Consider the following 57,671-nt stretch of genomic DNA (forward strand, 5'->3'; position numbering starts at 1 on the left):
ACCGCGACGGCGACGAGCAACGTCGTGCTGGTGACGGTGAACGCCATCGTGAACGCGGCAACGCCAACGATCGGAACGCAGCCGACGGCTAAGACGGTGGATGTCGGCGGAACGGCGACGCTTAGCGTAGTGGCGAGTGTCAGCGATGGTGGGACATTAAGCTACCAGTGGTACAGCAACACTAGCAATAGCACGAGCGGAGGCACGCTGCTGAGCGGAGCGATGAGCGCGAGCTATAACGCGCCGACAACAGCGGCCGGCACGAAGTATTACTATGTCGTGTTGACGAACACGAATGCGAGCGTGAATGGCACGAAGACCGCGACGGCGACGAGCAACGTCGTGCTGGTGACGGTGAACGCCATCGTAAACGCGGCTACGCCGAGTATCGGAACGCAGCCGACGGCTAAGACCGTGAACGTAGGCGAGACAGCGACGCTGAGCGTAGTGGCGAGCGTCAGCGATGGTGGGACATTAAGCTACCAGTGGTACAGCAACACGACGAACAGCACTTCCGGCGGCACGTTGCTGAGTGGAGCGACGAGCGCGAGCTATAACGCGCCGACGACAGCGGCCGGCACGAAGTACTACTATGTCGTGGTGACGAACACGAATGATAGCGTCAATGGAACGAATACGGCAAGTGCAACGAGCAGCGTCGTATCTGTGACGGTGAATACGTCAATCGAGAACGCAGCAACGCCTAGCATCGAGACGGAGCCGACGAGCATGACGGTGAACGTAGACGGAGCGGCGACGCTCAGTGTAACAGCCAGTGTCAGCGACGGCGGTACGCTAAGCTACCAGTGGTACAGCAACACGACGAACAGCACTAGCGGCGGCACGCTTGTAGACGAAGCGATTTTCGCAGACTATAACCCACCGACCGCAACGGAGGGAACAACGTATTACTACGTCGTGATAACGAACACGAATGCGAGCGTCAATGGCACGAAGACGGCAAGCGCAACGAGCAGTATCGTCGCTGTAACGGTATCCGAGGAAATTACCTACAAGATTGAAGCGATTGACAATCAGACAGGAGATACCCTGACGCAAGGATATGAACCAGATACACAGCAGACCATTACGATCCATATCAATAATATCGGAACTGGTGATTTAACGGATATAGCCGTATCGACAAGCGGGGCTGACGCCAATTCATTCGAGATCACTCAACCGGCATCGACCTTGAATAGCGGTTCGCCGTCCACCAGCTTTACGGTAAAAGCAATGAATGGTCTAGCCGCGGGGACGTATACGATGACCGTGATCGTATCAGCTGCCCAAATGGACGCCATGACTTTTACGGTTACGCAAGTCGTAAACCTTCCTGGCGTTCTTGCGAGCCCTAATCATCTACAGGCTGCAGCCGGAAACGAGAGCGTTGGCTTGCGATGGGATGCCGTGGAGGAGGCCGATGAATACGAAATCTATGTAGCTACGGCATCTGGCCATTACGATGACTCCTCGGTTGCAACAGTGAGAGGCACGAGCTACAGCGTGACAGGTCTAACTAATGGCATTACCTATTATTTTGCGGTCAAAGCAGGCAATTCGGGAGTATGGAGCTCCTTCTCAGGCGAAGTCAGCGCGACACCTGCTACCGTTCCGTCAGCACCGACGAACGTACAGGCACGCGCGGGCGACAAGAAAGCGACCGTTAGTTTCGAAGCGCCGGAGGACAACGGGGGGAGCGCCATTATTCGCTATGAAGTCACGGCGTATCCGGGCGGGATTACGGCGACCGGAACGACAACCCGAATCGTGGTTTCGGGGCTAAGCAACGGCAAGGCCTATACTTTTACGGTTCGTGCGATCAACGGTGTAGGACCAGGCGAAGTATCCGCTGTTTCCAATTCGGTAAAGCCTAGCAAGAGTACAACAACTCCGCAGCCGCCGACTCCGCCTGTTGACGGGGTGAGGTGCTTGGTGAACGGCCAGTTGGCAGATATACTGGGAAAAGTATTGTCAACGACAACGAATGACCGTATGGTCCTCACGTTGGAGCTTGATTCCGAGAAGCTGACTGACTGGTTGAAGAAAGAAAAACAAGGAGCAGTCATTACGCTTGACGCAGGCAAGGGCTTTAATGCTGTAATCGTCAAGTTGAACGGCGAAATGATTCGAAACCTGCAGCTGAAGGAAGCCACTCTTGTTGTACGTACGGAGAAAGCGGTCAATACGATCGCTGCGAAGCAGATCAATATCGACGCGATTGCAGAGCGCTTCGGCAACAAGGCACAGCTTCAAGACATAATCGTACAAATTTCAGTAGCCGACTCGTCGGATGACATGGTCAAAAAACTGCAGGACGCTGCCGATCGGATGCATCTGGTGATCGTCTCGCCTGCGATAACGTTTACGATCCAGGCGGAGTACGATAACAAGACGTATGAGCAAGCCCGGTATAAAGCTTATTCAGAGAGACTGATAGCGATAGCTCCGGGAGTTAACCCGAGCAAAGTCTCGACGGCTGTCGCTATCGAGCCGAATGGAGAGTTCCGGCATGTTCCAAGCAAGATTATCCTTATCGACGGCAAGTATTACGTGCAGTTGAGCGACTTGTCGAATGGCACCTTCGCAATTGTTTACCATTCAGCAAACTTCTTCGACGTCGAAGGTCATTGGGCTAAAGCGGCAATAAATGACCTAGGCGCGCGATTGGTCCTGCGTGTCCCGGCAAGCGGTTTGTTCCAACCGAATCGCGACATTACGCGAGCTGAGTTCGCGGACATGATCGTTCGTGGGCTAGGGCTAAGTGTAGAGCAAGGTACGACGAGCTTCGTCGACGTGAAGGAGGGCGATTGGTACAGCGGCGCCGTCCAAACCGCCTATTCATACGGCTTGATCGAGGGATTCCCTGGCGACAAGTTCAGACCGAACGACCGAATAACGCGCGAGCAGGCGTTTGTCATTATGGCCAAGGCGATGAAGCTGATTAACCCGGATAAAAACCTGCAAGCAATTGATGTTGCTGCTCAGCTTCATCGTTATTCGGATGCGGACAGCGTATCGGAATGGGCGAAGAACGGGCTTGCGAATTGTTTGGAAGCCGGTATCGTATCGGGACGCGCAGGGAATAGGCTTTCGCCCAAGGCGTATATAACCCGAGCTGAAGTTGCGACAATGGTATTACGATTTTTGCAGCAGTCTAAACTGATATAGACAACTCTAAGCGTTCACGAACAATGACGGTGCCTCGCGCCCGTCATTGACGTGAGCGTTTTTTTTTCGCCGAACCTAAGGGCAGTTACCTTAGGTATAGTAGGTATATCCGATATAATATAGTGATCTTTATTTCACTACTTTCGTAGCGAAACAAACTTCTCTAGAATAGAGAGGCAGGCTTTAGAAGCCTTCTCAATGTTTGTAAACTATTCTTTAGGAGCTGATTAGAGATGCAATTTCGTCAGTTGGGAAACAGCGGATTGAAGGTTAGTGAAATTAGTCTTGGAAGCTGGTTGACATATGGAGGATACGTAGAACGCGAAAATGCGATGAAAGCGATACAAACGGCCTATGGTCTGGGCATTAACTTTTTCGATACGGCAAACGTGTACGAAAGAGGGGCGGCGGAGAAGCTGATGGGCGAGGCGCTGCGTTCCTTTCCACGCGAATCCTATGTGCTTGCGACCAAGGTGTTCGGTCAGATGGGTGACGGTCCCAATGACCGCGGCTTGTCCCGCAAACATATTAGGGAGCAATGCGATGCCAGCCTGAAGCGGCTTGGAGCGGACTATGTCGATCTGTATTATTGTCACCGCCATGATCCGAGCACGCCGATGCATGAGACGCTCCGTGCGCTCGACGATCTGGTTCGTCAGGGCAAGGTACTGTACGTAGGCGTCAGTGAATGGACGACCGCCCAAATGGTGGAGGCGCATGCGATAGCGGACCGTTATTTGTTGGATCGAATCGTCGTCAACCAACCGATCTACAACATGTTCAACCGGTATATCGAGAAGGAAGTCATTCCTTACGGCGAGCGCGGCGGTATCGGACAGGTCGTATTCTCGCCACTCGCTCAAGGCTTGCTGACCGGCAAGTACAGCTCCGTAAACGAGCTGCCTGCAGACAGCCGTGCCGCGAAGCTCGATGGCATGCGCAAAAATGTTACCGAAGAGAAGATCAACAAAGTAGTCGAGCTGGGTAAAGTAGCTTCCGAGCTTGAACTAACGGTCGGTCAATTGGCGCTGGCATGGATTTTGCGGCAGCCGAATGTGTCGAGCGCGCTGGTCGGCGCCAGCCGTCCCGAGCAGGTTGAAGAAAACGCGAAAGCGGCCGGTATCGTGCTAAGCGCCGACGTGCTCGAGCGAATCGAACAAATTATAGCCGTGTAGGAGGGAGTAAGCGTAGTGCCTAAAATAGTAGTAACAGGCGGAAGCGGGATGCTGGGCAGCTGGGTGGTTAAGCATTTTGTAGAACAGGGGTATGAGGTCGTCAATGCGGATGTCAAACATCCGGCGGAGCCGCGCTGCCGAACCGTCATCGTCGATCTGAACCAACTTGGCGAAGTTTACGGAGTATTGGCGGGGGCGGATGCCGTCGTGCATTTGGCGGCTATCCCCGTCGCTTACTCGCATCCTAACGAGGTAACTTTCCACAATAATGTGATGTCCACATATAACGTGCTTGAGGCTGCTGCGGGATTGGGGATACGCAAGGCCGTCATTGCATCGAGCGAATCGTCCTATGGAATCGTCTTTGCCCTCGAGCGGTTTGCGCCGCAATATGTTCCCGTCGATGAGGAGCATCCTCAGCTTCCGCAGGACAGTTACGGTTTATCCAAGATCGTTAATGAGCAAACGGCCGACATGATTCATCGCAGAACGGGCATGCAGGTGGTGTCTTTCCGACTGGGCAACGTAATAGCGCCAGAGGCATACGAGCGGTTTCCGTCCTTTATCCATGATCCCGAGCAGCGCGAGCGTATCTTATGGAGCTATATCGATACACGGGATGCGGCGGAAGCTTGCAGGCTGGCCGTGGAAGCCGAAGGACTTGGAAGTGTGGCGCTCAATGTGGCGGCGGATGATTCCAGCATGGCGGTTGCGAGCCGCGATCTGATGGCTGCGCGGTTCCCGGAGGTCAAGGACTTCCGCAAACCGCTGGACGGTCATGAGTCGCTGCTGAGCAACGAGAAAGCCAAGCGGTTGCTGAACTGGCAGCCGAAGCATGCTTGGCGCAGTTATGTTTAGAGCTGAGCTTATAGTTTAACAAGAAAGGAGCAGTCGCCCAAGGCAGACTGCTCCTTTCTTGTTGTTTAGGAAATTATGGACCTCTAAGATTTGTGGATAACTTGTGGTGCGATTTGGTGCTTAAATAAATGGAAAGGGGGGGCTCCTACACGGCATAAGGCGGTACGCTCCAAAAGATAGCTAATCCGCTATAGTGTCATTCTAGGCAACTAATTAGTCTTGTACCAAGCGAGCTGCCTATTCGATGAAAAGCAACTATCGAGCTCACAACCGTGTGGCAACTAAGATTAGTTCGACGAATTGCACCTAAGCTCTGTAACCGTCGGCTAGCACGATAATTCACCGAATCCATGCAAAAGGCTGCTGCACCTCGAAGAGAACCGAATGAATCGACAGTCTGCAAACCCAAAGCATAATTCGCGTTATACTCTGCATACCTCCAACGGACAGTTCTCGCATTTGCATATTTGGCGTAAATAAGCAACATCTTTGACGAATATCGTTCCATGCTCGATGTTGATTACATCCTCCTTGCGCATATCGTTCAGAAGCCTATTCACGCTTTCGCGCGTGGCTCCAATCATTTCGGCCATTTCCGAATTGTTCATTTTTTTATCGATTCGAATCATGTTTCCTTGCTGGACGCCGTAAGAATTGCAGAGCCTTATTAACAGCGAACATAAGGCGCCGGTCTTCCCGTATAGCATCAGATCGCGAAACTTGGATTGCGTCATGCGATGCATCACGCCCATCCACTTCATGAACGCGATAGCGAGATCCCTATGCTGCCATAGCAGCAGCTCGAGGTCCTTCTGCTCGATAATGCCAAATTCGGCATCTTCGATGACTTCCGCATTAAAGGTTTGAGTATTCGTTTGAAAAGGATCCATCTGCCCAAACAGATCGCCCGCGTGGTGGAGATACAAGGTCATTTTGTTGCCGCTATCCGTCGTTTTGGTAAGCTTTACGCGTCCCTTTTTTACATAATAAAGATGGTCCGCAGCATCCCCTTCCCAGAACAAGTACGATCCCGACATTACAGTTTTGTTGTGCATAATGCTGCTTAGTTTGTAGAAGCTTTCAGGCGAGAAGAAAGCGTCCATCCCGTTGCTCCGTTTCTCCGGCACATTCCCTTTCAATATCTCTTTTTGCGTATATGCGTTAATGGCCATCCCAGCCATCCCCTCTCCGTATCTTGTTAACCTAATTTTACCTTTTGAACCGATAATCGCGCATCGGGGGAACCCCCTATCTTTGAGGGGGGAAATCCCTGATTTATTTGTGATCAACGTCACAGCGTGCAGAGTTCTGGGAGTGGTTTAATAGATGCAGAAGCTCGGCATAAGAAATCGGCAGAAAGGATGTGGGTGTGTATGGAGCAAATTCCATTACGGCGCATCGAACAGCTGGCGCTCAAGAAATACAAACTGTTCCATTCAAGTAAACTACGCTATCTTCTGCGATCCATGCTCGCCAGCATGTTTATCGGGTTTGGCGTAATTGTAGCCTTCAAGACGGGCAGCTTCTTCTATACGGAACATTCTCCGCTTACGTATCCGATGGCCGCGATGACCTTCGGAGCCGCGATCATTCTGATTTCCTATGGCGGAGGCGATCTGTTTACAGGCAACACGTTTTATTATACCTACGCAGCGCTTCGCCGTCAGATGAGCTGGGCCCATGTGGGGAAACTGCTGACGGCAAGCTATATCGGGAACGTTCTCGGTGCTTGCGCGTTCGCGCTTCTTATATGGGGAACGGGACTTTTTCAATCCGCTGAAGTCAACGGCTTTCTGCTAAGCGTGGTGGAAAAGAAGCTGCATGCGCCGACGATAGAGCTTTTTTTCCGCGGCTTACTGTGTAACTGGCTCGTCTGTCTGGCGTTCTTCATCCCGATGTCGTTAAGAGGAGACGGTCCCAAGTTGTTCGCGATGATGCTGTTCGTCTTCTGTTTCTTCATTTCCGGATACGAGCACAGCATTGCCAATTTATGCACGTTTGCTATCGCGCTTGTCCTCAACTATCCGGACACCATCACGTTTGGCGGCATGATCCATAATCTCGTTCCGGTCACGCTTGGCAATTTGTTCGGCGGCTCGGTGTTGATGGGCGCGATGTACTATTTTGTGAATCAACCAACCGAAGAGGAGCAATCAAAATGAAAAAATCCAAAGTTGTTGTCATTGGCGTAGGTGCTGTCGGTTCCACAACCGCGTACACACTGTTGCTGAGAAGCAGAATGGACGAACTCGTCCTTATCGATGCGAACGTGAACAAAGCAGTCGGCGACGCGCTGGATATGAACCACGGGATGCCGTTTCTCGGCCAAGCGAAAGTATGGGCGGGTAGCTATGAAGATTGCAAGGACGCGGATATCGTCATTATTACCGCTGGAGCGGCGCAAAGGCCGGGAGAGACGCGGACGGATCTGTTGAAACGCAACGCGGCGATCTACGAAAGCATTATAACGGAGGTTTTAAAATATAACTCGGACGGCATTTTGCTAATCGCAACGAATCCGGTCGATATTATGAGCTACTTTACGTGGCAAAAGTCAGGATGGCCGATCAACCGGGTTATCGGCTCGGGAACGCTGCTCGACAGCGCGCGTTTCCGATATTTGATCGGGCAGCGGTTGCACATCGACCCGCGAAGCGTACACGCACACATTATAGGCGAACACGGCGATACCGAGCTGCCGGTATGGAGCCTGGCTAATGTGGCAGGAACGAATTTCTCGCTTAGCGACACTGCGAAGTCCGAGATTTTCGCGAATACAAGGGATGCGGCTTATCAGATTATCGAGGCCAAAGGGGCTACCTATTACGCGATCGCGCTTGCGCTGGACCGTATCGTAACCGCCATTCTTCGCGATGAATCGGCCGTGCTTAATGTGTCTACGCTGCTCGATAACTACCACGGGGTGTCTGATGTGTTCATGGGCGTGCCTTGCATCGTAGACCGGCAAGGGGTTCGAGAGGTGTTGGATATCCGAATCAGCGAGGAAGAGAAGGCGCTTCTCCATCGATCTGCCAATCATTTGAAAGAGCTCATTGAAACTGTGAAATAAACGCTGGAATAGCCCCTTATCTCGAGTTTAGGATAAGGGGCTATTTCACAATCAAATCATGTTACAATTCGTATGAAGGGTGAATAACGATGAGAAACTTTGAAGCTGACACAATAAGCCGTGCCGTTCATTATATACGAGTTACTTCATTAAGCGACTTTACGGCTTTGGCTCTCCCGATCGACGATGGCAGCAAGTACCGCTGGCAATATGCGAGCGGCAATATGAATCATCGTTATCAGCATATGATCGTTAAGCGAGGCAAGGGGCTGCCAGGCATGGCCCTTCTATTAGGACGAAGCTTGATTAAGGATATTGCATCGAAAGAAGCAAACAAACCTCGCTTCGAATGTTCATTAATGTTGGCCGAGGGCCTTCATACGGCGGCAGCCGTTCCGATTCCTGATGGATTCGGCTCTGCCGGCGTTCTAATGGTTGGCGTACGTCATCCTCACAGCTATACGGATACTAATCTTATTTATCTGGAGCAGTGTGCTATCGAGCTTTCGAATCTATTAGAGATTTCCAGATACAAAACATAATCGGAGGGGAACTATGATTAAGCTTTGCATTGTCGACGACCATGCGATGGTACGATCCGGGCTTAAAATGCTGTTGAACGAAAAAGAACATATAACGGTTATCGGTGAGGCATCGGAAGGTGACGAAGCGATTAAGCTTGCCTTGCTGTTGAAGCCTGATGTTGTGTTGATGGATCTCAGCATGCCTCATGGCAAGGACGGCTTAACCGCGACCAAAGAACTTAAGCAACTGCTTCCTTCTGTAGCGGTTCTCATCCTTACGATGCATGACGATGACGAGTACTTGTTCCAAGGCATTCATGCCGGCGCCTCTGGATACATATTGAAGAGTGCTCCCCATGAAGAGCTGCTAACCGCGATTCGAACGGTAGCCGAGGGAAATGCCTATCTGTATCCGACTGCGACTAAGAAATTAATGAGCGAATATTTGGAGCGTTCCGCAGCTGGCGACAACGGAAGAGCGTTGGATATGCTGTCAGACCGAGAGAAGGAAGTTGTATCTTTGGTTGCCAAAGGCTACAGCAACAAAGAAGTCGCCGAGCAACTCGTCATCAGCATAAAAACGGTCGAATCCCACAAAGCGAATGTGATGGATAAGCTTGGATTAAAGACGAGGCCTGATTTGGTCAGGTATGCGATGAAAAAGGGGCTGTTGAACTTTGAATAATCCGGGCTGGGAAGAGAAACGCCCAGAAGTCATTGGACAGCGCGTCGTCTCTTTGATTTCCAAGCTGGATGAGCATATGGAGGATCCGGCCGTTAGAATGGAGCTGAAGCATGCGCTGCTCCACCTCGCAGATATCAAGCTCGCGTTAAATGAATCGTCCATCGTAGCCGTCACCGACCATAAGGGCATCATCCAATACGTAAACGATAAGTTTTGCGAAATATCAAAGTATGAACGCGAGGAACTGATGGGCAAGGATCATCGGATCATTAATTCGGGTTATCATAGCAAAAATTTCATGAACGAGCTTTGGAGTTCGATTGCCTCCGGAAGCGTCTGGCGAGGCGACATTAAGAACCGGGCCAAAGACGGCAGCTATTATTGGGTAAACACGACGATCGTTCCTTTCCTTAACGCGAAAGGGAAACCGTATCAATATTTGGCCATTCGCAACGAGGTGACCGAGCTGAAGCGCGTGCAGGAGGAGCTTCAGCAGATGATGAAGCAGGTTATGATTGTTCAGGAAGAGGAACGCAGACGATTATCCCGCGAGCTGCATGACGGTATTGGGCAGAGCTTGTTCTCGCTTCTCATTGGCATGGATAAGCTGATTCAAGACGGTTCGTTAGACGACGCGGAGCGTCTTCGTACAAGCGTATCGCATCTGATGGAAGACGTCCGCAGCCTCGCTTGGGAGTTGCGTCCTTCCGTGCTTGACGATCTTGGCGTAGTGCCTGCTATTCGTACTTATACGGACAATTTCACGAATCATTACGGCATTGGGGTCAAGCTTGATATCCATTTGCGCAGACGACTAGGGCCTCAAGAAGAAACAACGATTTATCGAATTATACAAGAAGCGCTTACGAATATCGGCAAGTACGCCGATGTTGATGAATGCTGCATTACGTTATCGGATTTACCCGACCGGATCGAAGTGAACGTCGTGGATGAGGGTAAAGGTTTTCAACGCGATAGCAGCACCAAAGGAGTGGGGCTGTTCAGTATGGAGGAGCGGGCTCGCGCGATAGACGGGCAATTAGTCGTTCAATCACAACCCGGGCAAGGAACGAAAATCCTATTGATCATACCTAAAAAATCTTGAATATAGAAGCCCAGATCATCCTGCATGGGACGATCTGGGCTTTCGTAGTTATAGAAGTTAATTCATATCCGTTGGGCGGTTTTGCGGTTTGCGTTTGAACAGGTTGTTGAACGCTTTATTCAGCAGCGGCAGGACGTAGCGGTCTAGTCCGTAACGACCGCCGTTCGTACCTGCTACGACGACCAATATGCCTAGCAGCATCAGCCAAGGGTTCGTGCTTACGGTTCCGGCGAACACGAACATGAAGTTCATCAGTAAGCCGAAGAATGCAGCGGCGGCGGTCAGAGCACCGAGTATGAGCCCGAGACCTACGAGAAATTCGCCGAGCGGGATCATTACGTTGATGAGCTTGATGTTCGGCAGCGCGAAGTGCTCTAGAAAGGCGTTAAAGGTCGGATACACCGCTTCGCCTGTTGCCTTATCCATCACCGGAGTTTCGATTGCTTTATTCAGGAAACCCGTTGCATCAAAGCCGTCCGTTAATTTATGCCACCCTGCGGTAAGCCATTGGTAACCGAGCACGATTCTTATTAATGTAATGACGGCAGCAGCCCAATTATTTTCTCTCCAAAGTTTCATTAACATGATAGAACACTCCTGTCTTTGTGTTTAATTTAAGGAACGGCGGTTATCGAACGATTCGTTGTGATGCGGATGCTCTGGAGTATTTCGTTTCCATCGCTCTCACCTTCTTCTGTGATTTGATAGCTCAAGCATAATATCTTTTGAAGGATACGTATGTGATCTATTTCACAATCTCTTTTTTTATTAAGCACAAAAATTTGCTGTGCCGGTTTCTCCTTCGACGGGGGGCGGTGACGAACGAGCTTGCGCAGCTCGACGCAAGAGGAATATCTGAAACAATTAGATTTCTGTTCGCAGTGAGGACCGTAAAGACCTTAATTGCGGTTTCCTCCTCCAATTCCCGTCTTTACGGACTCAGCGGACTCTAACAAAAGCTATCAGAAGCTATCAGCACGAGTTTGTTGAAAAAGGGAGCCTATAAAGTCACCTAGGTCCGTAACCACGCAATAAAAATGAAATATGGCCCTATAGTGTGGCCTGGGTTCCTAACAGATGAAGGAATGAAGTGAGTTTGGCTCAATTGAGGTTGACTGAAGCCGTGTTGCTAAGGTAAATTGATCAAAATCGATATGAAATAAGAGCGGAGAATGATGATGAGCAAATACATGATTGGCATTGACCTTGGCGGAACGAATATAAAGTCTGCGATCTTCAACTCGGCGTTTCAGACCTTGCATGAAAGAAGCGACCCTACGGAAGCCGCCAAAGGACCTGACCATGTGTTGAACAGAATGAAAGAAATCATTCAACAGATGCTCGCGGACGAAGGAATCGATCAAGCATCCATAAAGTGCATGGGTATGGGGATTCCTGGCTTGCTTGATCCGGAGACGGGTCTCTCTATCTTTTCGCCAAACTTCCAGGGGTGGGAAAACATCCATGTTGTCGATTTTATGAAACGTTATTTTGATTTCCCTGTTTTCATCGACAATGATGTGCGGGTCAATTTGTATGGCGAGTGGCTGTTCGGCGCGGGTGTCGGTTACAGCAACGCAGTGTTGATCACATTAGGCACCGGCTTAGGCTCGGGTATTGTTAATGATGGGAAAGTGGTCTACGGTACTACCTCCAGCGCCGGCGAAATCGGGCATATGAATATGTACCGGGAAGGACGTCCTTGTCGCTGCGGAAGCTCAGGCTGCCTCGGCAGATACGTGTCCGCGATCGGGATGGTTCGAACGTTAACGGAGAAGCTTGAGGAAGGCCGAACGAGCATCCTAACGGAATGGACGGAAAATGATCCGGCGGCCATTACGGCTCGCATGATTTCCGATGCTTACGATCAAGGTGATTCGCTAGCGATCGAGGTCATGCATGAAACGGGGGGAATTCTCGGGTTTGGTCTTGGAAATGTAATCAACCTGTTGAATCCCGAAATCATAATTGTTGGCGGCGGGATGTCGGCTGCCGGCGATCGCTTGCTCTCTCCGGTACGTGATACCGTTGCAAAGCATGCTTTGAAGTTATCTTCCAGCGCGTGCAAGATCGAACAAGCGAAATTAGGCGGACAAGCCGGTATGATCGGTGCGGCCGCCTACGCGAACAGCAAGCTGTCTTAACACTGATTCTTCTAATCTATATCAGCTTTCGTTACAGGTTCCGACAATTGTCTGCGGAGAAGAGCGATCTCATGCTTGTACGGGGCGTCTTTATATTTGATCTTGCCGATCGAAGGCGTCTCTAAGAGCTTTGGCAAGTGCTTCATCTGGGGATGATGCACAATATAGTCGAGCGCTTTAAGCCCGATGTGGCCGTGACCGATATTTTCATGGCGGTCTTTGCCCGAGCCCCGCTCGTTCTTGGAGTCATTGACATGAATCACTTTGAGCTTATCGAGCCCGATGATCCGGTCGAATTCATTCAGAACGCCGTCGAAGTCGTGAACGATATCGTAGCCGGCATCATGGATATGGCATGTATCGAGACAGACGGACAGCCGCTCATTGCGGCGGACGCCTTCGATAATCATCGCTAGCTCTTCGAAAGTCCGGCCGATCTCAGAGCCTTTGCCTGCCATCGTTTCCAGCGATACCTGTACTTGTCCATGCCGTTCCTCCGACAATACTTCGTTTAACCCAGCAATAATTCGTCTGATGCCTGCTTCTGATCCTGCGCCGATATGCGCGCCGGGATGAAGCACGAGCTGCTCCGAACCTAGCGCCGCCGTGCGCTCTATTTCATCCCGAAGAAATGAAATACTATGATTGAATACTTGATCCTTACGCGTATTCGCCAGATTAATGAGAAAGGGAGCATGCACGACAATGTTCGATATTCCATGCTCTTTCATATGGGCGTGGCCAGCTTCGATGTTGTAGGCCTCGATTGCTTTGCGCCGCGTATTCTGCGGAGCGCCTGTATAGATTAGAAAGGTTGAAGCGCCGTATGAGGCGGCTTCCTCGCTTGCTTGGAGAAGCATTCCCTTACCGCCCATGGAAACATGGGAACCGATTAATAACATCAGACCTTTCACCTCCCATCGATCAATAGAATCTATTGTTGCACGGCTGAAGCCGATTATTCAAAAGCAACTTTAATTGATACAAAAATAATATTTCAATTCAATATTATTGATATAAACGTCGTTATCATATAAAATAATTGTAATTAATCATCAATGAGGAGGTGTCAAACCATAATGCTGGAGTTAAGCTTTCAAGATCCAGATAAGCTTGTCCAAGTTTCGCATGCTTTATCTACCCGGGCTCGCGTCGATATGCTTCGACTTCTCAGCACAAGGAATATGAATGTGGTTGAGATTGCGGAGACGCTTAAGCTGCCGGTGTCTACCGTCGCCAATAATGTTAAAATTCTGGAGGCGGCCAAGCTAATTAATACCGAGCTGCTCCCTGCATCGCGCGGAGCCATGAAAGTGTGCAGCCGCAACTATGACGATATTCGCATCGCCTTCAACGTCGAGAAGACCATTCCAAGAGGGGCGCTTCTCACTTACGAGATGGAGATGCCGATCGGCCATTACAGCGACTGCGAGGTTCATCCGACCTGCGGCATGGCGAACGCGGACGGGATGATCGTTCGGGAGGACGAGCCTGCAAGCTTCTATCACCCGAAGCATATCGGTGCGCAAATCATTTGGCTGCGCAAAGGTTATGTCGAGTATTTGATGCCGATGGAAATTCCGTCTGATGCGCGAATCGACGCTTTGGAGCTGTCCATGGAAATGTGCTCGGAAGCGCCCAACTATGATAATAACTGGCCTTCGGACATTACGTTATGGATCAATGGCGTCGAGATCGGGACCTGGACGAGCCCAGGGGACTTCGGCGATCGACGCGGCAAGCTGACGCCTTCTTGGTGGGCCGACTGGTCGACGCAATACGGATTGCTCAAAAATTGGCGAATCGACAGGAATGGCGCGTCTCTGGACATGCAGAAAATTTCCGACATCACGATCGGCGACTTAAAGCTGATGCAGCGGCCTAATATTAGGCTTCGGCTCGGCGTGAAATCCGATGCCGTTCACCAAGGCGGGATGAACCTTTTCGGCAGACAGTTCGGCGATTACGAGCAGGATATTGTCGTAAAAGTGTATTATGCGGCAGATCAAGACGAAACAAAAGATCTTTAATTACAGATTCCTTGTAATTGAAGGTCTTTTTTTTTTAATTAATTACATGAATTTGGTTTGAAACCGTTGACAAAATAACTAATGGGGGATAATATGAGTTTATGGTACAAAATTATTGTAATAAACTAAGGAAAGAGTTTTGTGCCTGAAAAATGATTTTAAATCATAGGGGAGGCTAAACATGAAAAAGGGTTATGTTTTGACTTTGGCCACGCTGCTGACAGCTTCGCTGGTGCTTAGTGCGTGCGGAAGCAACAACGGCGGCAACAACGGTGGAAATAACGGGGGCAATGCTTCGGAGAACAATGGAAGCGCTTCAACAGGGGATTCCAGCGGAAGCAAAGTGACGCTGTCCTTCTGGACATTGTTCAGCGGCGGCGACGGTGACAATATGCAGAAGCTGATCGATGATTTCAACAAAAGCCATCCCGACATTCAAGTGAAAAACACGAAGCTTGAGTGGGGCGAATACTACACGAAGCTAATTACGGCTGTCGGCAACGGCAACGGTCCGGATGTCGGCATCTCTCATACATCACGTCTGCCTGACCTGATCAATCAAGGGGTTGTATCCGAGCTGGATGAAGTGGCGGAAACCGCTAGCGTTGATTGGGGCACATACAACCAGAACTTGCTTAACGCGGCAGTGGTAGACGGCAAGCATTACGCAGTGCCGATCGATACGCATCCATTCATTATGTACTATAACAAGAAGCTGCTGAAGGACGCCGGTCTGCTCGGCGATGACGGCAAGCCTGTGTTGGAGCAATCCGCTGACGGCTTCGTCTCGTTCCTCGATACGCTGAAGCAGAAGCTGCCGGCTAATGTTACGCCGTTCGCGCTGTCGAACAGCAACGACGACCCTTTCCGTCTATGGTGGTCGCTGTATCACCAATTGGGCGGCAATGACGTCGTATCGGACGATCTATCAACAGCTGCGCTTGATACGGAGAAAGGCGCGAAAGCTGCCGAGTATCTCCAGAACATCTATACAAAAGGTTATATCAAGAAAAACGATCCTGACTTCTACAAAAACTTCCAAAGCGGCACGGCCGCCATTATGATGACAGGCGTATGGGCAACCGGAACTTGGGAAGCGACGGAAGGCCTTGATTTCGGCGCTATGCCGATTCCGAAGATTTTCGACCAAGAAGCGACTTGGGGCGATTCGCATACGATTATTCTTCCGGTCACGAAGAAGGAAGATCCGGAGAAACGCAAAGCGGCTATCATCTTCGCGGACTGGGTTGCCGAGAACGGCCAAGTTTGGGCGAAAGCGGGACATATTCCTTCGAAACCTTCCGTGTTCGAGAAGCAAGAGTTCAAAGACCTGCCAAACCGCGGCGATTACGCGTCCGTTGCCGACACAGTTAAGTTCAGCAAGCCGTCGACGAAAAACTGGACGATTCGCGACAACGCTTTGTTCAAATTCCTCAACGAGGTATGGGCTAGCAAAATGACGCCGGCTGACGCAATGACTAAGATGCAGGACGCTATTCAGAAAGTGCTCAGCGAATAGGTTCATAATGCAAGGGCATCGGCAGGCTTTCGGCTATGAGCCGGAAGCTTGCCGATCCATTCTTGATGAGGTGAGGCGCATATATGAGAATAAGCAAGCTTAGAGCGGATATGCTCGCATTATTGTTTTTGCTCCCCTTCTTGATCGTCTATGTGCTTTACACCATTTGGCCGATGATTAAGGGCGTCGAGATGACGTTCTATAAATGGACGCTTATTAAGAAGATGTCGTATATCGGATTGGACAATTACAAGAAGCTGTTCCAAGACCAAGAGGTCTGGGCTGCCATTGGGCATTCTTTCACGTTCGTCATTATAACGACGCCGACGATGCTGGTGCTGGCGATCGTGCTGGCATTGATCGCTAACCGCAGATCGAGGCTTCAGAAGCTTTTTCGAAGCGTGTTTTTTATTCCGAGCGTGCTTTCGGTTGCCGTAGCTTCCTTCCTCGGACTATTTATTTTTCAGCCGTATATGGGATTTATTAATACTTTTCTTCATTTGTTTGGTCTGCTTCCGCAGGGCACCGAAATCTTTTGGTTATCGGAAAAATGGTTATCCTGGGTTGCGGTCGCCGTTATTACGCTTTGGTGGACGGTTGGCTTTAATTTCATTCTTTATTTGTCGGCTATGCAGGAAATTCCCGACGAGCTTTACGAGGCAGCCCGCCTCGACGGCGCGAATGATTGGCAAGTGTTCTGGCGCATTACGCTGCCGCATTTGAGCCCGATTACAAAGACGATAACGATGCTGCAAATTATAAGCTCCTTCAAGGTTTTCCTCCAAATTTACATTATTACCGGAGGCGGGCCGCTCGATCAGACAAGGCCGATCATTCAGCTCATCTATCAGACGGGCTTCCGCAAAAACGATCTCGGCTACGCCGCGACGATGTCGTACGTCGTGTTCATCATCCTGCTTGTTCTATCTGCCATTCAATACTGGATTAACAATCGGAAAGGAGAGCAAGCGTAATGAAATGGCTCTATCGCTTATTATCGCTTCTCGTCGCTTTCTTCTTCCTTGCGCCGATTGTCTGGATGATGGTGGTGTCCGTGAAGAAAGAGGGAATGAAAATTGTATCGTTGATCGACTGGTTCACGCCTCCGTATTCGTTCGCCGTATACGATGAGATATTGTCGACGACGAAGCTGACGAACTGGACGCTTAACAGCTTCATGATCGCCGTCTGCGTGACGATTCTGACGGTGGCGATTGCGGCATTGGCCGGCTTTGCCTTATCGAAGCTTCCCTTCCGCTATCGTTCGTTTATCTTCTTCTTCATACTTGCAGGGTTGCTCGTTCCAGGGGAGGCTACCATTATCCCCCTTTATCAAGTAGCGAAGGACATGGGCATTCTCAACAGCTATCAAGGCTTAATCCTGCCGATGCTCGCATCGCCCGTGGCGGTTATCGTGCTGAAAAGCTTCTTCGACGGCATTCCGAAGGATCTGCTCGAAAGCGTGCAGATCGACGGCGGCGGAGTATGGCGCATATTCTGGTCGATCGTGCTTCCGCTTACGCGGCCGGCTCTCGCCTCGATACTCATCTTGACGTTCATCGGTTCGTGGAACAACTTCTTGTGGCCGTTCCTGTCCGTAACCGACGACAACCTGTTCACGCTGCCGATGGGTATTCCAACGCTGATGAACCAATATTCGGAGGATTACGTCAAGCCGATGGTCATCAATACGGTTGCTTCGCTTCCGATCCTGCTGCTGTTCGTCATTTTCGAACGACAAATCGTGAAGGGCGTCAGCTTGTCGGGGATCAAAGGATGAACGCAATCGGTACGGGGGTCAAAAAACGCGAGCGGGCCATCGACATGTTCAAGGGTCTGCTCGTGCTGGGGATGGTTTACTGCCATACGCTGCAGTTTTTTAGCGATATGGATCTATACCCGAATGGCCGGCCTTTCATTGAAATCATTAACTTAATTACGTTCTCGGGGTTCGTTTTCAGCTTCGGTTACGTCTCGCAGCTTGCTTATTATTCGAAGCCTTTCCGTCAAGCGGCGCCTCGCATGCTGGTGGCAGCGGTCAAGACGCTGGCAGCCTTCTATGTATCGGGCATGGCGTTCCGGGTGTTTATCGACGGCAGGGAGGCCAGTTGGTCGACCTTAAGGCCGATTCTATTGATCCGGGACATGCCGGGCTGGTCTGAGTTTCTTATATCTTTCACTTATCTCATGATTATTGGTCTTGCGTTGTTCGTGCCGCTTCGCTGGCTGGCGTCACGCAAGGCAATCGGCTTTGGAGTTAGCGGTCTGATGCTTGTATTCACGTTCATCCCATATGGCTCGATTCATTCGATGCAGCTTGGGCCGCTAATCGGGACGCGTGACTTCGCTTCGTTCCCGGTGCTTCAATATTTGCCTTATTACATCATTGGCATCTTGTTTGCCAAATATCGCATAACGTGGGACTGGCGGGTATTCGTTGCGGCGTTGATCGCGACGGGAGGTTTCGTCTGGCGCTGGCTATCGGTAGACGGGCAGTCGCTGCCGGAACGTTTTCCTCCTTCCGTATGGTGGATTGTTGGGCCAGCGCTGCTATTGTACGGCAATTTTGGATTGGCACGTCTGATGGAGCGGTACCCAGTCCCGTTCACTCTATTTGAAGCGATGGGGCGTAATGTCCTTTCGTACTTGGTGATGAGCAACGTGCTTATCTTCGCGCTTAAGAGCAACCAGCAGCAAAAATTGCTGGTGGGCGCTGGGGAAGGTTTTTGGCTGGCCTGCGTAATCGTTGCGATTGTAACGTTCTGCGTGTGGATTATTACGAAGCCCCCGCAACCCAAGCGATCTCAGCCATCATCTACAACAACAACTTAGACTGTAATCGAAAAGGAGTAGGAGACAGAGATGAGTGAGCAACCGCAACAGCTAAGAAACGAGTATCCGCGTCCGCAGTTCATCCGCGAGCAATGGATGTCATTAAATGGAACCTGGGCTTTTGACTATGACGACGAGAATGCAGGAGAACGCCAAAGGTGGCAGGAGGGCGGCTACGGCTTCTCCAAGGCGATACAAGTTCCGTTCTGCCATCAAAGCGAATTAAGCGGCTTAGCCGATACTTCGTTCCACGATATCGTGTGGTACAGCCGTACCTTTGCCGTTCCTGAAGCGTATGTAGGGCAGCGATTACTGCTACACTTCGGTGCAGTCGATTATGAAGCCAGCGTTTGGGTAAACGGGAAGCTGGTTGCGAAACATGAAGGCGGACATACACCATTTCATGCCGACATTACAGACGCCTTGATCGATGGAGAAAATACGCTTGTCGTTAAAGCAGTCGATTACAGCAAGGATGTGACCTTGCCGAGAGGCAAGCAGTTCTGGGAAGAAAAGTCGTCCGGCATCTTCTATACGCGGACGACGGGCATTTGGCAGAGCGTATGGCTGGAACCGGTGTCGACGCAGCATATTAGCCGCATCCGCCTGACGCCGAACATTGATCGCAATGAGCTGAGTTTGCAAGCGTTCATCGGCGGATTCAAGGAAGGGGCGAACTTAACTCTTCGAGCAACCATTACATTCGAAGGCCAGCCGGTCGCACAGGACGAATTCGCCGTAACGCGATCGTCTGAATCGCGTACGTTAGCTCTTCACGATTTCAACGATCATGGACTTGGACGCTGGTGGACGCCGGATCGACCGAATCTGTACGACTTAACGCTCACGCTTGTTGTCGACGGCAAGGAGGCCGACAGAGTAGCGTCGTATTTCGGCATGCGCAAAATATCAATCGAAGACGGCGTTGTGCTGCTGAACAACCGTCCTTATACGATGAAGCTGGTGCTTGATCAAGGTTATTTTCCGACAGGACTGCTTACTGCTCCAAGCGATGAGGACTTGCGCCGCGATGTTGAGCTTACGAAAGCTATGGGCTTCAACGGCGCACGCAAGCATCAGAAGATCGAGGATCCGCGGTATCTCTATTGGGCGGACCGGCTTGGACTGCTGGTGTGGGGCGAGATGGCTAATGCCTATCATTTCTCGGAAGATTACGTCGGACGCGTTACGAGAGAGTGGCTGCAAGCCGTGGAACGGGACTATAACCATACGTGCATCGTGGCGTGGGTGCCAATCAACGAAAGCTGGGGCGTAACGAATATATTGATCGACAACCAGCAGCAGCAGCACGCTCTCGCGATGTACCATATGACGAAATCGCTGGATCCGACTCGACCGGTCATATCCAATGACGGCTGGGAGCTTGTGAAGACTGATCTCGTTACCATTCATGACTATGAATGGCGTAAGGAAGTGCTGGCTGATCGTTATTCGGATACTGGCAAAGCGTTGAAGGCTCGTCCCGGCAATCGCTGGATACTTGTGCCCGGCTACGAGTACGAGGGACAGCCGCTGCTATTGACCGAGTTCGGCGGCATTTCCTTCAAGAAGAGCGGCTGGGACGGCTGGGGCTACTCCGGCGCCCAGGATGAGGAGGATTTTTCCAAGAGGCTGCAGGATGTGGTTGGGGCTGCGCACCAGTCTCCTGTACTCCAAGGCTTCTGCTATACCCAATTGACCGATGTCGAGCAGGAGATTAATGGTCTCTTGACGTATGATCGGCAGCCCAAGCTGCCGATCGAGACGATCCGGCAAATTATCCAAGGGACAGATCTCTAAGACGCAGGACAAACACAGTAGAACACAAATTCGAGAAATTAGTCAGCAAAGGATAGGTGGAGACAGATGAGCTTGAAGCATTATAGAAAAGAATATCCGAGACCGCAATTCGTGCGCGAGGATTGGGACAATTTGAACGGGGAATGGGATTTCCGTTTCGATGACAACAACGTCGGCGAGCGGGAGCAATGGTTCAAGCCGGGCGACTTTGGCGGCAATATGAAAATTCAAGTTCCGTTCGTGTACGAGACGAAGGCGAGCGGTATTGAAGAAGCGGAGTTCCATCCGTATGTATGGTATCAGCGCGAGCTCAATGTTCCGGCTGAGCAGCGTCAGAAACGAGTTATACTTCATTTCCAAGCTGTCGATTATGTGGCGAAAGTGTGGGTCAACGGTCAATTTGTCGGCAGGCATGAGGGTGGTTATGCAGCCTTTTCCTTCGATATAACGCCTTACTTGCTAGACGATGCCGGAGCCGGAACGAACAACCAAATTGTCGTCAAGGCGGAAGACAGCAACGACTGCACGCAGCCGAGAGGCAAGCAGCGCTGGCGGGACGAGAACTTTGGCTGCTGGTATGTGCAGACGACGGGCATCTGGCAGACCGTATGGGTAGAGTACGTGGCCGAGCAGCATTTGGAATCGGTCAAAATCACCCCGGATCTCGATACGAATTCCGTCAGGTTCGATTATCGGCTTCGCGAAGGCATTGCATCGGCCCATCTCCGGTTGACGACGACGATTAGGATGGACGGCCGGCTCGTGAAGGAAACAAGCGTGACGGTGGATCGTTCGCAGTTGACGGCAAGCGTGGAATTGATCAGCGAAACGCGGGAGTGGAAGGTAGATTCATGGCGTCCGGAGCATCCGAAGCTCTATGAGGTGGAATTCGTGTTGACTCATTCGGATACTATTGTCGACCAGGTGCATTCGTACTTCGGGCTCCGGAAAGTATCTATTCAGAAGGGTAAAGTACTGCTGAACAACACGCCGATCTACCAACGGTTGATCTTGGACCAAGGTTATTGGACGGACAGTCATCTGACGCCGCCTTCCGAAGAGGCAATCATCGAGGATATCGACAAAATATTGGCGATGGGCTACAACGGCGTGCGCAAGCATCAGAAGATCGAGGATCCGCGTTTCCTATACTGGTGTGATGTGAAAGGTCTATTGGTATGGTCGGAGATGGCTGCCACTTATGAATTCAATGACCAGGCGGTAGATCGGTTCACTAAAGAATGGCTGGAAATTGTGCAACAGCAATATAACCATCCTTGCATCATTACGTGGGTTCCGTTCAATGAATCATGGGGGATCGGTAACGTGTTCGTCGACCGCAAGCAGCAGCAGTTCACGGAAGCGATCTATTATTTGACCAAGTCAATCGATCCGTATCGGCCGGTTATTTGCAATGACGGATGGGAGCATACGATTTCCGATATTATCACCTTGCATGATTATGAGGAATCGGGCGCCGCTTTCGCCAAACGATATGCAGGAAACAAGGATGCGATAACGAGCAACGAAATCTCGCATATGAACTCGAGGTATGCGATGGCGCAAGGTTACGAGTATCGCGGACAGCCAATCATCGTAACGGAGTACGGCGGCATTGCATTCAAGAGCGAAGAAGGTTGGGGCTACGGCAATCAAGTCGAAGGCGAGGAAGCGTTCTTCGAACGGTTCAGGAGCATTACGCAAGCGATCAAGGATATCGATTACATCAGCGGTTTTTGTTATACGCAGGTCACCGACGTGCAGCAAGAGGTGAACGGTCTGCTGACGGAAGATCGTCAGCCTAAGGTGCCGATCGACCGGATTAGAGCGATTAATTTGGCATAATAAACAGCCTTCGTCCTATATTCCATGGGACGAAGGCCGTTTCTTTTTTACGGATGTTACGTTTGCCTGTATTTCATACAGTCTAATTGCCCCTGTTCACTGGCAAGGGGAGGTTTGAGTGGAATACATACAGCCAAAACCTGCGATTTAAGCCTCCGGTTGCCTAAAGTGCCCATTTGCCTGCACAAAATCCAATCAAACTCGGATAAAGTCTCGAAATCGGCGTTTTGATTGTATGAAATCCATTCAAACGCTGGTTATTAAAATTCATAAGGATGAGGAGGGATAGGTGCCTGATTTCTATTTCTTGTTGAAGCAGCGGTAATCATCAAAAATACGGCGCTTAAGATGTGCAGAATCAGCCCTACAAAAGGGATCCACCCGATAACGGATGCTACAATTCCTAATATGGATCCGTGATAAGCTTCATTATTTTTTATGGATATAGCCAATGTGATAATATGCAGAATTAGCATTACTACGAGAGGTAACCACATAAAACTTATGATGATAACGGCTCCAAGTATCGGAATGCCAAGAATGGCCTCTAACGATCCGGTAATCCATTTTAAAATCCTGGATGTACTCAACCTCAATCCCTCCTACTAATATTTTCCTTATCAGTTTACTATATACTTCGGTTCTATCCTAGTAGTTTCAGCAAATACGACGCAAATCAACAAATTGCTCTGCCTTTACCGAACATACTCAATAAACTTGCGAGAGCTGCTGGACAGCGGCATGTTGCGGATCGTCAAGAGGCCGACATGGGCGGGCGGAAGCTCTACATCCAGCCCGATCTCGAAGAGCGATCCTTCCTCCAGCTCCTTCTTCACGAACTCCCTCGTCACGTAAGAGATGCCGAGTCCTCGCTTGGCGAACTCGATCAGAAGGTCCACGCTTCCGACCTCTATTTCCGGTTTCAGATTGTAGCCGTAGTTTTGGAAAATCTCCGATATGGCCATCCGTGCCCGGCTGTTGCGAGAGAATAGGATGACCGGATATTGAAGCAGCAGATCCATCGTCATGACGACGCCCTTCAGCTCGGAATAGCGGGACCCCGCAACGAAACAATCCTGCAGTTGAATACTTTCCCTAACCTCTAGCTGCGGATCGACAATCGGCATGCGAACGACCCCAAGATCGATGCGCCCTTCCTTTAAGAACGTAATGACCTCCGGCGTCGTGCCATGATTCAAATGAAGTCTGACGCTGGGATGCTTGAGATGGAATTCTTCCAGATAAGGCAGCAAATAATGCTTGAACAACGAATCGCTGCCGCCGATGCGCAGCTCGCCGCTATCAAGATTTTTCAGGGCTGCCATCTTTTCCTCGGCCAGCGAGATGAGCACTTGAGATTGCTCGATATAGGAGTATAGAGTTGTTCCTTCTTGTGTCAGCGCAACTCCCTTTGATGTGCGGTAGAACAACGTGAGGCCAAAACTTTCCTCCAGCTGTTTGATCGCATGACTGACACTAGGCTGGGTCAAGTAGAGAGCCTTGGCGGCTTGCGTCAAGCTGCCTGTTTTGGCTGCCCAATAGAAAACTTTGTATAACTCATAATTGTTGGTCATAGACGTCATCTATAGCTCCTGTGAAATATATTAATTACTTGTATAGCTGTTAAACGTATTATAGTGGAATTACAGAAAAGAAACCAGTGCATGCGGATTAGCGATTACATAAGCCGCAATAGCACATTTGGAAGGAGAAAGGAACATGGAGCCAACTACATTCGTTCTATTCGGAGCGACAGGGGATTTAGCGAAAAGAAAAATATACCCTGCCTTATACAATTTGTTTATTGATAAGAAGCTGCCGCAATCCTTTTCATTATTCGGTCTTGGAAGAAGAGAATGGACCGATGCGACGTTCCGGTCGAACGTCGAGCAATCGATTCGCGACTTCTCCAGACGCAAAGACACTGACCCGGTATTACTGAACGAGTTCCTGCAAGCCTTCCGCTACAGCGTCCTCGATATAGATCGCAAGGAAGATTACCAGAAGCTGCTGCTGCTAATCGAGCAACGTGAGCAAGAGCTTCGCGCTACACCGAATCGTCTATTCTACCTCTCCGTAGGACCGGAATATTTCGAGAAAATCGCAGCTCAAATTCAAGGCAGCGGACTTGGTTCCGCACAAGGCTGGAAACGTCTTGTTATCGAGAAGCCGTTCGGCCACGATCTGCAATCCGCACGCGATCTTAACGAGAAGCTTAGCCAATCGTTCGCGGAAGAAGAGGTTTACCGTATTGACCATTACCTCGGCAAACCGATGGTACAGCGTCTTGAAGCGCTGCAGCAGACGAATCCCGTTATCCAAGCAATCTGGAACAATCGTTACATTGCGAACGTGCAGATTACGGCTAACGAAACAGTAGGCGTTGAAGAACGTGCCGGTTATTACGATCATGTCGGGGCTCTTCGGGACATGTTCCAGAATCATATGCTGCAAATGCTTATGATGACAGCGATCCAAGTGCCGAGCAAGAGTGCGGCTGACCGCGTCCGCTTCAAGAAGAAGCAGGTAATGGAGGCGCTTGAGCCGCTGCAGAAGCAAGATGTCAGCACAAGCCTTATCCGCGGCCAGTACGCCGAGGGAATCATTAACGGCAAGTCAGTCGTCGATTACAGATCCGAACCGGGCATCGCGCCTGAGTCCATGAACGATACATTCATTGCTGCCAAAATGCAGATCGATAACTCGTTCTGGCGCGGCGTTCCATTCTATATCCGTACAGGCAAGCGAATGAAGGAGAAGTCGACCCGGATCGTCATCGAGTTCAGCGAGCCGCTGAAGCAGTCTACATCTGCGAATGAGCAAGCAGCGCCTAATCTTCTCGTTATTGAGATGAGTCCTAATGAGAAGATTATGCTTCAAATAAATACGAAAGATACCGAGAACAAAGGGGAATTCAAACCGATTCAGATCGACCTTAATCCAGGCGATCACGATTTCCCTGAAGCTTACGAAAGCTTGATTCAAGACGCCTTGCACGGCGACGCTACTTTCTTCGCGCATTGGGACGAAGTAGAGCTGTCGTGGGCATGGGTTCAGCCGGTGCTGGAAGCGTTCGAGGAGAATCTCGTTCCTCTTCATAAGTATGCATCGGGCACTTACGGACCAGCCGAGGCCGATGCGCTTCTTGCGCAGGATGGCTTCCACTGGTGGTTCGATTCCAAGCTGGAACAAAATAATGAAGCAGAGGAAGGAAAACAATATGCCTATCACACAAACCATTGAACAACTTTCGATCGATACGATCCGTACGCTTTCCATTGATGCGATCAATGCGGCGAACTCGGGTCACCCAGGATTGCCGATGGGAGCAGCGCCTATGGCGTACACGCTCTGGTCGCAGTTCCTTAACCATAATCCAGGCCATGCAAAATGGTTCAACCGCGATCGCTTCGTCCTCTCCGCAGGACACGGTTCGGCGCTTCTATACAGCCTGCTGCACTTGTCCGGCTACCAAGTATCGATTGACGATCTGAAGCAATTCCGCAAGCTGAACAGCAAGACGCCTGGTCATCCGGAATTCGGCCACACGGACGGTGTAGACGCAACAACCGGTCCGCTCGGCCAAGGTATCGCGAACGCTGTCGGCATGGCAATGGCTGAAGCTCATCTTGCAGCGAAGTTCAACCAAGACGGCTTCCCTGTTGTCGATCATTACACATACGCGTTAGTCGGAGACGGCTGCTTGATGGAAGGTATTTCTTACGAAGCGATGTCCATGGCTGGCCATATGAAGCTGGGCAAGCTCGTTGTGTTGTATGATTCGAATGATATTTCGCTCGATGGCGAATTGAATCTGTCGTTCGGCGAAAATATCCAGAAGAGAGCGGAATCGGCGAACTGGCAGTACCTGCGCGTCGAAGACGGCAACGACATTGCGGCAATCGCAGCGGCACTAGCAGCAGCGAAAACGAACGAATCGCAGCCTACGCTTATCGAAGTTCGTACGATTATTGGATACGGCAGCAAGGCTGCGGGAACGAATAAAGTACATGGCAATCCGCTTGGCAAGGAAGAAGCGAAAGCTACGAAAGAAGTGTACGGCTGGAAATACGAAGAAGAGTTCACCGTTCCTGAAGAAGTGAAAGCTCATTATGCACAGCTTAAATCAGGCGGCGAAGCGAAGGAAGCAGCTTGGAACAAGCTTCTTGTATCCTATTCGGCGCAATACCCTGAGCAAGGCAAGGAGCTAGCGGGAGTTATTGCGGGCACCGTAACGATCGACGCAGCTAACCTTCTTACTTTCGATTCTTCGAAATCGATTTCGACTCGCGTAGCAAGCGGCGAAGCGATCAATCATTATGTGAAGACTGTTCCTTCGATCTTCGGCGGCAGCGCCGATCTATCGCACTCCACGATGACCGATATGAAGGGCGAAGAAATATTCGCAGTGAAATCGTATGCGGGTCGCAATGTATACTTCGGCGTTCGTGAGCATGCGATGGGCGCAGCCGGCAACGGTATGGCGCTGCACGGCGGCGTGAAGCCTTTCGTCAGCACGTTCTTCGTATTCAGCGACTACCTGCGCCCGTCGATTCGTCTGGCCGCGCTGCAGAAGCTGCCTGTCATCTATGTGTTCACGCATGACTCCATCGCTGTCGGCGAAGACGGTCCTACGCATGAGCCTGTTGAGCACTTGGCTGCGCTTCGCACGATTCCAGGTCTTACGGTTATCCGTCCTTCGGATGCGAACGAAACAGCAAACGCATGGGCTTATGCTTTGCAACAAAACGATGGTCCTGTTGCCCTCGTGCTGAGCAGACAGAACCTGCCGATCTTCGAGCAAACGAAAGGCAACGTGCAAGCCGTTTCCCAAGGCGCTTACGTACTAGAAGAAACGAATGCGCAGCCGGATGTCATCTTGATCGCTACAGGTTCCGAGGTATCGCTGGCAGTTAGCGCGAAGGCTGAGCTCGAGAAAGATAATGTATCGGTTCGCGTTGTAGCGATGCCGAGCAGAGAGCTGTTCGACCGCCAGTCGGAATCGTACAAGCAAAGCGTGCTTCCTGATTCGGTAACGAAACGTCTGACGCTTGAAGCGGGCATCTCCCTTGGCTGGGAACGTTACGCGGGACATAGCGGCAAAGTGTTGTCGATCGACACGTTCGGAGCATCCGGCCCAGGGCCGCAAGTTATGGAATATTTCGGGTTCTCCACAGACAATGTGGTTCGCTTGACGAAAGAATTGCTTAAGTAATACAAACTAATCCAACTATAATCGGAGGTCGTTACTATGAAATTTTTTATCGATACAGCTAACCTGACTGATATTAAGAAAGCATACAAGATCGGCGTTCTTTCCGGCGTTACGACTAACCCATCCCTCGTTGCGAAGGAAGGCGTGAAGTTCGAAGACCGTATCGAAGAGATTTTGAAGGAAGTACCTGAAGTAGAATCCGTATCCGCCGAAGTAACGCCTGATGCGATTACGGCTGAAGAAATGATCGCTCAAGCGAATGAACTGATCAAGATCAACAACAACGACAAGAACATCACGATCAAGCTTCCAATGACGCTTGCAGGTCTTGAGGCTTGCCGTTACCTTACGAAAAAAGGCGTGAAAACTAACGTAACGCTTATCTTCACGGTAAACCAAGCGCTTCTGGCTGCTCGTGCAGGCGCTACTTACGTCTCGCCTTTCCTTGGCCGCTTGGATGATATCTCCGAAGACGGCGTACTGCTTGTTGCGAAGATCGCTGAATTGTTCCGCGTACACAACCTGGATGCGCAAATTATCGCAGCATCGGTTCGCCACCCTGACCATGTTACTCGCGTAGCATTGGCAGGCGCACACATTGCAACGATTCCGTTCAGCGTAATCGAGCAATTGACGAAGCACCCATTAACAGATCAAGGCTTGGAGAAATTCGCTTCCGACTGGAAAAAAGCGGTTCAATAATAGAAAAAGCATTTATAGAGATGCGGATAGGAGACGTTACAAATGACGATTTCATTCGATTATTCCAATGCATTATCTTTTATCGGGCAGCATGAGGTTGATTACTTCAGCGAGTTCGTCGGCACCGCCCACCGCATGCTTCACGAGAAACAAGGTCCGGGTTCGGACTATGTAGGCTGGGTCGATCTTCCGCATCAATACGACAAAGAAGAGTTTGCAAGAATCAAGGAAGCTGCGAAGCGTATTCGCAGCAACTCCGAGGCGCTGGTCGTCATCGGTATCGGCGGTTCGTACTTAGGCGCAAGAGCGGCGATCGAAGCGTTGTCCCATACGTTCCACAATCAGATGAGCGGGAATACGCAGGTGTATTTTGCCGGTCAAAATATTAGCTCGACGTATATTACGCATCTGCTTGAGCTGCTAGAGGGCAAAGATATTTCCTTGAACGTCATCTCCAAGTCCGGTACGACGACTGAGCCTGCCGTTGCTTTCCGCATTCTTCGTGATTATATGGAGAAGAAATACGGCAAAGACGAAGCGCAAAAACGGATTTTTGCGACAACCGATGCATCGAAAGGCGCGCTTAAGACGCTGGCTGACGAAGAAGGCTACGAAACATTCGTAATCCCTGACGATGTTGGCGGACGTTATTCCGTACTAACGGCTGTAGGTCTGCTACCGATTGCTGTTGCTGGACTCGATATCGATCAGATGATGGCTGGAGCGGCTGCGGCTGCGAAAAAATACAGCAATCCGGATCTCGCTTCCAACGAGAGCTATCAATATGCGGCTGTTCGCAACGCGCTCTACCGCAAAGGCAAAACGATCGAGCTGCTGGCTAACTTCGAACCGTCCTTGCACTATGTTTCCGAATGGTGGAAGCAACTATTCGGCGAAAGCGAAGGCAAAGACCAGAAGGGGCTATATCCAGCCTCCGTAGACTTCTCGACTGATCTGCATTCGATGGGGCAGTATGTCCAAGAAGGCCGCCGCGATCTGATTGAGACGGTTCTGGCTGTCGCTAAGCCGCGCATTGAGCTGACGATTGAGGAAGATGCGGGCAATCTGGACGGCTTGAACTTCATTGCCGGCATGACGATGCATGAAGTGAACCAGAAAGCGGCTGAAGGAACACGCCTCGCTCATGTTGACGGCGGAGTGCCGAACCTGATCGTTGAACTAGACGAGCTTAATGAATATACGTTCGGCGAAATGGTCTATTTCTTCGAGAAAGCATGCGGCATCAGCGGCTTGCTGCTCGGCGTTAATCCATTCGACCAGCCGGGTGTAGAAGCGTACAAAGTAAATATGTTCGCTTTGCTGGGCAAGCCAGGCTTCGAAGCTCAGAAAGCTGAGCTGCTTAAGCGTTTGAACGCAAACGGATAGTTATTTTAAAAGAAAGCCTCCGATACCACTTTTTGTGGAGTCGGGGGCTTTTTCACTCTATAAGATTGCTCTCGTTGCAGGTTCTGCAACAGATGGGAGGGAAGGGCAACATTTGGCTCAGGCTCGTTGCAGTTTTGCAACTGATTAGCTTACTAAGCGCTTTGGAGGCTGGTTTTTGAGCCAATCTGTTGCAGTTTCTGCAACGAGACGTTATGTTTGAGCCGACATTGGCAAGTTCGGTTGCAGAATGTGCAACGGGGAACGAGCGACACGCATTGGCTCGTTATCTGTTTAAACATAACCTTTTATTGACACCTCGCAGAGAGCATTGATACAATTATTTTAAAGTATATCGGATTAGTATGAATTAGCGGGTGGGAACGTGAAAAGGTTCAAGCTATGGCATAAATTGATTGCTTTCGTCATTATCGGGGCGGTTACGAGCAGCTTGCTCGGGCTGCTGTACGTCCAAAGAACGCAGTCGCTCTATGAGCAGCTTGTCTACCAAGAGGCGAGCGACAAGCTTTATCTCTATTCGGAGCGCATTGAGGAGAAGCTGCGCGAGATTGACAAGCTGACGGTAACGATCGCGAGCGATCCCGACATACAGGAAGGCTTATTCCGATTAAAAAACGATGCAGATTCAGGTACATACGATACGTTCCTTGCTGTTAGTCGGCTGAAGCAGAAATTGCTTTCCTATCCGTTCCATGAGTATTCCATTTCATCGATTGCCATTGTGGACGCCAATGGGAATGAATACTTAGCCGGGTCGCTTGCAAATACGCCGGTGCCTGCCCATACGGATGAGATGATAAGCATAGCTGCGGACAGAGCGGGAGCGAGCGTGTGGACCGGAGGTGGCGGAGAGCAAGCGAAGATACTGTCGCTGAGGCAGATCCGTGCGACGAAGCATATGGATTTGCAGCAGTTGGGCACGCTTGTGATTAGAGCGAATGCCGATGAAATCGTCAACCGCTCGGATCGGAAAAGCACAAGTTATGACACCTCGCTTATTATTCAGGACGGGGAGGAGCCGATATTTCCGGACGAGGAGCGCATCGCGGCCACCGGCTTGCCGAAGAGAGATTACTCAGCGGAAGGAATGGCGAATCGATACGGTAAGCTGCGTGCCGGAGATCGGAACTATTTGGCCGCTTATTTCACAATGAGCTATACAGGCTGGACGTTCATTCATTTGGTCCCGTACGAGTCGGTGTTCGCTCAAGCTGTATATATGAAAAAAATACTGCTTATTCTATATGGATGCATTTTGCTCGCATTAATAGTGTTCGGACTCTCGTTCTCCCGCGGCATTACGCGACCGCTAGAGGAATTAACGCGAAGAATGACGCAAGTCGAGAGAGGAGATTTCGCGACTAGACGCTCCGAGACGATGAAGAACGTGGACGAGATCGGGCTGCTCACGATTAATTTTGCGAAAATGACGGATCGCTTGGATCTGTTAATCAAAGAAAACTACATTAAGCAAATTCATCTGAAGGAATCGCAGTACGAAGCGTTGAAAGCTAAGCTTAATCCTCATTTTCTTTACAATACACTTGATTCAATCAACTGGCTCGCGAGAAGGAAAGGTCAGCAGGACATTTCGCATATGGTCAAAGCGCTTGGAGATATGCTCCGCGGCACGATCGGCGGCGAAGAAATGGTGACGGTGAAGGATGAGATTACGCTGCTATACAACTATTTATCTATACAGCAATTTCGCTTCGAGGACAGATTGCGTTATCGGATCGATATTCCGCCCAAGTTGCAGGACCTTCGCCTGCCGAGCATGCTGCTTCAGCCGCTTGTCGAGAATGCCGTCAAATACGGCGTCGACGAAGAAACGGGAGTATGCGACATATCCGTAAGCGGCGAGCAATTCGGAGAGCGCCTGGACTTATGGATTGCCGATCATGGACCGGGCATGAATCCCGATTACTTGGCAGATACGGAATCGGAGTCCAGAAGAGCGCGCCCGCAAGGAAGCGGCATAGGGCTTCGCAGCGTCCATAACCGAATTCAACTGTTATTCGGAGAAGAGTACGGCATAAGTATACATAACGGGATCGAGCAGGGGACGATTGTTCGCGTTTCGGTGCCCGTTAGGAATGAGCAGCAGACTATGAGGACGAATGCGAGGTGAAGGGAGCCATGAACGGTTATAAGGTGTACTTGGCCGACGACGAGAGGCATATTCGCGATGGAGTGGCGGATACGGTCGCATGGGAGGAGCTTGGTCTCACGCTCACAGGGACCGCTCCGGATGGTCTGCAGGCTTATGAAGAGATCAGAAGCCTGAAGCCGGACATCGTCATTACGGATATTCGAATGCCAAAGCTGAATGGCTTGGAATTAATAGAGCGGACGCAGACCGCGCTGCCGGATACGAAGTTCATCGTGCTCTCGGGATACGGCGAATTCGAGCTGGCTGCGCAAGCGATGAAATACGGCGTCAAGCACTATGTGCTTAAGCCAAGCAATGAACGGGAAATAATGGATGCGCTCCGAGAGGTTATTGCGGAGCTGCGCGTTTATCATGCGAGGGAGAAAGAGATCGAAGGCATGCTGCGCAAGCTGGAGCAATCCGCACAAGGAACGGATGACACACAGCAGCAAGAAACGCCTCCGGGCAAGCTTGACAAGAAGTCGAAGCTAATCGATCATATGAAGCGGCTGACAGCCGAGCATTTGCGGGATGGCAGGCTGTCGCTGCAATGGCTGGCCCAGCATTATCTCTTCATGAACTCCGAATATTTGGGCAAGCAGTTCAGGCTCGAGACGGGGGAGAAGTATACGCAATACTTGACGAACCTCAGAATCGACTTAGCCAAGCAACTGCTCAGGATGTCGGCAGAGTTGAAAATGTATGAAATTGCCGAACGCTGCGGCTTCGAGCAAGACCCGCAATATTTTGCCAACGTATTCAAGAAGACGACCGGTTATACCGCTGCGGAATACCGGAAGAAGTTCAGCATACAGACGAAATGAAATCGGTTTTTTACAATAAAGTGATCGGGTTTTTACCTATAACGGAGCCGGAAAAGTTACTATGATTAGCTTAACCCTAGTAAACACATCAGAAAAGAAAGAAAGGTGGTCAGTTCAATTATGACCCGACTAGATCGTCCAGATCCATTCCTACGCAACAAGCGCGAAGAAGATATAGCCTCAAGGGCAGACTGGCTTGCGGAGCGGTTCGCCAAGAGAGCTGCCAAACATGATCTGGAGGGATCTTTCCCGTTCGAGAACTTCGAGGACCTGAAGCAATCCGGGTACTTGAAGCTGACAGTCCCGAATGCATTCGGCGGCGAAGAAGGGTCGGCTTACGAAATGGTGTTGTCTCAGGAACGTCTGGCAAGAGGAGACGGCTCGACGGCGCTCGCCGTCGGCTGGCATATCGGTCTGCTTCTTCAACTGCGCCTATCCAGGGCTTGGCCAGAGAAGCTATTCGCAGAGTTATGCCGGGAGACTGTGGCTAGCGGTGCTGTTATTAACGAACTTATAAGCGAGATTGCGACAGGAAGTCCGAGCCGCGGAGGCAGGCCGGAAACGACTGCAACCCGTGTTGCCGGAGGCTGGCGGATTAACGGAAGAAAGACATACAGCACGCTGAGCCCGGTACTTACGTTTTTTACGGTATCGGCAGCTATCGAGGACAGCGATAAGGTAGGCATCTTCTTCGTTCGCCAAGGTGCCGGCATTGTCATTGAGGAGACGTGGAACACGCTTGGCATGCGTGCTACCGGGAGTCATGACGTCGTGCTGAGGGATGTATTCGTTCCGGACGAGGACACGATAAGAGGGCTTGATCCGGTCACCGCCGCACCTGTTCCGACAGAAGCGACGCTGCTGCACATTCCGGCTTGTTACCTCGGAATTGCCCACGCTGCGCGTGACTTCGCGCTCGAATTCGCTCGCAAGCACAAGCCGAATTCGTTGACGGTGCCGATCGCCGAGCTCCCGCATATTAAACGGCAGATTGGGCAGATAGAAGCTGATCTGTTAACCGCTAGAAGCTATTTGTTCCATACGGCGGACCGCTGGGACAAGGAGCCGGACAATCGCGTGCATATGAAGCATGAGCTTGGCCTTGCGAAGTATACGGCGACGAACGCGGCTATTCGAATCGTCGATCAGGCGATGAGGATCGTCGGCGCACTGAGCTTGTCGCGCAGCTTGCCGCTGGAGCGGATGTATCGCGACGTTAGGGCGGGCTTGCACAATCCGCCGATGGATGATGCCGTACTACTGAATTTAGCCAATAACGCAATCGGGGAACTGCCGCAGACTCCGCCTTCGAAGAGCTAGAAGGAAGCGAGAGTCCAGGCGCAAAGGAACTAAACCTTATGGTCGTGATAAAGAGAGCTGTAGGTATCTTCATCTTGCTAATACTGGCTGCGGCTCTCGCCGCATGCACGGACTATCAGGACACGGAAACGGGCACAGGCCATAGCCGCTTGTCTTCTATCGAGACGTCCAAGGAGAGCGAGCCAATCACTCTACGCATGACATATTGGGCGAGTTCTCAGCTTACCGTGGACAAAAACGATGCCGTCATACGGCTGTTCGAGGAGACTTACCCGAATATCCGCATCAAAGCGGAGTACTTCTGGGGCGACGCTTACTCGGGAAGCCTTGCCGTCATGGCAGCTTCGAACAGCTTGCCGGACGTGATTCGTATTGATTATTCGAATATTTCCAGATATATCGACAAAGGACTCCTGCTTCCGCTGAATGATTATATCGATTCGGGAGCCATCGATCTGGAAGGCGTAAGCCCGATGCATCATGCCGGAGCAACGAAAAAGGGCAAGACGTACGCCCTCAATATAGGGAATAACGCGCTTGTTATGTTCTATAACCCGGCGCTGCTTGCGAAGGCGGGAGTGGCTGCACCGGGACCGGATTATACATGGGAGCAATACGAGGAGGACTTGCGGGCTTTGAAGCAAGTCGGAGGCGTGTATGGAGATACCCACTTAACCTTCAACCATTTTCAAATATGGCTTAGGCAGCACGGATTGACCTTATACAACGAGAAGCAGGACGGTCTTGGCTACGACGATGACGGTTTGTTTACGACCTTTTTCCAAAGGCAGCTGCGGCTGCAGCAGGAAGAGCTGACGACGCCAACGGCGTTGGAGCAAAACGTGCGGGGATTGGATGACGGACCGTTCCCGAGAGGGTTAAGCGCGTTCGGAGGTTTATCTTACTGGAGCAATCATATCGATATTATGGAGAAGCAGCTAGGCTTCCAAGTTGGTCTGGCGATGTATCCCGGCTCTGGCGAGGGAGGCATGTACATCAAACCTTCCTTCTACCACGGCATTGCGAGCACGTCGAAGCATCCCGATGAAGCTGCGCTGTTCATCAACTTCTATACGAACAACATGGAGGCTGCCAAGTCATTGAACGGCTATTTCGGGCTGCCCTATCACCCTCGTGTCATTGAGGGCATCAAAGGTTCGCTCTCCGAGACGCAGCGCAATGTGCTTGCATACTTAACTTTGGTGGAACGCAAAGGAAATCCAATCGATCCGCCGCAGCCATCGGTCGGGGGCGAGGTGAGCAGCTTGTACAGCTCGCTCCATAACGAAATATTGTTTGGACGAATTACGCCTGAAGAGGGCGCGACGCGATTCAGAAACGAAGCTGCCGTAATATTGAAGCGGGGCGCGGTTGAATCGTATAACAACTAAACCATATCACTAGACTAAGAGGAGTGTTGGTATTATGAAGCGATCATCCAAATTCATATCCATTGCCTTATCGGCATTTATAGCTTTATCTCTTACCGCTTGCGGTCAAAATAACGGAGGCAACGCCAATAGCGCATCCACGCCGAAGCCTTCCGATCCAGCTGCAAGCAACGCCGCAGTCGAGACGGAGAAGCCTCAGGAGGACGTCACCATCCGTGTTAGTTATTGGGCAGGCACGCAGCTCACGATCGATGCCCACAATAAAGTAGTAGAGCTGTTCGAGAAAGCGTACCCGCATATTAACGTCGAATCCGAGTATGCCCCAGGCGCCGAGTATAACGACAAGATTCTCGTACAAGCGGCATCGGATACGCTGCCTGACGTTATTCGCACCGACTATTCTCAAATCAACAACTATGTGAGCAAAGGATTGCTCGCCCCGCTGGACGATTTGGTTGCGAATAAGACGATCGATCTGGAAGGCGTCAATCCGATGCATATCGACGTTGGGCGAGTTGACGGAAAGCTGTACGGCATTAACATCGGCAACAACGCCCTCGTGCTCTATTACGATCCGGATAAGTTGAAGGAAGCCGGAGTGACGCTGCCGGAAGGCGAGTATACATGGGAGCAATACGAGAAGGACTTGCAGACGGTCAAGGACAAGTTGGACATTGCGGGCGATTCCCATTATGGCCAATCCCAATTCGAAATTTGGCTGCGTCAAAATGACGCCAAGCTGTATGCCGCTGACGGCAAAAGCTTAGGCTACGAGGATGACGGCTTGTTCACGACCTTCTTCGATACGCAGCTTCGCCTGCAGAAGAAGGGGCTTCTGTCCAGCATCGCGGTTGAATCGGAAATCAAGGCGCTTGAGGACGGACCGTTCCCGAAAGGCCAAGCGGCGTTCGGCGGCTACGGCTACTGGAGCAACAGCCATAGCGACGTATTCGTGAAGCAGCTCGGCAAGCAAGTCGGCTTCTCGTTCTTCCCGGGTCCGACGAAGGGCGCTTACATTAAACCAAGCTTCTTCCACGGGGTATGGTCGAAGTCGAAACATCCTGTCGAGGCTGCGACTTTCATCGAGTTCTACACGAACAATATCGAAGCGGCTAAGTCGCTCAACGGCTACTTCGGCTTCGCTTATAATCCGAAAGTGCTCGCGGGACTGGAAGGTACGTTCAGCGAAAACCAAAAGCATATCGTCGACTTCTTGGCGAAAGTGGAGAACCAAGGCTCGCCGATCGACCCGCCGGCTCCGGCAGCGGGAAGCGAGGTAAGCGCGGCGTTCAAGAACATCGCCTCCGAAATCTTTTACGAGAAGCTGTCGCCGGCTGACGGGGCAACGCGATTCCGTGAGGAAGCGAGCAAAATATTAAGCAAGTAGCCAGCTGACAATAGCGCTGCTTGGCGGTCATCGGCCCTCTTGCCCATTAAGGGAAGGGGCCGATTTCATTCCAAGACATCGCTCGGAGAGGAAGTGCTTAAGATGAAGGCGGTTGTAAAATCGCGATTGAACCGTTCCGATACGGTCTCGGGTTATCTGTTTATTTTGCCATGGCTGGTCGGGTTTCTGCTGTTCTCGCTATTCCCGATATTGGCTTCGCTGTATTTGTCATTCACCGATTACGATATATTGTCCGCTCCGAAGTGGATCGGACTGGGTAACTTCAAGCAATTGTTCGGAGACGATCCGCGTTATGCGAAGTCTATTGCCGTCACGTTAATGTACGTGCTGCTATCCGTTCCTATCCGCTTAGGCTTTGCGCTGGCCGTCGCGATTCTGTTGAATCAGAAGCTTGCGGGCTCGAGCTGGCTTCGCGCAATGTACTACTTGCCTACGCTTATGGGCGGCAGCGTGGCAATCATCGTTATGTGGGGGCAGCTGTTCGGAATTGAAGGAGCGTTTAACTCGGCCGTCGAGGCGATAACGGGCATAGAGGTCGGCATCTCATGGATCACGAACCCTTCGACGGCGCTGTATTCAATTATACTGCTAGCGACTTGGCAGTTCGGCGCTTCGATGCTTATTTTTTTGGCTGGGCTGAAGCAAGTACCGGCAAGCCTGCTGGAAGCTGCCGAGGTAGACGGGGCGAACGCGGTCCAGCGTTTCTGGAAAATAAGCCTGCCGCTGCTGACGCCTGTCGTCTTCTTCAACCTCGTTATGGGCATTATCGGCGGCTTCAAAGTATTCTCGGAGGCGATGATACTGACAGGCGGCGGACCGCATGACCAGACGCTGTTCTACGTCATCTATTTGTACGAGAATTCATTCCGCTTCCTTCATATGGGCTATGGATCGGCGATGGCGTGGGTGATGCTGCTTACAGTCGCGGTGCTGACGGGTATTTTGTTCCGTTCGTCGCGATTCTGGGTCTACTATGAGCATCGGGAGGGGAATTCATGACCGTTCGTTACAAATGGCGGATCGGCTCGATCGCGCTTAGCGCGGGAGCTTGGTTATTCGCGCTTGCGATGATCTATCCGCTGTTATGGCTCGTCTCAAGCTCGTTCAAGCCGACAAGCGATATTTTCGTTCAAGCCCATAATCTCATACCGCGTACGCTGCATGCAGACAATTATGCCCAAGGGCTGAAAGGCTTTGCGGACATTACGTTCGTTACTTTTTTCAAAAACTCAGCGATTGTCACTATTCTGTCCGTCATCGGAACGGTCGCGTCGTCGGCTCTTGCCGCCTATGCGTTTGCTAGGATACGCTTCCCAGGCGTCTCCTTATGGTTCGTATGCATGATGCTCACGATGATGCTGCCGGGCGAGGTGCTGATCATTCCGCAATATTTGCTCTTTAAGGAGCTTGATTGGATCGATACGCATCTGCCGCTGATCGTACCGTCTTTCGCCGGAGGCGCCTTCTTCATCTTCCTAATGATTCAATTCATGCGGGGCATCCCGCTGGACTTGGATGAATCGGCACGGATTGACGGCTGCGGAAGATTCGGCTTCTTCATCCGTATTATGCTTCCGCTTATCGTCCCGGCACTCGTCACTGCTGCTATTTTCAAGTTTTATTGGACGTGGGACGATTATTTCAGCCCGTTCCTGTACTTGAATTCGCAGAAGCTGGCTACGGTGGCGCTAGCGATCAAATCCATGTCGAACCCCACGATGGAAACCGATTGGGGAGCGGTGTTCGCAATGTCCGTCTTGTCGCTGATTCCGGTGCTTGCCATCTTCGTCGGCTTCCAGAAGTATATCGTCGAAGGCATCAGCACGACGGGACTTAAAGGTTAGAGCTGTTCGAGCATATGCAAGGAGAGCAGTGCGGAGCTTGGAGCAGCAGCACCGTAATACAATAAGCAACGCCCCGAATCGGATTCGGGGCGTTGTTTATTTACCACATTCTTATTGGCGATAAAAACTTCCTCTTAAGCGCGGTCGCGCATCCCCGAAGTACTTCGATAAAAGTTTTTATCATATGGTTTCACTCGGAGCCTCGGCGCAAGGTAAGGGATCGATGTCTTGTTAGTCGATGTGTTCCTTCTCGTTGCCCTCTTTTTTTTGGATCTCCTGCTAGCAAGTATTTGTACAGCGTCCTGGTTAGTTGTCTCTTCCTCTTCCTCAGTCGATTCTCCGGCGCCGGTAGTGGAGGTGGAGGTGTCGTTCACGCTCAGTATTTTCGAATTGCCAAAGATGATCTTGCCTTCATTCTTCACAATGACGACCTTCCCAATCCAGCAAAAAAACATAGAGAGCAGCATCCCTTCCTAAGGTTAGGCGCCCTGCGCCTGTTAAGCGCACAGCTCGTTCTCTCTCCATGCTATGTTCGGTCGCCTGCGCCGGCATTGGCGAATGAACGGGATACATTCGCCCGATTTGCGCGCCCAACTCCAACTAGCCGCGTTGAAGGCTGCGATATTCCGAAGGGGATTGCCCGACAATTTTTTTGAAGACGGCATTGAACGAGTCGATGTCGCGGTAGCCGACAAGCTCGGCGATGGCGCTTACTTTATGCGACGATTCGCGTAGCAGCTCGCAGCTCTTATGGATGCGCGCATTTTGCAAGTAAGAGCCAAAGGACTGACCGGAATGCTTCGCGAATAAACGCTGCAAATGACGGTTGCTCCATCTGGACATATGAGCCAAATCGGACAGCGTGATTGGTTCCGAAAGATGCCGCTCGATATATTGAATGACGCTCGTAAAATCTGTAGCATCGGCCGTCCTCTTATCCGCTTCTCCGTATTTCAGCCTATACACCGTAATGACCAATTGGCCGACAAACGAGAGCAGCATCGTAGCCGATCCGACGCTTGGCACGGTCATTTCTCTATACAGCCGCTGCATGATGCTTTCAGCCGATCCGTCACGATCGAACACTTTGAAGTAAGAGGAAGTGTTGAGCTTTTCGTTGCTGCCGAGCGCTTCTAAATGCTCTTGAACAGGTCGATCCAGCAATATAGGCGAGAGTCGCTCGATCATGCGGGTATCGAATAAGCAATTGTAGACGATGAGCGGCTCGCTGGCCGAGTCGGGCGTGCTGGGACGAAACACATGCGAGACGCCGACAGGTATGACGTATAACATGCCTTTATGAACGGAGAAGGTCTCGTTCTCGATATGATGATAGCCCCTGCCTTGAGCCACATAACAATATTCAATGAATTCATGCGAGTGAAACGGAACGTGGAAGTCCTCAGTCGCTCGATTGACGAACAGATGCAAATGGTTTTGCAAATAGTGTTCATTTTTGAAAAGTTCAGTCGTTCGGTTCATTAGCGCTCCCCCTCTTGCATAGATGGCGTGATCTCAGGGATATGATGTCTTCATTAGCGGGTGAATGCGAGACAACGATCTTTATAATTATAAATTGAAAGCGTATAAGCGTAAACGGCTGTCACCGTCCCTTGGCGGTATAAGCTTTCGTTTCGCGGGTGAAATATAGGCTAGTATAAGAGTGCAAATTTTATACTTTCCTATATTTTAAAAAATCTATGTGAGGGAGTCGTTCACATGTTCCAAATAACCAAACTTCGTTGTGAGTACAAAGAAAATCCAATAGGCATCGACTGGTCCGTTACTCCGCGTATTAGCTGGCAGCTGTTGAGTGACGAAAGAGATTGCGTGCAAGCAGCTTATCGGATTCAAGTTGCGGGAGGTAGCTCTTTCGAGAACGTCTTATGGGATTCCGGCAAATTAAACTCGGAACAGTCCATCCATGTCGAGCTGAATCAATTGAAGTTAGAAGCACGTAATCGGTACTATTACCGCGTTCAGGCATGGGATGCGAAGGGCAATGGAACCGATTGGTCGACTGCCGCCTTCTTCGAAACGGGACTGGCGGATGCAAGCCAGTGGCAGGCGGAGTGGATTACCGCACCGCAGCAGCTAATGCCGCAAGAAGATGACCGTTTGCCGCAGCTTCGCACGTTCTTCGAGGTGAACGGACGCATCGCAAGCGCGCGAATATACGTAACGGCGCTTGGTCTGTACGAGCTGGAGCTGAACGGCGAGCGCGTGGGCGATCATTATTTTACGCCGGGATGGACCAGTTACTGGAATCGTCTGCAATATCAAACCTATGATGTGACCGGATTGCTGAAGGACGGGGAAAATGCGCTTGGCGTGTTGCTCGGCAGCGGCTGGTATAAGGGTTACCTGGGCTTTCGGCAGCAGAAGAATATATACGGCTCGAACCGAGCGTTGCTGCTGGAGCTTCATATTCGATATGAAGACGGTTCGGAGCAGCATATATTATCCAATGATAGCTGGCAGGCTGCGGAAAGCGCGATTCTAATGTCGGACATCTACATGGGCGAGCATTACGATGCGCGGCTGGAGCTCGATTGGACGAATCGTTCGCAAGACGGGTGGCAGCAAGCGGTGACCATCAACCATTCGAAGGACATCATCATCGCGCAGGAAAATGTTCCGGTCACGAAGATTGAAAGGCTGAAGCCGATCGAGCTGCTCGCGACGCCGAAGGGCGAGCTCGTTCTCGATATGGGACAAAATATGGTTGGCTGGCTGAGCTTCACGGTACAGGGAGAGGCAGGACGAACAGTCGAGCTGGTGCATGCAGAGGTGCTCGATAGCGAAGGAAACTTCTACCGGGACAATATGCGTACGGCCGAGCAGCGTGTTCGCTATACGTTGAAGGGCGGAGAGAAAGAGACGTACGAGCCGCATTTCACGTTCCAAGGATTTAGATATGTACTGCTTGCGGGATTTGGCGACAATGTGCAGGCGGATGATTTTACAGGCGTCGTGCTGCATTCGGAAATGGAGCGTACGGGGGATTTTGAGTGCTCCGACCCATTGGTCAATCAATTGCATCATAATATTTTATGGGGGCAGAAAGGCAATTTCCTCGACGTGCCGACCGACTGTCCGCAGCGCGATGAGCGTCTTGGCTGGACCGGCGATGCGCAGATGTTCGTCCGTACGGCCTCGTATTTGATGAACACGGCGCCGTTCTTCACGAAGTGGCTGCGAGATTTGAAGGCGGATCAGACGCCTGAGGGAGGCATTCCCTTTTTCATACCGGATTTGCAGCGGTCGTATACGGAAGATTCGCTCGAGAAGAACCATTCCTCTGCCGCTTGGGGAGACGCAGCGACGATCTGCCCGTGGACGATCTACGAGATGTACGGCGATACGAGGCTTCTTGCCGACCAGTACGACAGCATGAAGAAGTGGGTTTCCTATATGCATGAACAAGGCAGCCATCCGTACCTTTGGAATACAGGCTTCCACTTCGGCGATTGGCTGGGGCTTGACTCCAAGCCGGACAGCTATATCGGGGCAACGGACAGAGATTTGATCGCTACCGCTTTTTATGCCTACTCGACTGAGCTTACGCGGAAGGCGGCAGAGGTGCTCGGTTATTCGGAGGACGCGGAATATTATCGTGATCTGCATGGCCGTGTCGTCAATGCGTTCGAAAGCGAATTCGTTACGCCGTCGGGCAGGCTGGCGGTGTCAACGCAAACGGCGCAGGTGCTTGCTCTGAAGTTTGGCCTTGTGCAGGGACCGGCCAAGGAGCGCGCGGTGTTGAAGCTGAAGGAACTGCTCGCCGAAGCGGGAGACCATCTGACGACGGGCTTCGTAGGCACGCCGTATCTTAATCCCGTTCTTACCGAGAACGGTCATAACGAGCTGGCGTATAAGCTGCTGTTCCAGCAAGATTACCCGTCATGGCTGTATCAGGTTACGAAAGGCGCGACGACGATCTGGGAGCATTGGGACGGCATCAAGGAGGACGGCAGCTTCTGGAGCACGGATATGAACTCGTTCAACCATTACGCCTACGGCGCAATCGGCGAGTGGTTGTACCGTTACGTCGCCGGTATTGGAACAGATGAAGCATTGCCTGGCTTCAAGCGCGTGCATATTAAGCCGCAGCCGGGTGCGGGGCTGGATTTCGTGCGGGCAAACGTGGAAACCATGTATGGTGGCGTAGCTTCTTCCTGGACACGGAAGAATGGCGGCGTGATGGAGGTTCAGGTTACTGTACCTGCGAATACGACTGGCTTCGTCGTTCTACCGGGGGCGAAGCTTCAAGACTTGCAGGAAAACGGCGTGCCGGCTGAGCAGGCGGTTGGCATTCACCAAGTGTCGGCTGCCGAGGATGGAGCGGGCGTCCAGGTGGAGCTGGGCTCTGGCAGCTACAGCTTCACGTATCCTTTTTGAAGGGGAATCGATATGGACTGGAGACAGAGAATTTATGATACGGCGGCAGAAATTGCCGCATCGTTTGAAACGGATTCAAGAGTTGTCGCCATTGCGATTGGAGGCAGCATCGGTAGACGGCAGGTATGGAAGCATTCCGACCTTGAGCTATGTTTAATCGTTGAGGAGCCGATCAGCGAGTTGTCGTATTTTAATGTCAGCGCGGGGCTTGGCGTTGAGATCATTCAGATTGAACGGAGGCATGTGAAGGAATGGGTGGATGCCTTCCGCGAGCCGGACGAAACACTGCTGAAGTTTCCTGTTCAAATCTATAAGTGCCGCATTACGCATGATCCCTCCGGGCTGCTGGGGAGATTTAAGAAGCTGTATGATAAGAGCTTATTCCATGAGTCGATTCGTAAGCTGAAGAGGGAAGCTGCCCTCACGCAATCAGATGCACAGCTAGCTGCTGCGAGAACGCGTATGGCTGAAGGGGCGCCGTGTACCGCTATAGCCCATCTCCGCATGGGACTCAACGACCTTCTGCTCGCGTATTATTGGCATCATGGTATTCTGCCCCGCAGTCAGAACCGGACGATAAGGCTGCTTAAGCACAATTCGAGCCTGATTGGACATACGTACCTATATGATGCTTTCATCGCTATATACGGACTAGATGAACCGCTTAGTCGGATGAAGAAGGAATACTTCGGTGCGCAAAACGACATCATGACGCTTACGAACCAGTCATGGGGAACGGATGCGGCTGAGTTTCTTCGCCAGGCGGTAGACAGCAAGCTTGAATGGGGCCAGACAAGGAGCATGCTGTACGTCTATAAGCTATGCGTTCATTGGATGTATGCCGGACAGCCGGATGCAAGCGACATTTATGATCAACCCTCTTTCCGTGAACAAAACGGCGGACTTTATCAATTCTTGAATATGGATGATTTGACTACTGAGAAGGCTTGGAAGTTGGTTTCCAGCTTCCAAGCGGCAAGGGAGCGGATTTAAAGATGAGGATATCCCGGTTTTTATACGAAAGAGCCTCGAATTCCACTGTCATGCGGACTGAAGCCTGAAAGAAAAGACTCGCAGCGAAAATCGCCGCGAGTCTTTTAACTAATTGGAGGTGATTGGAATACACACCTATCTTTCTCGGGATTTGCGGCTTAGAGCCGGAGGATAATAGAAAGTGAGCAATGCAACAAATGTAGATTCCCTCCCGTCTTAACAGTTAATAGGGAGTGATTTGTTTGAAGCTAATATTAAAGTTGAAATGGATAGCGGTGGCATCCGTTTCTTTGATTGCCTTGGCAGGTTGCTCGAACGAAACCAACCAAAACAGTACTGAAAGCCATGAAGAAGAGGCTGTATACGAAAAGGCCCAAGAAACAGAATCTGTTACCGTACAGTTAACAATGGCTACCGTCACGGATGCCTTGCAGGCCGCAGGGCTTGAGATTAGGGAAGTCGCACAGACGGAGTCTGAGAGAGATTGGATACTGGACCATGTTAAGCCGACTCGTTATACCGTGTGCTTGCCGACCGAAAATATAGTCCCGGCTAAGCTCGAACGAGTATCACTCTATGTGTTCGACTCGGAGAATGCGCGTACGAAGGGGCTTGAAGATTTTAGAAAACAAACTGCAATGTACGATATGATGATGCCGCGTATGTACGAAATACATAATGTGATGATCTTTTATTGGTCACATGCCGATATGGATCAAACCGGGAGATACGAACGATATTTTGAGTCGGCAGTGGCTAGTCTCAGTTCTCTCTCAGATGCAGCGTAAGGTTACTTTTGGCTCGGAGACAAGTCCTATTTGGAGAGCAGTCGAAGCAGTAGGGATCATGCTGCTTGTAAGAAGAATGAAGCACATCACTAAACAGTGAGGTAAATCTCACTATAGTCATCGAATCTGATGCCATTTACACAAAATAGTGAGGCAAATCTCATCTGCCATGAACCTAGGTTCACGAGCAGTGAGTTTTGCCTCACTATTTGTTTATTATACCGTCTCAACAGATCGTTAGTTTGCTTTCGTCTGCAGACGGATTACGTTCCAAGAAGCTTTCGCAAGCTGCGCTTTAACTCGTCCGTTGTCGATGGAGGAGCTGCCGCCGCTGCGAGGGGCAACATTGTTCGGGTTCTCTTTTGTGTTTACGGCCATAAGTTCGTTGCTCTCCAGGACGATATGCTCGATCAGGCTGACTGCGCCGAAGCTGCGAAGGTCGACGTTCAGCTCCATGCTCTCGCCAAGATGGCGGTTAACGGCGAAGATCGTCACTTCTCCAGTCTCCTCATTGTGCACGCTGATCGCTTCCAGGTAAGGAACATCCGTGTAATCCTTGGAATCGTATTTCGGTGAAGAGGTAATAGCATGCAGGACAGTTCCTCTGCCGTAAACCGAAGCATGAAGGAACGGATAATAAGTCGTTTGCAGCCAGAGAGGTCCGCCGTTCTCGGTCGTAATTGGCGCGATGACATTAATAAGCTGAGCGATACATGCCATTTTTACGCGATCTGCGTGCTTCATGAGCGTTATCAGATAGCAGCCAACCGCGAGAGCGTCTGCATGCGTGTATACGTCCTCGAATTCCGGCGGTGCAACCTGCCATCGCTCATCCGCGCGGCTAGATCCAATCGTGTTCCATACGTTCCACTCATCCAGCGAAAGCATGATTTTCTTTTTGCTCCGCTTCTTCGCTTTCACGTAATCGCAGATCGATGCTACGCTGTCGATGAATGCGTCAAAGTTCAACGAGCTGGCAAGGAAGTTGGCAGTATCGCCTGCATTGTTGTTGTAGTAAGCATGCAGAGACAGATAGTCGACGGTATCATAAGTCAGATCGAGCACAGTCGCCTCCCAGTCGGCGAACGTACTCATGCCGCTGGATGAACTGCCGCAAGCGACCAGCTCGATCGAAGGATCAACCCAGCGCATCGCTTTGCCGGTTTCATTGGCCAGACGGCCGTATTCAACGGCTGTTTTGGCGCCGATCTGCCAAGGGCCGTCCATTTCGTTGCCCAGACACCATGTTTTGAACTTGTGGGGATCCTTGTAGCCATGTGAGATACGCAGGTCGCTCCAGTATGAACCGGAAGGATGATTGCAATATTCGACGAGGTTTCTTGCCGCGTCGATACCGCGCGTGCCGAGATTGACGGCCATCATGACCTCCGAGCCAACCAGCTTAGCCCAATCGGCGAATTCATTCGTGCCGACCTCGTTCGTCTCCGTCGTCCACCAAGCAAGGTCTAGCAGCCGCTTCCGTTCGGACTTCGGACCGACACCGTCTTCCCAGTTATAACCCGATACGAAATTGCCGCCCGGGTAACGAATGATCGGAACTTGCAAAGCGCGAATGGCTTCGATTGCATCACGGCGGAAGCCGTTCTCGTCAGCCGTCGGATGCCCCGGCTCGTAGATGCCGCCGTACACAGCGCGTCCTAGATGCTCGATGAATGATCCGTAGAGTCTTGGATCCACGGGCGATATAGCAAAATCTTTATCGATAAGCATAGTTGATTTCAGGGACATAATCATGCATCCTCCTAAATGTTGAATAAATTAAAATGCGAATCCTAATATATTGAATTAACAATTAATATGTATCATAATGAATTAAATGTTTCAATACGATTCGATAGGATTAACTAAATTGCGTATTCTAAAGGAGCGATAAAATCCATGTATCTTTCGACAAACGCCGCTTCGCTTCAGGTGTATGAGGCGCTCGCAAGTGAGGTCAGACTGCATATTATCGATAAGCTGTTCATAAGGGAAATGCATATCAAGGAGCTGGCGTCCGAGCTATATCTAAGCAATGCGATTGTCAGCAGCCATGTGAGCAAGCTGGAAAAGGCGGGAATCGTCGGCAGCAAGATGAGGCGGGTAGGCGGAGGGACATATAAGTATTGCTTCGTGAATACGGCTTTCATGCAAATACAGCTCACTCCTGCCAAACAAGCCTCGGGCGGCTATGAAGAAGTGTCCGTTCCCGTCGGCCATTATACGGATTACGAGGCATGGCCGACCTGCGGTATCGCAACAACAGAGAGAATGATCGGCCAATACGATAACCCGGCTTACTTCATGGATCCCGAACGGGTTAACGCGGGTATTCTATGGTTTGCGCGCGGATTCGTTGAGTATAAGATACCTAACTATCTGTTCAAGGATCAGATGCTGAGAGAAATCGAGATTTCGATGGAAATCGGCTCTGAAGCTCCTCATATCAACGAGCATTGGCCATCGGAGATTAGATTCTCGCTTAATGGGCAGCCGATTGGAGCATGGACAAGCCCTGGCGACTTCGGCGAAACGAGAGGAAGGCTGAGCCCGAGATGGTGGCATTCGGACGTCAATCAATACGGACTGATGAAAGTATTGCGCATTAATGAGAGCGGCACGTTTATTGACGGATTGCGGATTTCAGACACTTGCATTGGGCAGTTGCAACTGGATGCCAGTCACTGGACGTTTCGTCTAAGCGCGGAGGATTCACAGCGCGGACGCGGCGGACTAACGATTTATGGCAAAGGTTTCGGCAATTATGATCAGGATATTATCGTAAAAAGCCATTACGAATGAAGCAAAAAATCGACTCTCTATGAACCTTGAAATGATCCATGTAAATACTGTTGTTCATTTTTTGCTATAATTAGAGAGATGTTAAAAATATTTGTTAAGCTGGTGGCTCGTCATGAATTTGCTTTTGGATTCCAAAACGATCATTCTAGTGCTCGGACCCGCGTACTTGTTTACTTTCATTCTTGTTAGTGCATATTGGTATGATCATTCGAAGGCTACAACTGTCCGAACATTTTTTCTAGCTAAATGCGCACAGATGCTGTCATGGGTAGCAATGGTTCTTCGCGGAGACATTTCTGACTTTCTATCTATTTCTGTTGCTAACTGGTTGCTGTTCATCGGTGCCTCTTTAGAAGTCATAGCGCTGTTAAGCCTCCCGAATGTACTGAGGCCAATGACCAAAAAGATTTATTTCAGCGCTGCTATCCTCAGTATTGCCGGTTTTCAGTTGATCCTTTTCCTATATAACAAAGAAAACATACGGATTGCCTATTGCTCCTTCATTATTGCATTCATGATCATACCGGTATACCGGCTGATTTTGGGGAAAGGCCGCTCCTTGCTTATGCGAATTATTGGCTGTCTATATCTTATTATTTTTGCGGGTTCTATGTTAAGAGGGGCAGTTGCTCTAGTATCCGGTGACCTGGTGAGCTTCTTCAAGCCGGGGATTTACCAGCTGATGTTCGTATTGGCATTTTTTCTGCTTACGATTATGGGGAATATCGGATTTATTCTATTGCTGAAGGAGAAATCAAACCAAGAATTAGCCCGTCTTGCCAGCTATGATGATTTGACAGGCACGTTGAATCGCAGAACTTTTTCCGCTCAGGCGCTTCTGTGCCTTGCCGATTACGCGAAAAAGTGCAGCCCGGTATCCTATCTGTTGTTCGACATTGACTTGTTTAAAACGATCAATGATACTTACGGTCATCATGTCGGGGATCAAGTGCTGCAGGATCTTACTTCGCGGATCAGGCAAATTTTAAGCAATAACGATTTGTTCGTCCGTTATGGAGGCGATGAATTTGGCATATTGTTGCCCGGCAAAGACGAGGCCGAATCCGCCGATATTGCCGAGCAAATCAAGCAGATGCTAAGTGAGGAGAAGATTGTTTCAAGTCCGCCGATAACGTATACCGTCAGCATAGGTGTCCTCACTGTCATTCCAGATCAGAATACACAATTAGAAACGTTATACATTTGTTGCGACAAGGCGCTGTATATGGCAAAAAGAAACGGGCGAAACGGCATCATCCGCAGTCGGATTGACGAGCAGGTCGCGGTTCATAGCTGATTAAAATCAGTCTCCCATACGAATTTAGTCGATGGGAGACGTCAAGTGGGCACATTTTCGATTCAATAAGCCTCATTTCCATCCATTAGTTACAGAAATCTTGCGAAATTGCTATTGGAATGCGGATATCTCCAAACTACAATCAAATTGTATGCAGAGAAATGGATCAAGTAGATGGCGCGTTCCACCTTTTGTAAGCGCTTAAGTTGACTTGAAACGGAAAAATCAGTCAACAATCGAATATTACATGAAGGGGGCGATTCGGATGCGATTATTGATTGCAGATGATGACGATTACACAAGAGAAGGCCTTGTGGAAACGATAGAATGGATAAAATTCGGCATCAACGAAATCACGCAGGCAAGAGACGGAGCGGAAGCACTCAGACTTGCTACGTCGACCCGGCCTCATATCGTCCTTACGGATATTCGGATGCCTAAGTTGAACGGGATTGAATTCGCTGAGAAGCTATTGGAAACATGTCCGGGCAGCAAGCTGCTGTTCATGAGCGGCTTCATGGATGTTGAATATTTGAGAAGCGCCATAAAGCTAGCGGCGGTGGACTATATCGAGAAGCCGCTTAAGCTTGCAGAAGTTGAGAAGGCGATCGAGAAAACAATGCTGCAGCTGCAGGACAAGCAGAAGCAAGAAGACATCAAGGGTGAGAAAATTGATTTGGAGCGAGAAAGGCTGGCGGGTCTTCTAAGGGAAGAGCAATCCGATAAAGCAACGATTGCTAGGCTTTGTGCGGAGACCGGTTACCCAACCGATCGCTGCTATGAAACGATAATCGTATGGAACAGGGGAACGGACGAAAAAAACGAGCTGGATGCGCTGAAGCAAGTGAAAGACTACTGGACCCGACACAACATCCCTGCGATAGGAGAAAGATTAGAGCGTGACAGGTGTTGTTTTCACCTCGCCTATAACAAGCAAGATGCCAAGCGGGTCAGCTACTTAATGGATGCAATGATTAACCGTTATGAGGCGTTTACCGTTAGTAGGGGCTCGGTTGCCAAGGGGCTGGGAAACATTCCCGTCAGCTACTTAACGTCAGCAATCGCTATGGAATGCTCCTTCTATAACGCTAGCACCCGCCGCTTCAAGTATGAGGAAACGACCAATAATAACAATGAATCGCTGGTTCATTTACTGCCTGAATACTATAAATTGCTAGAGAACCAGCCAGGCAAGCTGAAGGACTGGATTAAGCAAGTTTGCAACCGCTTCGATGAAGCCCAGTATCCCAGCAGGGAGCAGGTGCTGGCCATATTCGGCACATGCGCGGGTGCATTGCTTAATGGCAGAACGGGAATATCGATCCGATTAGCGACAGAGCAGGGTATTGGCAACGCGGTTCAACATTTGCGCGAGCTAAAATTTCTAGGAGAGGTTGAGGCTTTCTTGCTCCTGCTTTGGGGGATGTATATGGAGGATGTTGGTCAAGCTTCGAAATATTCAAAGCTCGTGCAAGAGGTTATCCATTACGTTGCCGCATATTACGCGAAGGTGGATTTGGATTTGACGGAGATTGCAGGACACATGCATCTGTCTACTGCACATCTCGGCATGCTCTTCAAGCAGGAAACTGGAACGACAATCAAGCAGTATATTAGCGATTACCGGATCGAGCTTGCGAAGAAACTTGTATTGAAAGGCCCTTATAAGATGAACGAGATCGCCGAGCAATGCGGCTACGCGAGCGCGAGCTACTTCGCTAAAGTATTCAAGCTGGCCACGGGTCTAACGCCGCTGGAGTATAGAAAGAAGTTCGAGGGATGAGCATGACGAAATGGATTCAAGATATGTCGCTCAAAAAAAAGCTGCTTATCCTATTTGCAGTGGTAGGTATCGTGCCTCTCATTATTACGTTTTTTATTTCTTACAGCGAGCTGCACAAGTCCATTATGAGCGGGCAGAACTATTCCGCCAACCGAAATTATGAGCAAACGATGTCTGCCTTATCCAGCAAATTCGCACATATCGAAGAAATATCGTCGATGATCATCGTCAACAAAGATATTAATATTATCCTCTCCGTAAAGCCGGGAAGCATGGAAGTACCGCAGCAGCTTGCTGTCTTCGACAATATCCATTCGTATACGCGAATATTGGAATCGAACACCGAGCTGGAGAAGATTTTTTACTTTGTAGATGATGAATTCGCCGTAACGGGACCGGATGCACTGTTTCGCCCGATTACCTCCATATCGGACATGGATTGGGCCCGAAAAATAAAGGCGAATGGCGGGGCGCCGACTTGGGTGTTATATCAAGCGGACAGCTTGTTGGATAAAAACAAATATTTAATGCTGGGGAGACTGCTGTGGAATCCGCATAACTTCCAGGATGCCGTTGGTATCGTCTCCATCAACCTCGATCTTGGTCAGATCGGCCAAAACTTGACAAAATCGGTGCCCGAGCAGCTCGTTTACTTAGAAACCGCCGACGGCGAACTCATTGCAAGCAGCGGAGAGATGGAGCTAGAGAGGATGAGGCTTCCTTATCCGATCGTAAGCGGGAACCAGTTCGTTGAGATTGAACTAGACAGCGGCACCTATCTCGCAAGGGGGCAGATGATCGGGAATACGAATCTTCGGCTCGTATCGGTCATGTCCTACAAGGCGGCGACGGAAGCCGTTAACCATGTGCGCAGCCAATTGATTTTGGTGTATGCAGTCATAAGCGTTCTGCTTCTGGTCTTTATCGTGATGGTGACGAAGTCCATTACCCGACGCATCTTCTTACTCATGAATAAGATGAGTCAGGTTCGCCAAGGCAGACTCAATCCGCTCGACATCGCGCCGAGAGATGACGAGATCGGGCAGCTCGTCTCCAGTTACAACTACATGATCAACAGTGTGCAGGAGCTGATGGAGGAGCAATTCCGTTCCGGACAAGAGAAGAAGGGAGCGGAGTTGAAGGCGCTCCAATCGCAGATTAATCCGCATTTTCTATACAATACGCTGGATATGTTGAACTGGATGGCGCAGAAAGGTGAACGTGAGAACATCCAGCAAATTGTCTATGCTTTGTCAGACTATTACAAGCTGATTCTGAACAAGGGAGAAGACTTCGTGACCGTAGAGGACGAACTGCGGCTGAGCAGCATCTATGTCGAGATCCAAAAGAAACGGTTTAAGAACCGCATTCGATTCGAAATCGATGTGGAAGAGGGCTCACTTAGCTGTATGATTCCGAAGATCACCCTTCAGCCGCTCGTCGAGAACGCGATCGTTCACGGCATCGCGGAGAAGACGGACGGCAGTGGCGTCATCACTATACAGGGAAGAGTTATTGCCGACCGTTTGGTATTGACGATCGAGGATGATGGCGTAGGAATGAACAGCCAGTCGGAAGAACGCAGGAGTAATCATAGCGGCAGCGGCTACGGCGTAAGCAATATCGAGAAGAGGCTGGAACTTTATTTTGGCGGGGCAAACGGGCTTGCTTTTAATAGTACAGAGGGTGAGGGAACTCGCGTTACGATTGACGTACCAGTCGTCAAACGGTAAGCGGAGGGCTTTGGGCCCTCTTTTTTTATGTAAAAAGTTCATCGGAAATTACAATAAATCTTGTGAAATTGCGATAGGCCGATTTATTTCACATCATTAAAATAAGAGGAGAAAGGAGAGGGTGAAAGCATGGCACAACCCACCGTAGCGGTTTCAAAGAAAGCGCTTAACAAAAAAACGAAGCCGTTCGCGGACTTCAGAGCACATAAGACCTACTATTTCATGCTGATTCCTTTATTGTTGTTTTTTACGCTATTCAGCTACTTTCCTATGGTAGGCGTCTACAATGCATTTACGGATTACGATTTCAGCAAAGGGCTGTTTAGTCCATTCGTCGGTCTCAAGAACTTCGAGTTTTTGTTCAAGGGCGGGACGGATTCGATTATTTGGAAGCTGACGAAAAATACGATTTTATATAATATCGCATTCATCGTGCTTAACAACGTTTGTCAAATCGCATTAGCCGTCCTGCTCAGAGAGCTCACGTACCGCAAGTTCGTACGGGTGACGCAAACGATGATGTTCATGCCTTATTTCGTGTCCATGGTTGTAATCGGTTCCATTGCCTACAACTTATTCAACTACAATTACGGCGTGCTCAACAATTTGTTTACAAGCCTTGGATTCGAACGCTATGACTTCTATAAATCGCCAGAAGTATGGCCATTCATTATTGTCCTTGTTGAAATATGGAAAGGGCTTGGATACGGTACGGTCATCTATCTCGCGGCTATTATGGGCATCGATGAAAGTATCTACGAGGCTGCATATGTTGATGGCGCATCGAAATGGCAGCGCATTCGCCACATCACATTGCCTTTACTAAAGCCGACGATCATCATTCTTGTCTTATTCGCGGTAGGCGGCATCATGAGAGGGCAATTCGATTTATTTTGGAATTTAATCGGTAATAATGGCATTCTCCTCAACGCCACCGACATTATCGATACGTATGTATACCGGTCGTTAACGGTTAACTTTAGCATGGGGCTTGGTACGGCAGCTGGCTTGTACCAATCGGTATTCGGACTTATTCTCATTCTTATCGTCAATTACGTCGTTAAGAAAGCGGATAGCGATAATGCCCTCTTCTAACGGAAGCAAGCTCATTACACAAGAGAAAGAGATGATATAACGATGGCTGGTCACATGACTGTGAATAAAAAAAATGCGATCAGATTGGATGCCGGCACGAGAGTATTCGATGTTACCGCGATTATTATCGTTCTCGCAGCAGCAATCGCTTGCGTACTGCCCTTCCTGTTAATGCTTTCGGGTTCGTTCAGCAGCGAGTCGGATATTATTATTAACGGCTATTCTCTTTGGCCTAAGACGGCGACGCTCGATGCGTATAACATCGTATTCTCGACGCTGGGAAGTACCATTTCAAACGCCTATATGGTCACCATCTATGTCACGGCGATGGGAACCTTGATTGGATTGCTTACGACATCGATGAGCGGCTATATCTTATCGAGGCCGGACTTCAAGCATCGCGACAAGGTGTCATTTTTCATTTACTTTACGACGCTCTTCAGCGGCGGTTTGATTCCGACTTACTTAGTCGTAGCCAACGTGCTTCATCTGAACCACTCTTTATGGGCGATTATTTTGCCGGGGCTGATGACGCCGTTTAACGTATTTCTATTCCGCAACTTTATAAAGAGCATCCCTCACTCGCTTGTGGAATCGGCGAGGATTGACGGTGCGGGAGACTTCCGAGTGTATTGGCAAATGATTATCCCGTTATCGAAGCCGGCCATGGCGACAATCGGTTTGTTCATGTCGCTTGGTTACTGGAACAACTGGTTTGGATACTCCCTCTATCTGATGGCGGACAAAGACAAATGGGGACTACAGTATTTGCTCTACCGGATGTTGTCCAGGGTGACGGACGCGGTAAGGGACTCGCAAATCATTGTCGAGCAGATGCCTACCGAAACGATGAAGCTTGCGACGGCGATGCTCGCCACGGGTCCCGTTCTGTTGTTCTACCCGTTCGTGCAGAGGTATTTTGTAAGCGGTCTAGTGATGGGAAGCGTCAAAGGCTAAAGCCGGACACGTCTTGCCAAGCCAAAGATTACGTTGTTTACTTAGAGAAAGCCGACAACAGCTTTCTCTAAGCTAATCATAAATAACACAGAATCATGGAGGGGATTAGTTTGAAGGCAATGAAAGCGAAAAAAGTGTTGTTGACTACCTTGTTAGTAGCTGCGGTCGGTTTCTCAGCCGCATGCTCCAATAACGGCGGAAACAATGGCGGAAACGGCAACGAGGGCGCAACAGCAACAAACAAGCCTGCTGCAGAAACAGAGAAGCCTGCCGACATCGTACAATTGAAAGCGATTACGATGGGCACCGAGCCGGCTAGCGGCATGGATAATTTCTACAAACAGCTTGATGAGTTGACGATCAAGGATTTGGGGATGACGATCCGCTTCGACTTCATTCCGTGGGGCGACGAGAAAAACCAAATCAGCCGCGCGATCGTAGCGAAAGAATACGATGTATACGTGGGCGGCGGTTTCTCCGATTTCAGCGCGTTCGCAGCGAAAAACGCGTTTGCCGATTTGACGCCATTATTGGAAAAAACGCCGGCGCTCGTCGAGCACTATAAGGGATCGCTTGAGCGTGTTAAGCTTGACGGCAAAGTTTTCGGTATTCCACAATACAACAAGCCGGGTGCAGGCGGCCAAGGCGTTCTGTACCGCGAGGATTTGAGAAAAGAGTGGGGACTTCCGGAGATCAAAAATCTCGCAACGCTGGAACAGTATTTGTACAAGGCGAAGGAACAATTTTCAGGTGTTCCGATGATTAACGACAAACGTTTTGCCGATAATCTATGGACCATGCTGGCAGGCGATAAGTATTTTACGGTTACGGATCCTTATACCGTAGCATCGCAAAGCGAACCATACAAGGCAATCAGTAAGTTCGACACACCTGAATTTAAGCTCGTAATAGAGAAAGCGAAGCAATGGTACGAAGACGGCATTGTCGACCATGATATTCTTGCTGGTCAAGGCAATGAAACGAGCAAAACGCTGGAGCTTATGAAAGCGAATCAAAAACCGCTGGAATTTAACAACCACTTCGGCGCAGTAAGCAGCGGCTATATCGGCGCATTGAAAACGGCATTCCCTGAACAGGAGTTTGGTTGGCTCGATTTCACGTACGATATGTTCCCTAACACTGTATTCTTGCCTAGGATGTCGGCTGCGACAACGACTATGATCTCGATTGGATCGCATTCCAAGCATGCGGAGCTCGCACTCAAATTTATCGAAAAGGCCCATACGGATCAAACGTATTACAACCTTCTGATGTTCGGCGTAGAAGGCGAAAACTATAAGCTGACAGATACGGGACTTAACTATGAAGGCATCGACGACAAAAACAAAAAACCAGGTTGGACGGGACTTATCGATGGATACATGCAGCCAGAAATTGCATACCCTGGCGAATGGCAAGCATTTGCCGATAAGCTGACAAAAACAGAAGGACCTGCGCTTGCCGAGAAAAACGGACCGGATCCATATGAGGGCTTCGTTTTCAACTCCTCCGAGCTGCAAGCAGAAAACGCCAGTCTGGAAACGGTAAAAACGCAATATATTCAACCGCTTTCTGTTGGCGTTACCAATAACATCGACAAAGATTTGGCAGAGGTTCAGAAGCAGTTGAAAGGCGCCGGTCTTGAGAAATACATGACGACGCTGCAAGCCCAGCTGGACGCGTTCTCGGCAACGAAATAAATAAAGAGCAGGGAACCTTGAGTACGATCAATCAAGGTTTTTTGCTGTTTTCGTCTTGATGGAGTACCCATAGTGACGGGCATTCTATCGCTTCAAACATGAGAAATTCCCTCGATATTGGTTCACTGAACTCCATCGGAAATGACAAGAAATCTTGGAAAATTATTATATAAAGCGCTTACAAACCGTTTTAAAATGAAGTTACGTTTTAGTAAGAAGTGGATGATGGGGGGATTCATAAGGGAATAGATTACGAATACTATCGCGTTTTTTTGAGAACGTTTTCATCGAAGATGACGCAATGAGGTAGGGTACAACATTTCGAATAAAGGAGATGGCATGTCATGAATATTGAGAAACACCGATCTCGTAAACTTTGCGTATTGCTATTGGTGGTTGCGATGCTGGCAACCAACCTACTGTCCGTAACACAGGTTTCGGCGGCGGAAGAAGAAGTACAACCGGTTACTCGAATTCTTTCGGATGGAACGTTGGATTATCCGGCTATGGCAACTTCAAACCCTACGAGCGTAAGTCTAGCAAAACTGGTTGATGGCAATACGTCGAATACTTCATTTACGGGTGATCTTCGTGACGACAAATCGTTTACGCTGGATTTTGGATTCGGCTATGGCGTAACTGCGACGGCCTTCCAAATGCAAGCCAGAGAAAACTTCGGTAATCGCATTGCCGGCGGCCGCGTTCTAGGGTCGACAGACGGCAGCGTGTGGACGGAGATAACGACGACTAAGGCGGTGAATTCCGTCACAATGCAAACTTTAACTGTAGGAGTTACCTATCAGACGAAACCGTATCGTTACTTAAAAATAACCGGCGACGGCAACGGCGGGATATTCAGCGTGAGTGAATTGAGGATAATCGGAGAGAGAATAAAGCTTGCTGAGCTTATTACCTCAGTCACGATAGCATCCAGCAATGCCAATCCGGCGATTGCGGTAGCAGGCGATACGATCACATTGTCCTTTACGTCTTCGGAAACGATTTCCGGTGTTGCCGTTGCGATAGACGGAGTCTACTATACTGCCACCGAAGTAGACGGTTCGGCAGGCAAGTCGTGGAAGGCGGCTTATACGGTAAGTAAGTATG

Annotated in this window: 45 protein-coding genes (1 of these 45 running past the window's edge); 38 read left to right on the plus strand and 7 right to left on the minus strand. The window is 50.2% G+C overall.

The window, feature by feature from the left end:
- From V8F51_RS27015 to V8F51_RS27025, 3 genes are all read left to right on the plus strand, one after another.
- The coding region (locus tag V8F51_RS27015) for an S-layer homology domain-containing protein (protein WP_337103605.1) at positions 1 to 3,171 on the plus strand (3,171 nt) is incomplete at its 5' end.
- Positions 3,172 to 3,404: 233 nt separating this feature from the next.
- Positions 3,405 to 4,346, plus strand: a complete 942-nt coding sequence (locus tag V8F51_RS27020; protein WP_337103606.1) for an aldo/keto reductase family protein — start codon at positions 3,405 to 3,407, stop codon at positions 4,344 to 4,346.
- Between the two features lie 15 nt (positions 4,347 to 4,361).
- Positions 4,362 to 5,204, plus strand: coding sequence for an NAD-dependent epimerase/dehydratase family protein (locus V8F51_RS27025; protein WP_337103607.1), 843 nt, complete (start codon positions 4,362 to 4,364; stop codon positions 5,202 to 5,204).
- A 422-nt stretch (positions 5,205 to 5,626) separates the two neighbouring features.
- On the opposite strand, the gene V8F51_RS27030 is transcribed toward V8F51_RS27025, so the two are convergent.
- A complete protein-coding gene (locus V8F51_RS27030; RefSeq protein ID WP_337103608.1) occupies positions 5,627 to 6,376 on the minus strand; it encodes a Crp/Fnr family transcriptional regulator in 750 nt (249 codons plus the stop codon).
- A gap of 201 nt (positions 6,377 to 6,577) precedes the next feature.
- On the opposite strand from V8F51_RS27030, the gene V8F51_RS27035 reads away from it, so the two are divergent.
- The 5 genes from V8F51_RS27035 to V8F51_RS27055 all read left to right on the plus strand — a co-directional run bounded on the left by V8F51_RS27035 (position 6,578) and on the right by V8F51_RS27055 (position 10,588).
- Positions 6,578 to 7,366 carry a formate/nitrite transporter family protein gene (locus V8F51_RS27035; RefSeq protein ID WP_337103609.1) on the plus strand — a complete coding sequence of 263 codons (789 nt, stop codon included), beginning with the start codon at positions 6,578 to 6,580 and terminating at the stop codon, positions 7,364 to 7,366.
- Positions 7,363 to 8,274 carry an L-lactate dehydrogenase gene (locus V8F51_RS27040; RefSeq protein WP_337103610.1) on the plus strand — a complete coding sequence of 304 codons (912 nt, stop codon included), beginning with the start codon at positions 7,363 to 7,365 and terminating at the stop codon, positions 8,272 to 8,274. Before V8F51_RS27035 ends, V8F51_RS27040 begins: the two co-directional genes overlap by 4 nt.
- Before the next feature lie 89 nt (positions 8,275 to 8,363).
- On the plus strand, positions 8,364 to 8,816 hold the full coding sequence (locus tag V8F51_RS27045; protein WP_337103611.1) for a GAF domain-containing protein: 453 nt from the start codon (positions 8,364 to 8,366) through the stop codon (positions 8,814 to 8,816).
- A gap of 13 nt (positions 8,817 to 8,829) precedes the next feature.
- Positions 8,830 to 9,483 (plus strand): response regulator transcription factor, encoded by a 654-nt coding sequence (locus V8F51_RS27050; RefSeq protein WP_337103612.1) that lies wholly within the window; start codon positions 8,830 to 8,832, stop codon positions 9,481 to 9,483.
- Positions 9,476 to 10,588 (plus strand): PAS domain-containing sensor histidine kinase, encoded by a 1,113-nt coding sequence (locus V8F51_RS27055; protein WP_442956496.1) that lies wholly within the window; start codon positions 9,476 to 9,478, stop codon positions 10,586 to 10,588. Before V8F51_RS27050 ends, V8F51_RS27055 begins: the two co-directional genes overlap by 8 nt.
- 57 nt (positions 10,589 to 10,645) lie before the next feature.
- Here the strand turns inward: V8F51_RS27055 and V8F51_RS27060 are convergent, their stop codons facing one another.
- Positions 10,646 to 11,173: a DoxX family protein gene (locus V8F51_RS27060; protein WP_337103613.1), complete on the minus strand. Its 528-nt coding sequence runs from the start codon at positions 11,171 to 11,173 to the stop codon at positions 10,646 to 10,648.
- Positions 11,174 to 11,760: 587 nt separating this feature from the next.
- Between V8F51_RS27060 and V8F51_RS27065 the strand changes: the two genes are divergently transcribed.
- Entirely contained in the window at positions 11,761 to 12,732 is a 972-nt protein-coding gene (locus V8F51_RS27065; RefSeq protein ID WP_337103614.1) for an ROK family protein, read from the plus strand.
- 11 nt (positions 12,733 to 12,743) lie between these two features.
- On the opposite strand, the gene V8F51_RS27070 is transcribed toward V8F51_RS27065, so the two are convergent.
- Positions 12,744 to 13,634 (minus strand): deoxyribonuclease IV, encoded by an 891-nt coding sequence (locus V8F51_RS27070; protein WP_337103615.1) that lies wholly within the window; start codon positions 13,632 to 13,634, stop codon positions 12,744 to 12,746.
- A gap of 177 nt (positions 13,635 to 13,811) precedes the next feature.
- Here V8F51_RS27070 and V8F51_RS27075 point away from each other — a divergent pair, with 177 nt between their 5' ends.
- From V8F51_RS27075 to V8F51_RS27105, 7 genes are all read left to right on the plus strand, one after another.
- The gene (locus tag V8F51_RS27075) at positions 13,812 to 14,762 is read left to right on the plus strand and encodes an ArsR/SmtB family transcription factor (RefSeq protein WP_337103616.1); all 951 of its coding nucleotides are present in this window, start codon (positions 13,812 to 13,814) and stop codon (positions 14,760 to 14,762) included.
- Positions 14,763 to 14,943: 181 nt separating this feature from the next.
- On the plus strand, positions 14,944 to 16,281 hold the full coding sequence (locus V8F51_RS27080; protein WP_337103617.1) for an ABC transporter substrate-binding protein: 1,338 nt from the start codon (positions 14,944 to 14,946) through the stop codon (positions 16,279 to 16,281).
- 83 nt (positions 16,282 to 16,364) lie between these two features.
- Entirely contained in the window at positions 16,365 to 17,255 is an 891-nt protein-coding gene (locus tag V8F51_RS27085) for a carbohydrate ABC transporter permease (protein ID WP_337103618.1), read from the plus strand.
- Positions 17,255 to 18,061, plus strand: coding sequence for a carbohydrate ABC transporter permease (locus V8F51_RS27090; protein ID WP_337103619.1), 807 nt, complete (start codon positions 17,255 to 17,257; stop codon positions 18,059 to 18,061). The genes V8F51_RS27085 and V8F51_RS27090 overlap by 1 nt, the downstream gene beginning before the upstream one ends.
- Positions 18,058 to 19,113 (plus strand): acyltransferase family protein, encoded by a 1,056-nt coding sequence (locus tag V8F51_RS27095; protein ID WP_337103620.1) that lies wholly within the window; start codon positions 18,058 to 18,060, stop codon positions 19,111 to 19,113. The genes V8F51_RS27090 and V8F51_RS27095 overlap by 4 nt, the downstream gene beginning before the upstream one ends.
- Before the next feature lie 30 nt (positions 19,114 to 19,143).
- Complete coding sequence (locus tag V8F51_RS27100) at positions 19,144 to 20,913, plus strand: glycoside hydrolase family 2 protein (RefSeq protein ID WP_337103622.1); 1,770 nt, start codon at positions 19,144 to 19,146, stop codon at positions 20,911 to 20,913.
- 66 nt (positions 20,914 to 20,979) lie between these two features.
- Positions 20,980 to 22,758: a glycoside hydrolase family 2 protein gene (locus V8F51_RS27105; protein WP_337103623.1), complete on the plus strand. Its 1,779-nt coding sequence runs from the start codon at positions 20,980 to 20,982 to the stop codon at positions 22,756 to 22,758.
- Positions 22,759 to 23,018: 260 nt separating this feature from the next.
- Here the strand turns inward: V8F51_RS27105 and V8F51_RS27110 are convergent, their stop codons facing one another.
- Together V8F51_RS27110 and V8F51_RS27115 are read right to left on the minus strand one after the other, a co-directional pair.
- Positions 23,019 to 23,348, minus strand: coding sequence for a hypothetical protein (locus V8F51_RS27110; RefSeq protein WP_337103624.1), 330 nt, complete (start codon positions 23,346 to 23,348; stop codon positions 23,019 to 23,021).
- A 105-nt stretch (positions 23,349 to 23,453) separates the two neighbouring features.
- Positions 23,454 to 24,332, minus strand: coding sequence for a LysR family transcriptional regulator (locus tag V8F51_RS27115; protein WP_337103653.1), 879 nt, complete (start codon positions 24,330 to 24,332; stop codon positions 23,454 to 23,456).
- 145 nt (positions 24,333 to 24,477) lie between these two features.
- Here V8F51_RS27115 and zwf point away from each other — a divergent pair, with 145 nt between their 5' ends.
- From zwf to V8F51_RS27170, 11 genes are all read left to right on the plus strand, one after another.
- Positions 24,478 to 26,001 (plus strand): glucose-6-phosphate dehydrogenase, encoded by a 1,524-nt coding sequence (gene zwf / locus V8F51_RS27120; protein ID WP_337103625.1) that lies wholly within the window; start codon positions 24,478 to 24,480, stop codon positions 25,999 to 26,001.
- The gene (tkt, locus tag V8F51_RS27125; RefSeq protein ID WP_442956497.1) at positions 25,979 to 27,973 is read left to right on the plus strand and encodes a transketolase; all 1,995 of its coding nucleotides are present in this window, start codon (positions 25,979 to 25,981) and stop codon (positions 27,971 to 27,973) included. The genes zwf and tkt overlap by 23 nt, the downstream gene beginning before the upstream one ends.
- A gap of 36 nt (positions 27,974 to 28,009) precedes the next feature.
- On the plus strand, positions 28,010 to 28,675 hold the full coding sequence (gene fsa, locus V8F51_RS27130; RefSeq protein WP_337103626.1) for a fructose-6-phosphate aldolase: 666 nt from the start codon (positions 28,010 to 28,012) through the stop codon (positions 28,673 to 28,675).
- 42 nt (positions 28,676 to 28,717) lie between these two features.
- Positions 28,718 to 30,061 (plus strand): glucose-6-phosphate isomerase, encoded by a 1,344-nt coding sequence (locus V8F51_RS27135; protein WP_337103627.1) that lies wholly within the window; start codon positions 28,718 to 28,720, stop codon positions 30,059 to 30,061.
- A 382-nt stretch (positions 30,062 to 30,443) separates the two neighbouring features.
- Entirely contained in the window at positions 30,444 to 32,210 is a 1,767-nt protein-coding gene (locus V8F51_RS27140; RefSeq protein ID WP_337103628.1) for a cache domain-containing sensor histidine kinase, read from the plus strand.
- Between the two features lie 8 nt (positions 32,211 to 32,218).
- Entirely contained in the window at positions 32,219 to 33,055 is an 837-nt protein-coding gene (locus V8F51_RS27145; protein WP_337103629.1) for a response regulator transcription factor, read from the plus strand.
- 120 nt (positions 33,056 to 33,175) lie between these two features.
- Positions 33,176 to 34,375, plus strand: coding sequence for an acyl-CoA dehydrogenase family protein (locus V8F51_RS27150; protein WP_337103630.1), 1,200 nt, complete (start codon positions 33,176 to 33,178; stop codon positions 34,373 to 34,375).
- 38 nt (positions 34,376 to 34,413) lie between these two features.
- A complete protein-coding gene (locus V8F51_RS27155) occupies positions 34,414 to 35,766 on the plus strand; it encodes an ABC transporter substrate-binding protein (protein WP_337103631.1) in 1,353 nt (450 codons plus the stop codon).
- Between the two features lie 34 nt (positions 35,767 to 35,800).
- Entirely contained in the window at positions 35,801 to 37,153 is a 1,353-nt protein-coding gene (locus V8F51_RS27160) for an ABC transporter substrate-binding protein (RefSeq protein WP_337103632.1), read from the plus strand.
- Positions 37,154 to 37,255: 102 nt separating this feature from the next.
- Entirely contained in the window at positions 37,256 to 38,173 is a 918-nt protein-coding gene (locus V8F51_RS27165; protein WP_337103633.1) for a carbohydrate ABC transporter permease, read from the plus strand.
- Complete coding sequence (locus tag V8F51_RS27170) at positions 38,170 to 39,018, plus strand: carbohydrate ABC transporter permease (RefSeq protein ID WP_337103635.1); 849 nt, start codon at positions 38,170 to 38,172, stop codon at positions 39,016 to 39,018. Before V8F51_RS27165 ends, V8F51_RS27170 begins: the two co-directional genes overlap by 4 nt.
- 600 nt (positions 39,019 to 39,618) lie before the next feature.
- Here the strand turns inward: V8F51_RS27170 and V8F51_RS27175 are convergent.
- On the minus strand, positions 39,619 to 40,500 hold the full coding sequence (locus V8F51_RS27175; RefSeq protein ID WP_337103636.1) for an AraC family transcriptional regulator: 882 nt from the start codon (positions 40,498 to 40,500) through the stop codon (positions 39,619 to 39,621).
- 237 nt (positions 40,501 to 40,737) lie between these two features.
- Between V8F51_RS27175 and V8F51_RS27180 the strand changes: the two genes are divergently transcribed.
- The 3 genes from V8F51_RS27180 to V8F51_RS27190 all read left to right on the plus strand — a co-directional run bounded on the left by V8F51_RS27180 (position 40,738) and on the right by V8F51_RS27190 (position 45,197).
- A complete protein-coding gene (locus tag V8F51_RS27180) occupies positions 40,738 to 43,416 on the plus strand; it encodes a family 78 glycoside hydrolase catalytic domain (RefSeq protein ID WP_337103637.1) in 2,679 nt (892 codons plus the stop codon).
- A 12-nt stretch (positions 43,417 to 43,428) separates the two neighbouring features.
- Positions 43,429 to 44,409, plus strand: a complete 981-nt coding sequence (locus V8F51_RS27185; RefSeq protein ID WP_337103638.1) for a hypothetical protein — start codon at positions 43,429 to 43,431, stop codon at positions 44,407 to 44,409.
- 242 nt (positions 44,410 to 44,651) lie between these two features.
- On the plus strand, positions 44,652 to 45,197 hold the full coding sequence (locus V8F51_RS27190) for a hypothetical protein (RefSeq protein ID WP_337103639.1): 546 nt from the start codon (positions 44,652 to 44,654) through the stop codon (positions 45,195 to 45,197).
- A gap of 237 nt (positions 45,198 to 45,434) precedes the next feature.
- Here the strand turns inward: V8F51_RS27190 and arfA are convergent, their stop codons facing one another.
- A complete protein-coding gene (gene arfA / locus V8F51_RS27195; protein ID WP_337103640.1) occupies positions 45,435 to 46,946 on the minus strand; it encodes an arabinosylfuranosidase ArfA in 1,512 nt (503 codons plus the stop codon).
- Between the two features lie 150 nt (positions 46,947 to 47,096).
- Here arfA and V8F51_RS27200 point away from each other — a divergent pair, with 150 nt between their 5' ends.
- The 8 genes from V8F51_RS27200 to V8F51_RS27235 all read left to right on the plus strand — a co-directional run.
- Complete coding sequence (locus V8F51_RS27200) at positions 47,097 to 47,999, plus strand: ArsR/SmtB family transcription factor (protein ID WP_337103641.1); 903 nt, start codon at positions 47,097 to 47,099, stop codon at positions 47,997 to 47,999.
- Positions 48,000 to 48,393: 394 nt separating this feature from the next.
- Positions 48,394 to 49,296 carry a GGDEF domain-containing protein gene (locus tag V8F51_RS27205; RefSeq protein WP_337103642.1) on the plus strand — a complete coding sequence of 301 codons (903 nt, stop codon included), beginning with the start codon at positions 48,394 to 48,396 and terminating at the stop codon, positions 49,294 to 49,296.
- Between the two features lie 265 nt (positions 49,297 to 49,561).
- Positions 49,562 to 51,079 (plus strand): helix-turn-helix domain-containing protein, encoded by a 1,518-nt coding sequence (locus V8F51_RS27210; protein WP_337103643.1) that lies wholly within the window; start codon positions 49,562 to 49,564, stop codon positions 51,077 to 51,079.
- A gap of 2 nt (positions 51,080 to 51,081) precedes the next feature.
- Entirely contained in the window at positions 51,082 to 52,812 is a 1,731-nt protein-coding gene (locus tag V8F51_RS27215; RefSeq protein ID WP_337103644.1) for a cache domain-containing sensor histidine kinase, read from the plus strand.
- Between the two features lie 129 nt (positions 52,813 to 52,941).
- Positions 52,942 to 53,907, plus strand: a complete 966-nt coding sequence (locus V8F51_RS27220; RefSeq protein ID WP_337103645.1) for an ABC transporter permease — start codon at positions 52,942 to 52,944, stop codon at positions 53,905 to 53,907.
- A 54-nt stretch (positions 53,908 to 53,961) separates the two neighbouring features.
- Entirely contained in the window at positions 53,962 to 54,864 is a 903-nt protein-coding gene (locus tag V8F51_RS27225) for a carbohydrate ABC transporter permease (protein WP_337103646.1), read from the plus strand.
- A 119-nt stretch (positions 54,865 to 54,983) separates the two neighbouring features.
- Positions 54,984 to 56,564, plus strand: a complete 1,581-nt coding sequence (locus V8F51_RS27230; protein ID WP_337103655.1) for a DUF3502 domain-containing protein — start codon at positions 54,984 to 54,986, stop codon at positions 56,562 to 56,564.
- 344 nt (positions 56,565 to 56,908) lie between these two features.
- On the plus strand, positions 56,909 to 57,671 hold the start of the coding sequence (locus V8F51_RS27235) for a discoidin domain-containing protein (RefSeq protein ID WP_337103648.1). It continues 5,306 nt past the right edge of the window; 763 of the gene's 6,069 nt are visible here — the first part of the coding sequence; its start codon is at positions 56,909 to 56,911; its stop codon lies off the right edge, out of view.

The sequence above is a fragment of the Paenibacillus sp. YIM B09110 genome (assembly GCF_037167145.1).
Lineage (GTDB): Bacteria > Bacillota > Bacilli > Paenibacillales > Paenibacillaceae > Pristimantibacillus.

What these genes read in the sequence shown, in the direction of transcription:
- V8F51_RS27020 (WP_337103606.1), top strand. Translation starts at nt 3,405, where the DNA reads ATGCAATTTCGTCAGTTGGGAAACAGCGGATTGAAGGTTAGTGAAATT.
- V8F51_RS27030 (WP_337103608.1), bottom strand. Translation starts at nt 6,376, where the DNA reads ATGGCCATTAACGCATATACGCAAAAAGAGATATTGAAAGGGAATGTG.
- V8F51_RS27035 (WP_337103609.1), top strand. Translation starts at nt 6,578, where the DNA reads ATGGAGCAAATTCCATTACGGCGCATCGAACAGCTGGCGCTCAAGAAA.
- V8F51_RS27040 (WP_337103610.1), top strand. Translation starts at nt 7,363, where the DNA reads ATGAAAAAATCCAAAGTTGTTGTCATTGGCGTAGGTGCTGTCGGTTCC.
- V8F51_RS27045 (WP_337103611.1), top strand. Translation starts at nt 8,364, where the DNA reads ATGAGAAACTTTGAAGCTGACACAATAAGCCGTGCCGTTCATTATATA.
- V8F51_RS27050 (WP_337103612.1), top strand. Translation starts at nt 8,830, where the DNA reads ATGATTAAGCTTTGCATTGTCGACGACCATGCGATGGTACGATCCGGG.
- V8F51_RS27060 (WP_337103613.1), bottom strand. Translation starts at nt 11,173, where the DNA reads ATGTTAATGAAACTTTGGAGAGAAAATAATTGGGCTGCTGCCGTCATT.
- V8F51_RS27065 (WP_337103614.1), top strand. Translation starts at nt 11,761, where the DNA reads ATGATGATGAGCAAATACATGATTGGCATTGACCTTGGCGGAACGAAT.
- V8F51_RS27070 (WP_337103615.1), bottom strand. Translation starts at nt 13,634, where the DNA reads ATGTTATTAATCGGTTCCCATGTTTCCATGGGCGGTAAGGGAATGCTT.
- V8F51_RS27075 (WP_337103616.1), top strand. Translation starts at nt 13,812, where the DNA reads ATGCTGGAGTTAAGCTTTCAAGATCCAGATAAGCTTGTCCAAGTTTCG.
- V8F51_RS27080 (WP_337103617.1), top strand. Translation starts at nt 14,944, where the DNA reads ATGAAAAAGGGTTATGTTTTGACTTTGGCCACGCTGCTGACAGCTTCG.
- V8F51_RS27085 (WP_337103618.1), top strand. Translation starts at nt 16,365, where the DNA reads ATGAGAATAAGCAAGCTTAGAGCGGATATGCTCGCATTATTGTTTTTG.
- V8F51_RS27090 (WP_337103619.1), top strand. Translation starts at nt 17,255, where the DNA reads ATGAAATGGCTCTATCGCTTATTATCGCTTCTCGTCGCTTTCTTCTTC.
- V8F51_RS27095 (WP_337103620.1), top strand. Translation starts at nt 18,058, where the DNA reads ATGAACGCAATCGGTACGGGGGTCAAAAAACGCGAGCGGGCCATCGAC.
- V8F51_RS27100 (WP_337103622.1), top strand. Translation starts at nt 19,144, where the DNA reads ATGAGTGAGCAACCGCAACAGCTAAGAAACGAGTATCCGCGTCCGCAG.
- V8F51_RS27105 (WP_337103623.1), top strand. Translation starts at nt 20,980, where the DNA reads ATGAGCTTGAAGCATTATAGAAAAGAATATCCGAGACCGCAATTCGTG.
- V8F51_RS27115 (WP_337103653.1), bottom strand. Translation starts at nt 24,332, where the DNA reads ATGACCAACAATTATGAGTTATACAAAGTTTTCTATTGGGCAGCCAAA.
- zwf (WP_337103625.1), top strand. Translation starts at nt 24,478, where the DNA reads ATGGAGCCAACTACATTCGTTCTATTCGGAGCGACAGGGGATTTAGCG.
- tkt (WP_442956497.1), top strand. Translation starts at nt 25,979, where the DNA reads ATGCCTATCACACAAACCATTGAACAACTTTCGATCGATACGATCCGT.
- fsa (WP_337103626.1), top strand. Translation starts at nt 28,010, where the DNA reads ATGAAATTTTTTATCGATACAGCTAACCTGACTGATATTAAGAAAGCA.
- V8F51_RS27135 (WP_337103627.1), top strand. Translation starts at nt 28,718, where the DNA reads ATGACGATTTCATTCGATTATTCCAATGCATTATCTTTTATCGGGCAG.
- V8F51_RS27145 (WP_337103629.1), top strand. Translation starts at nt 32,219, where the DNA reads ATGAACGGTTATAAGGTGTACTTGGCCGACGACGAGAGGCATATTCGC.
- V8F51_RS27150 (WP_337103630.1), top strand. Translation starts at nt 33,176, where the DNA reads ATGACCCGACTAGATCGTCCAGATCCATTCCTACGCAACAAGCGCGAA.
- V8F51_RS27155 (WP_337103631.1), top strand. Translation starts at nt 34,414, where the DNA reads ATGGTCGTGATAAAGAGAGCTGTAGGTATCTTCATCTTGCTAATACTG.
- V8F51_RS27160 (WP_337103632.1), top strand. Translation starts at nt 35,801, where the DNA reads ATGAAGCGATCATCCAAATTCATATCCATTGCCTTATCGGCATTTATA.
- V8F51_RS27165 (WP_337103633.1), top strand. Translation starts at nt 37,256, where the DNA reads ATGAAGGCGGTTGTAAAATCGCGATTGAACCGTTCCGATACGGTCTCG.
- V8F51_RS27170 (WP_337103635.1), top strand. Translation starts at nt 38,170, where the DNA reads ATGACCGTTCGTTACAAATGGCGGATCGGCTCGATCGCGCTTAGCGCG.
- V8F51_RS27175 (WP_337103636.1), bottom strand. Translation starts at nt 40,500, where the DNA reads ATGAACCGAACGACTGAACTTTTCAAAAATGAACACTATTTGCAAAAC.
- V8F51_RS27180 (WP_337103637.1), top strand. Translation starts at nt 40,738, where the DNA reads ATGTTCCAAATAACCAAACTTCGTTGTGAGTACAAAGAAAATCCAATA.
- V8F51_RS27185 (WP_337103638.1), top strand. Translation starts at nt 43,429, where the DNA reads ATGGACTGGAGACAGAGAATTTATGATACGGCGGCAGAAATTGCCGCA.
- arfA (WP_337103640.1), bottom strand. Translation starts at nt 46,946, where the DNA reads ATGTCCCTGAAATCAACTATGCTTATCGATAAAGATTTTGCTATATCG.
- V8F51_RS27200 (WP_337103641.1), top strand. Translation starts at nt 47,097, where the DNA reads ATGTATCTTTCGACAAACGCCGCTTCGCTTCAGGTGTATGAGGCGCTC.
- V8F51_RS27205 (WP_337103642.1), top strand. Translation starts at nt 48,394, where the DNA reads ATGACCAAAAAGATTTATTTCAGCGCTGCTATCCTCAGTATTGCCGGT.
- V8F51_RS27210 (WP_337103643.1), top strand. Translation starts at nt 49,562, where the DNA reads ATGCGATTATTGATTGCAGATGATGACGATTACACAAGAGAAGGCCTT.
- V8F51_RS27215 (WP_337103644.1), top strand. Translation starts at nt 51,082, where the DNA reads ATGACGAAATGGATTCAAGATATGTCGCTCAAAAAAAAGCTGCTTATC.
- V8F51_RS27220 (WP_337103645.1), top strand. Translation starts at nt 52,942, where the DNA reads ATGGCACAACCCACCGTAGCGGTTTCAAAGAAAGCGCTTAACAAAAAA.
- V8F51_RS27225 (WP_337103646.1), top strand. Translation starts at nt 53,962, where the DNA reads ATGACTGTGAATAAAAAAAATGCGATCAGATTGGATGCCGGCACGAGA.
- V8F51_RS27230 (WP_337103655.1), top strand. Translation starts at nt 54,984, where the DNA reads ATGAAAGCGAAAAAAGTGTTGTTGACTACCTTGTTAGTAGCTGCGGTC.